This is a genomic window from Thalassospira sp. ABL2_045 (assembly GCF_056161285.1).
On record NZ_JBSWYV010000009.1, the window covers coordinates 57,672 to 115,342 of the forward strand.

Genomic DNA, 57,671 nt, shown 5'->3' on the forward strand with positions numbered 1-57,671 from the left:
ACCCTGCGCCTGATTGCCGGGCTTGAAACCGCCGATCACGGCACCATCACGATTGATGGCAAGGATGTCACCAGCACCCCGCCGTCCAAGCGCGGCCTGTCGATGGTGTTTCAATCCTATGCCCTGTTCCCGCACTTGAGTGTGGCTGAAAACATCGTCTTTGGCCTGAAGGTGCGCAAAACCAAAAAGGACGAGATCAAGACCCGTCTTGAAGATGCGCTCCGCGTCACCGGCCTTGAGGGATATGAGGACCGCAAACCCGCCCAGCTTTCCGGTGGCCAACGTCAGCGCGTCGCACTGGCGCGCGCGATTGTTGCCGGTCATCCGCTGTGTCTGATGGATGAGCCGTTATCAAACCTTGATGCCAAACTGCGCCATGCGGTGCGCAAGGATATCCGCGATCTGCAACAGCGCCTTGGCATTACGGTGGTTTATGTCACCCACGATCAGACCGAAGCCATGAGCATGGCCGACATCGTCATTCTGATGAAGGATGGCCGGATCGAGCAGGTCGGCGATCCGGCCGATCTTTACCTCAAACCCGCCACCGCCTTTGCCGCCGGGTTTGTCGGAAGCCCGCCCATGACGCTTTTACCGGCAGCCGCCCTGCCTGCTTCTGTCATTCCTGAGGACTTTGATGCCAGTAACCTCACCTTTGGCATCCGGCCCGAGGACCTGGTCCTGACCACTGATTTGAAAAATGCACCATGGGGCATTCCTGCGACCGTGACCGGCAGTGAATTTCTGGGTGCGGAGACATTCGTATTTGTTGCGATCCCGGGCACAGAGGGGGCCACTGCCCGCCTGCCCGGTCGCGTTGAAATTTCGCCCGGGACAGAAGTCTCGCTCAGCTGGGCTGGCGCTGCGGCCCACTGGTTTGATGGCGAAGGCGGTCATCGTCTGACACCGACGGTACCGGGCACATCAGCGCACGATACCAAGATCACCTCTCAACCTGACACTGCAACTTCGACACTTTAACAGGGAACTTTTGTCCATGCGTAACATCGTAACCAGTGCTGCAATCGCAGCCGGATTGATGGCAACGGCGGCAAGCCCGGCCTTTGCTGCCACCGAGTTGACCATGTATTACCCGATCGCCGTTGGCGGCCCGCTGACCAACGTCATTGACGGCATGATCGAAGGTTTTGAGTCCGAAAACCCGGATGTCAAAGTCAACGCCATCTATGCCGGCAACTATGACGACACCCGTCTGCGTGCGGTTTCCGCCATCAAAAGCGGCGATCCGGCACAGCTTTCGGTCATGTTCTCGATCGACGTTTACGACCTGATCGAACAGGACCTGATTGTCCCGTTTGATGACGTTGTCAAAACCGCAGAAGACAAGGAATGGCTGAACGGCTTCTACCCGGCGCTGATGGCCAATGGTGATGTCGATGGCAAAACCTGGGGCATCCCGTTCCAGCGTTCGACCATTGTCATGTACTACAACAAGGACATGTTCCGCGAAGCCGGTCTTGATCCGGAAATGCCGCCGAAAACCTGGGAAGAACTGGTTTCCACCGGCAAGGCGCTTTCAAAAGACGGTAAATGGGGCCTGATGGTTCCGTCGACCGGGTATCCGTACTGGATGTTCCAGTGCTTTGCCATCCAGAACGGCAAGGAACTGATGAGCGGCGATGGCACGCAAACCTATTTCGATGATCCGGCCGTTGTCGAGGCGCTTCAGTTCTGGCGTGACCTTGCGACCGAAGAAAAAATCATGCCCGAAGGCACCATTGAATGGGGAACCCTGCGTCAGGCCTTCGTGCAGGGGCAGACGGCCATGATGTGGCATTCGACCGGTAACCTGTCGGCGGTCAAACGCGAAGCACAGTTTGATTTCGGTGTTGCCATGCTGCCGAAGCACAAAAAGCCGGGCTCGCCCACGGGTGGCGGCAACTTCTATCTGTTCAAGGACTCAACGGATGAACAGAAAGAAGCATCGCTGGCGCTGATCAAATACATGACCTCGCCTGAACGTGCGGCGGAATGGTCGATTGCCACCGGTTATGTCGGTGTTACCCCGGCGGCCTATGAAACCGATGCGCTGAAATCCTATGTCGCGGACTTCCCACCGGCGCTCGTCGCCCGTGATCAGCTCGAAGTTTCGGTTGCCGAGTTTTCGACCTATGACACCGCGCGTGTTCGCGAAGGCCTGAACAACGCCATCCAGGCGGCCCTGACCGGTGAAAAAACCCCGGAAGAAGCCCTTGGCGATGCCCAGTCCGAAGCAGAACGTCTTCTGCGGGCCTTCCACTAAGAACGCCCGATCTGCACGCCGAAGCGGGATATGCCCCGCTTCGGCACCTTTGTTTGATGATTTTGATTAATTGATTTCTTTGTATTGCAGGACGTGCCGACCATGAACGAAATGGCCCGACTTCAAAAACGCAGGTTTGCGCTTTATGGCTGGATGCTGGCCGCACCGGCATTGGCGCTAATGAGCCTGTTTGCCTTTTACCCGGCCATTGCGACCTTCTGGCACAGCCTGTTTAGCCGGGGCACATCACGCCGCCCGTCTGTCTTTGCCGGGTTTGAGAATTATGGCGATCTGTTTGCTGACCCGACCTTCTGGACGGTTGCGACCAACAACCTGATTTATGCCGGGGTCACCATTCCGGTTTCGATCATCTTTGCGCTCGTCATGGCGCTTTGGGCCAATGCCCATATCCCGGCACGGTCGTTCGTTCGCAGTGCCTATTTCACCCCGACCATTTTGCCGATGATTGCCGCGGCCAATTTGTGGCTGTTTTTCTATACGCCTGATCTTGGGGTGATTGATCAAATTACCGGCTTTTTCGGCGCATCGCCGACCAACTGGCTGGGGCAGCCGGAAACCGCACTGGCATCCGTCATTATCGTGACGATCTGGAAAGAAGCCGGCTTCTTCATGATCTTTTACCTCGCCGCCCTTCAGACCATCCCGCCGGACCTGCGTGAAGCCGCGCGGATCGAGGGGGCAGGTCGCTGGACCTATACTAGGCGAGTTTTGCTGCCACTTTTGATGCCGACCACGATCTTTGTGTTCGTCAATGCGATGATCAATTCGGTCAAGCTGATCGATCATCTGTTCATCCTGACCAAGGGCGGCCCAAACAACGCATCCAAACTGATCCTTTATTGGATCTGGGAAATGGCATTTGCCTATTTCGACAGCCCGCATGCCGCCGCCATGACCATTCTTGTGTTGCTGGCGCTTGGCCTTGTTGCCGTCGCGCAGTTCCGACTGGTTGAAAAACGGACCCACTACCGATGAAAACAGACACCGCGATTGCAAACACCAGACTTACCCTGCCCGATTTTGACAAGCTGCTTGATACGCTTGGCGCATGGGTTCTGGCGATTGTCTGGATTTCACCATTGTTGTTTGCCGCCTGGGCAGCCCTACAGCCATCGGGCACGGCCCTTGGACTGGATTTTTCCAACCCGCTGACATTCGAGAACTTCACCTATGTCTGGGGCGCTGTGCCGTGGGGCGGATATTTTGCCAATACCGTAATCCTGGTGACCCTGATCCTTGCGGGTCAGTTGGTGCTGTGTACCCTTGCCGGATTTGCCTTTGCCCGGTTTGAATTCAAGAGCCGCGATACGATCTTCATCCTTGTTCTGCTGCAGCTTTTCATCCTGCCCGAAGTGCTGATTGTCGAAAACTACGCCATCGTTTCCAAGCTTGGCCTGTTTGACACGGCCCTTGGCATCGGCCTGCCCTATATGGCCAGCGCGTTTGGTATCTTCCTGTTAAGGCAGGCATTCAAATCCGTACCGGTCGAGCTTGAAGAAGCCGCGCGGATTGAAGGTTGCGGTTGGATGGGGGTTCTGTGGAAGGTTTATGTGCCTGCGGCCAAGCCGGTTTATCTCGCCTATGCGCTGGTTTCGATTGCGACCCACTGGAACAACTTCCTGTGGCCATTGATTGTGACCAATTCGCCAGAAACACGGCCGCTGACGGTGGGATTGTCGCTGTTTGGCGCGCCGGAAACCGGGGTGGATATCTCGGTCATCAGTGCCGCAACCATCATGACCATCGCCCCGCTTTTGATCGCATTCCTGATTTTCCAGCGCCAATTCATTCAGGCGTTCCTGCGCGCAGGCATTCGCTAGGGACGCCGCAAACGCGCCCCATCACCAGGTTGTATCAAGCACCTCGAACAGGGCGGCGATTGTTGGCGTTTCGCGCTTTCGCTCGGTCGTGATCAGGCTAAGGCAGGCCGGGATCGACACCGAATTGCACACCGCAAGACCAAAGGTCTGCTTTTCATGCAGAGCGATGGAATCACGGCACAAACTCAAGCCCACACCGGATCGGACCATCTCAAGCATGGATGCTTCCTGATCGACCAGCGCAACGGAGTTTTGCGTGCATTCAAACTCGTCAAATATACGCCTGAGCAAGCGCGAATGCACCGAGGCATGTGTGGTGCCGATCCAGGGCAGCTTTAACAAGGATGCCCAGTCGGCATTCTCGACCCGGCTTTCCCACCCCACTGGGGCGATGACCCGGTAATTGAAATCGGCCAGTTTTATCGCGTGGATGGCTTCTGACGTCTCGGCGGCGATATCACCCGCCACGTCCGGCCCGCTCAGATAAAACCCGGCATCAATCTGATTGCGCAGTACACCGGCCAGCATATCGCCACTGACCCCATGCGCCAGTTCGGTCTCGATATCGGGGAAGTCTGTGCGCAGCTGGCTTAACATCCGGCCAAGACGAATGAATTCCGGATCCACAATGGTGCCAAGCCGCAGCTTCCCGCTGATACGACCAGCGCGCTGACGTGCACTTCGGCGAAACTCGTCCATGGCGTCAATGACCTGTTCGGCCTTTGTCAGCATGGCTTGACCATCCGCCGTGATCTGCAATCCGGTCGAGGTGCGCTTGAACAGGGTAATCCCGGTTTCCTCGCCAAGACGTTTGATCTGATGACTGATGGCGGGCTGCGTCAGATTAAGCACCGATGCCGCGCGCGAAACGCTGCCCTCGCGTGCGACGGTGACAAAAGCCAGCAACATGTTCATGTTCGAAAAGCGGGTCATATAAAAAACAGTAATATTGCTATTCGTATTTTGTCATTAGATTTGTGCGTCCCTTCGCGCCTTAATTAAATTTCGGGTTCTGGTTGATTTCTAAAACGACCGGGAACCGATTGACACCAAACAGGTCAGGCGACGATCAAGACAGCCTTTTCGGACTTTGCGTTTGACGCGCGTTTGACGGCTTCTTCGTGCGGACAGCCCGGCCCAAAAAACGCCGACCGGGAGGCACATTGTTATGACCGCAACCATTCCAACGTTCGATTACATCGTTATCGGAGCGGGAACAGCCGGCAGTTTGCTGGCAAACCGGCTGAGTGCAGATCCCAAAAACAATGTCCTGCTGCTCGAAGCTGGCAAAGCCGACAACTACCCATGGATCCATATTCCGGTGGGCTATCTCTATTGCATTGGCAATCCGCGCACCGACTGGATGTATGAAACCGAACCCGACAAGGGGCTTAACGGGCGTGTTTTGCGTTATCCGCGTGGCAAGGCGCTGGGCGGCTGTTCATCGATCAATGGCATGATCTATATGCGCGGTCAGGCGCGTGATTACGATAATTGGGCCAAGCTGACCGGCGATGATGCGTGGAACTGGCAGAACGTCCTGACCGATTTCAAACGCCACGAAAACCACTACAAACTTGATGGCGGCGCCACCCCGAAGGCCAGCAATGGCAAGCCGTTTTCAGACATTCACGGAAATGGCGGCGAATGGCGCGTTGAAAAGCAACGCCTGCGCTGGGATGTACTGGACAGCTTTATCGAGGCCGCGGGTCAAAACGGCATCGAGCCGACCGATGATTTCAATGACGGCGACAATACCGGCATTGGCTATTTTGAAGTCAATCAGCGTTCTGGCTGGCGCTGGAACACGTCGAAGGCCTTCATTCGTCCGATCAAGTCACGCAGCAACCTGACGGTCTGGACGGAATCCCAGGTCGAAAAACTGACCTTTGGCAAGGATGCCAATGGCCAGAAAATCTGTACCGGGGCGGTCATCAACCGGGCTGGCACCGCGCAAACCGTGACGGCGGCCAAGGAAACGCTTCTGTGCGCCGGTGCGGTCAACTCGCCGCAGATCTTGCAGATTTCGGGCGTCGGCCCGGCCGACCTTTTAAAACAGCATGGCATTGATGTGGTCGCCGATGTTCCAGGCGTCGGGCAAAACTTGCAGGATCACTTGCAAATCCGTGCGGTGTACAAGATACAGGGCGCCAAAACGCTCAACACGCTCGCCAACAGTTTGGTCGGCAAGGCAAAGATCGGGCTGGAGTATCTTCTGAACCGTTCCGGCCCGATGAGCATGGCACCCAGCCAGCTTGGTGCCTTCACCCGCTCGGATCCCGACCGGCAATATTCAAATCTTGAATATCACGTTCAACCGCTCAGCCTTGAGGCCTTTGGCGGTGATCTTCATGATTTTCCCGCGGTCACGGTTTCGGTCTGCAACCTGAACCCGACCAGCCGCGGCACCATCCAGATCAAGTCCGGCGATTACCGCACCCCACCGCAAATCGCGCCCAATTACCTTGATACCGACGAAGACCGCAAAGTCGCTGCCGACAGCCTGCGACAGGTCCGCGACATCATGTCGAAACCGGCCATGGCGAAGTATCAACCCGATGAATTCAAACCGGGTGTGCAATATCAAAGCGACGAAGAACTGGCCAAGCTGGCCGGTGACATCGCCACAACGATCTTCCACCCGGTCGGGACGGTAAAGATGGGGCATGCGGATGATCCGTCCGCCGTGCTTGATCCGCACCTTCGCCTGAAAGGGATTGGCGGCCTGCGGGTTGTCGATGCATCCGTGATGCCCGAAATCACCAGCGGCAACACCAATTCACCGACCCTGATGATTGCCGAAAAGGCCGCTGGCTGGATTTTGTCCGGTCAGTAACCGTTATCTGCAGCTCCCCCTGCCCCAACATACGCAGACTTCGGAGGATAAATGTATACCCGGTTTTCCCAGCTCCCTCTGACAGGGGTCAAGGTTATCGATTTTGGCCAGTATATCGCAGGCCCGGCCGTGGCGATGTTGCTTGGTGATCTTGGTGCAACGGTCGTTCATATCGACCCGCCGGGTGGCCCGATGTGGGACAGTCCGGCAAATGCGACGCTTAATCGCAACAAGGTGATCCTCAATCTGGACCTGAAGTCCGACGAGGGCCGTGAGCAGGCACACGCCCTTTGCGCCGAGGCCGACATCATCATCGAAAATTTCCGCCCCGGAAAATTCGCCAAGCTCGGGTTTGATTTTGCCAAGATGCGCGAGGAACGCCCGGAGCTGATTACCCTTTCGGTGCCGGGATTTGCGTCCAACGACGAAGAACGTCGCGAACAGCGTGCATTTGAAAGCATCGTTGCTGCGAGCTCCGGCGTTTTCACCGATATGGGGCTTAACCGTGTGTTGATGGGCCTTAACCCGTCATTTTCGCCCTTGCCACTGTCATCGGCCTACGCGGCACAAATTGCCGCGTCTTCGGTTGTTCTGGCCCTGCAATCGCGCCAGATTACCGGATTGGGCGATCAGATCGAAGTGCCGCTGGCCGCAGCCATCATGGAAGGGCTTTGCTATAATTCGATCAAGATATCGGACATTCCCAAACGCTATCTGACCCAGCGCGAACTCGAAATCGAACGCAGACGTATCGAAGGTCTGCCGATGAATGTCAGCTACGATGAACTTCAGGAACTTCTTGATCCGTTCTTCAGAAGCTACATGTGCAAGGATGGCCGGATGTTCTATGTGGTCTGCCCAAGCCACAAATATCACGCCAAACGCTGTCTGGAGGTTCTTGGGCTTTATGACGAACTGGTCGCCGATGGCCTGACATCCGAAGAAGACACCTATAAACCACAAAGTGAATGGACCTCCGAAACGTCGCTTGGCGTTTATCCGATGCCAAAGGACTGGGCGGACAAGATTGCCGCGCGCATGAAGGAAGTCTTCATGACCCGGACATCGCATGAATGGAAAAAGATGTTTGGTCGCGGCGGCATTCCGGGCGCCCCGCAACGCTGGCTTCAAGAATGGATCCACGATGAATATGCCGAAGGATCCGGCTTGATGATTGATACGTGGGATCCTGAATACGGCGAAATGACCACGCCCGGTCCCGTCGTCTGGATGGAAGAAAGCGGCGAAGAAGCGCTTAAACCCCAACCACGCCGCTGGGTGGATTTCAACGAAGCGCTCAAGATCCTCAAAAAACATCGCACCGAGATTCCCGACCCGGAGGACGCAATTGAGCAGGAAGGCTGGCTTTCAGGGGTCAAGATCCTTGATCTCTGCAATGTCATTGCCGGGCCACATGCGGCCTGCTACCTGGCGCGCTTCGGGGCCGAGGTCATCAAACTTGATCCGTCGGTGCCGATGTATGACAGCTGGAACACCGTGATCTATGGCCTGTCACAGATGCGTGGCAAAAAATCGATCCTGGCTGACATCAAATCTGAACACGGTCGCAAGGTTTTTGAAGATCTCGTGAAATCGGTTGATGTCATCATCTGGAACGCCCCGGATGGCCAGATCAAGCGTGTGGGACTTGATGCCGAAAACCTGCGCAAGCTCAACCCCAATGCCATCTTCTGCAAGCTCGATTGCTTTAGCGGCGTCAATCGCGGCGTGCGCACCGACTATATCGGCTATGACGATCTGGTGCAGGCCGCAACCGGCATCATGTTGCGGTTTGGCGGTGCGATGGACCGCCCCGAAGAACACGCCCATGTTGGCACGATTGATGTCATGTGCGGCTTTGGCGGGGCACTTGCTGTTGCGGCCGCCCTGTATCAGAAATACCGCTTCGGGCGGATCGGGCGCGGCAGAACGTCGCTTACCGCCAATAGCGGACTTTTGCAGATTCCCTTTTCCTATGATTACCGGGGCCGTGGATTGTTTGACGAACCGTCCGGGCCGGACATGAACGGCAATGATGACCTGAACCGCTTCTATAGCACCGCATCAGGCATCTATTTGTTGCTCAGCGCCTATGAAGACGATATCCCACGGTTTCGCGCGGTCGAAGGGCTTGAAGACCTGCCAGATGTGCCGGTCGAAGAACGCGCGGTCTATCTTGCAACCGCCTTTCAGACCATGCCCGCAGCCGAATGGATTGAACGCCTGCATGCAGCGGATATCGGGGCGGCGATCTGCGACAATATCGATGCCTTGCGTGCTGAAAACACCCGTGAGGCCGATGGCAAACCCGGGACAGAGAATGGCAGTTATTCCTTCTCGGTTTATCCCGACCACCCCAGCGGCCATGAAGTCATTCAGCTTGACCCGTATGCAGTCCGGACAACCCGTTCAAAGGTTGTTGCTCTGGCCCCGTCGGAAAAATTTGGCACCTCAACGCGCGATATCCTCAAGGATCTGGGCTATGCCGATCAGGCGATTGAAGCAATGCTGAAATCCGGGGATCTCAGTGAATCCTGGAGTGCAGAATACATTCCGAGCTGACCCGTATTCCGGCGCGTCTGGCTGTGGCCAATCGCCAACCAACAGGGGTGTGTTCTCGATCTCTTTCCTTCAGGGCATCATTGCACCAGAGTAATCCGTGCAACTGACCCCTGCAGGATGTATCTCCGTGACACCACACGCGGAGGGCCATGCGATCTCCCCCCGTTCGTAGTGTGGCTGCAACATCTTGCGCCTTTCGGCATCATACCCCGAAAGGCATCAACGCCCGGGCCTCCCACCCGGGCGTTTTCTTTGTACAACTCACCCCGATAAATGCCAGTTGCGACTTATCATTATTGAACTTTAAATTAAATAATTTGAATGTTCGAATATTTATTCATTGAGTTGATATACATCAGGGTTGCTCAACTCCATTATTGGTGTAGTACCCGAACCACCAAAATGGGAGAGACCAAATGAAATCCCGTCAATTTCTAACCAAAACCCTTCTGTCGACCGTTGCGGCATGTGCCCTTGGCGGTGCGGCGATCGCGGCAGAACCAGCCGAACTTCGTGAGAGCGCGCTGGACTATTTTGAAGTCATTCCGTCGATGGTTCCCGCCATCGAAGGCAATGCCGTCACCCGTGAAAAGGTTGAGCTGGGCAAGATGCTGTTCTTCGAACCGCGTCTGTCATCCAGTGCGATCATTTCATGCAACACGTGCCATAACCTTGGCATGGGTGGGGATGACAATCTGGAAACCTCCATCGGGCATGGCTGGCAAAAAGGCCCGCGTAATGCACCAACGGTTTTGAACGCCGTCTTCAACGAAGCCCAGTTCTGGGATGGTCGCGCCGACGATCTTAAGGAACAGGCCAAAGGCCCGGTTCAGGCCGGCGTTGAAATGGCCAGCACGCCAGAACGTGTTGTCACGGTGCTAAAATCCATGCCGGAATATGTCGAACGGTTCCAGACCGCCTTCCCCGGCGAAGATGATCCGGTGACATTCGACAATATGGCAAAGGCCATCGAGGCATTCGAGGCAACCCTGATCACACCAGCATCCCGGTTTGACCAGTTCCTTGAAGGCAACGATAGCATCCTGACCGAAACCGAGATGACGGGCCTTGAACTGTTCATCGATACCGGTTGCGCATCCTGTCACAACGGGGTGAATGTCGGTGGCACCGGATATTATCCGTTCGGTGTTGTCGAAAAACCGGGTTCGGAAATCTTGCCGCCGGATGACAAGGGGCGCTTTGCTGTCACCCAGACTGCGGATGATGACTATGTCTTCCGGGCAGGTCCGCTGCGTAACATTGCGCTGACCGCGCCATATTTCCATTCCGGCAATGTCTGGAATCTGGAGCAGGCCGTCGCAATCATGAGCAGCTCTCAGCTTGGCGCTGAACTGTCTGATGAGGAAGTCAAAGCCATTACCGCCTTCCTTTACACCCTGACCGGCGAAGTACCGCAGGTAACCTATCCGATCCTGCCGCTCAGCAGCGAGGACACACCCAAACCGGAAGCCATGATCGCCAATTGATCAACGCTGCCGCGATCTTTCGCCCCCCGCCAATCATTTTTGGCGGGGGTTTCCTGTACCTTCAAAAGAAATCCGGCCCCTGCAAAGCAGGGACCGGCGAGGTCGCACGCAAGCATCGGCTTGCCGGGGTCGGGGGAACTATGTGCGACCAAGTCAAAAATTCCAAATGCGTCTAGTGACCGCCTCCCCCGCCTGCCGTGGCACGGGGCGGTTTGGCAAAGGGCAGCAACAGAAACGCAATCAGGAAGGCTGCCGCCATTGCCAGATAGACGTCGTTGAACGAAATGATCGAGGCTTCCCGATTGACGATACCGACGATGAATTTCATCGCCGCCGCATGCGGGTCAGGCAGGCCCATCTCGCTATATCGCGCCGTGATGGTCGCCAGATAATCCTTGAACGCCTTGCTGGCCGGATTGATGTGATCTGAAAGGATCGAGAAGTGATAATCGATCCGCTTGTCCAGCAGCGTATTGATAGCAGCCATGCCAATCGCCCCGCCAAGATTGCGCATCAGGTTGTAAAGCCCGCTGGCATTCTTTATTTTTTCCGGCGGCAAGGTACCCAGTGCCAGGTTGGTCACAGGTAACATGCAGAACATCAAGGCTGCACCGCGCACGATCTGCGGCAGGATCAGCTCGTTGAATGAAACCTCACTGGTATTGAACCCGTGCATGAAAAGCCCTGTCGCAAACAGCACAAGGCCAGTCCCCAACACAACGCGCGGCGGATATTTCGCCGTCATCTTTCCGGCAATCGGGGCCGACAGGAACTGGGTAATCCCGGTAACGGCCATGATCACGCCAATTTCAAGACTGTCATACCCGCGCACCCGGCCGAGCATCAGCGGCATGACATAGACACTGCCATACAGCCCGACGCCTAGCGTAAAGCTGAACACGCACCCCATGGTGAAGTTGCGATCGGCAAAGGATTTCAGATCCACAATCGGCTTGTCATAGGTAAACATCCGCCAGAAGAAATAGATCCCGGCAAGCACACAGGTAATCGTGCCATAGATGATGGCGGTTTCATCAAACCAGTCATCTTTAGGACCTTCATCCAGGACATATTCCAGACTGCCGAGAAACACCGCCATCGATAAAAGCCCGCGCAGATCAAAACCCTTGAGCAAGCCGATATCACCACGGTCCACACGCAATGTCATGGCAACAACGGCCGCAATCATCAGGCCGGGAATGACATTGATCAGAAACAGCCAGTGCCATGACAGCGACTGGGTCAGGAACCCACCCAAGGTCGGGCCAATGGTCGGGGCCATGGTGGCAATCAACCCGGTCATAACCGAGGCTGCATTGCGTTTTTCCGGCGGAAAGATGATGTAGGTCGTGGCAAAGACGGTCGGGATCATTGCCCCGCCCAAGAAGCCCTGCATCGCGCGGAACCAGATCATGCTTTCGATCGACCAGGCAAAGGCCGATGCCACCGACATCACCGTGAAGCCAAGGGCAGAAATCACAAACAACCAACGCGTTGACATCAGCCGCGACAAAAATCCCGAAAGCGGGATCATCACCACTTCGGCAATCAGATAGCTCGTCTGGACCCAGCCGATCTCATCGGGGCTTGCGGACAGGCCCGCCTGAATGTTTTCAAGCGAACTGGCAACAATCTGAATATCAAGGATCGCCAGAAACATGCCGACGACCATCGCCACCCAGCCAACAAACTGGGCGGTATCCATCGGCTTTGTTTCGTGGGTTGCGGGGGATGCCGGGCTGGCGGTTGCCATCAGTTAAGCTCCGAAAGTTCCGCAGTCGGAATCACACCCTTTGCAAGACCAACACCGGCAACTTCCTGATTGCCGTTGGCATTACGGGTATCAACGCTGACCACCACCGAAAGACCCGGTCGCAATGCCTTGGCCCATTCGCTGTCATTAAGTTCAATGCGAACCGGGACACGCTGGGTGATTTTGGTGAAGTTTCCGGTGGCGTTTTCCGGCGGCAAAAGGCTGAACTGCGCGCCCGTCGCCGGTGCAAAGCTTGCGATATGGCCGACGATTTCGGCATCGGGGAAGGCATCGACCTCAACCGCGACCTTCTGGCCAGGTGCCATGTGGCTGATCTGGGTTTCCTTGAAATTGGCGACGATATAGGTACCCGGCAGCGGTACCAGCACCAGAAGCTGTTCGCCCGGCTGGACCAAGGCTCCGGTCTGGACCGACCGGTTGCCAACGACACCATCAAACGGCGCATAAATGCGGGTATCATCAAGCGCCTGCTGTGCCAGATCGCGTGCGGCTTCGGCCTGTCTTACGGCACGCTCGGCCTCGATTTTCTGGGCCTGCAACACACCAAGGCGGCCTTTCTCAACCGCCAAGGTTGCATTGGCGGCCGCTACCTGTGCCTGCGCGCTCTCGCGGTCCGCCTTGGCGTATTCAAATTTTTGGCGGCTGGCCGCACCTTTTTTGACCAGATCGTCATAGCGTTTGAAGTCATCGCTGGTACGTCCCAGCTCCACCCGGGCGATATCGACATTGGCTGCCGCCTGTTTAATCGCAGCCTCCTGAAGGGCGATTTGTTCTTCCATGGTGCCAACGGCAGAGCGGCTTGCTTCAAGGGCTGCTTCGGCCTCGGCCAGTTCAAGGCGGAAATCCGCATCCTTGATGGTCAAAAGCAAGTCACCCTTGCGCACCGGCTGGTTTTCCGCCACCCGCAAATCCCCGACATAGCCCGACACTTTGGGCGATACGGCGACCTCATCGGCCTGCAGATAGGCGTTATCGGTACTTTCATGGTACTGACCTTCGGTCATCCAGTAGTACCCGTAATATCCACCGCCACCGATAATCGCCGCTGCGATCAGGGGCAGGATGATCTTCTTCACACTCATTGCCTGATTTTTCCTTTTGGTATTGATCAGTACCATTTCGGAATTTATGGTACTAACCAGTACCAAACGTCAAGTCCGGAATCGGAAAACCCCTGTGCCAGACAGCAAAAAGATTGATCCCAGAACCCTGAAACGCCGCGAAGCCATGATCGAAGCAGCGCGCGAATTGTTTTGCGAACATGGGCTTGCGGGCACGACACTGGAAATGATCACGGCCGAGGCCGGCGGATCACGCCGCACGATTTACGAGCTGTTTGGCAACAAGGACGGGGTGTTTGAGGCGGTCATTCGTGATTGCACGGGTCGAGTCACATCCATGCTGGCCGATCTCGATCTGGCGCAAAAGCCGTTGCGCGATGCGCTGATCGAGTTTGGCGAAACCCTGATGACGATGCTGACCACGTCCGAAACCATTCGCTATTTGCGTCTGTATCTTTCGGAAGTGCCGCGTTTCCCGCATCTGGGAAAGGTCTTTTATGAAAGCGGCCTGATGACGGGGCGGCGGATCATTACCGACTATTTCGAAAACCAGATGGCGTTGGGCAATTTCCCCAAGTGCAATGCTGCCCAGGCGGCAGTATTTTTCACAAGCCTGCTGAAGGCCGATTACGATTTTCGCCAGATGACCTATGTCGGCTGGGAACCGCAGGCCAATGACCTGCATGAACATGTTATTGCGGCGGTCGATATGTTTTTACGCGGCTATGGCGTCAGCCAAACGGACGCCAATTGAAAAACAGGTCTATCCTTCACACAAACCTGTCACGCAGCAAGCCGCAACGTCCAATCAACCAATAACCATGCAACCATGAATCTTCTGGCAATCAGCGTTGTGGTTTTTTCGGCATGAAGCCATCTCTGTAGGTCACCATCTCAGGCGCGCGCGGCTTTTCAGGATTAGGCTTGTCTTCCGAACTTTTGTTTTCTTCCGGATTTTTCTTCTCTTCACCCATGTCAGTTCATCCATTCCAACAAAGTTTCCAACCCAAACATCCTGCTAACTGTCTCAGTTGCAGCACAACCAAAAGTCAACAACACAGCAAAAACAAAAAACTTGCTCGCATTATATAAGCATCCAGATTTCTGAACATTATTTCTTGAATTATTTCCGGCAGCAGCCGCATATTTATCAACCAAATCGCGCAACACTTCTTGTCCCGCGATTTCCTCAGACTTTTCCTCATCCGTATCTGAATAGTATTTTACCAAACCTTTATAATGACCATGCAACTCATCAAGATGAGGAACCCGCTTGTAAAAATACCCTAGTCTGTATCTGACAAGGCAGTACACACCGGGTACGATGCATGTAAAAAAAACAACCGCAATCCATGCAAGAAAAAACCAACCTACCCCGGTAAGTGGCAAGGGTATTTTTTCAAGCACGTAAATATTCATCACAAAAACTGCGGACAGCATTGCCATCGGTATTCCGGCCGAATTCTCTAATCTCGCCTGAACATCAAATTCGTGGAGATAGAGGTCTTTATAAATCGACAACATATAATCTTTTACTTCCACTTCTTGACCTCCTCTCATATTCAAACAATAGCATCAAGTAGGCGAATTATGAAATAATATTCCCCGCTTAAGTAGAAATAAATAACTCACTCAAGAACATTCGCAACATGGTCCCCCGACCCCGTTTCCGTGCCTTTGCCACACCCGTTAATTAAACAGGGTCAGCAACCGCCAGGCAATCGGACCAAGCATGGTCAGAATGCCAATCCACATCATCACCACACCCCAGTTGCGGTCACGGTTGGTAAAGCCAAAACCAAGCAGGCAAAAACCAATCACACAAACCACAAGCACAGCGATGTTTTCGGTTATCGTCAGATCCATCACAGTTCCCCTTTGATGAATTACCGGGTAGCGGAGTCTCCCCCATTCACCGGCAACAGGAAGACGATATCGCCTAACTGACCGGCTGGTCATTGATCCGGATCAGAAAAATCAGCCGCACAAAGCCGATAGGCCATTTTTTTGAATATTTCGGCAAATTCGCCTAACCGATCAGGATTATTGCACTTTTTAGCACGCAAAATCGCCAAAAATCGCGTCTGGAAAGCGCGGGTTTCCGGGTTTCGTGGCCCTCATCACATTGTTGTATCCCAGCCCTCTTTGATTTTTGGGTGGCTTACTGTATGTTGCGCACTCCCGACGCGGCCAGGGCGCTCCCTCGCGCGCCGGAAGACAGAGATTTAACCATCTTGAATGGCAGCCGCGCTGCATGTCGGCCGCGGCCAGCAAGGGAGTATTCTATGAGCAAGATTCAAGTTAAGAATCCGATCGTCGAACTTGACGGCGATGAGATGACCCGGATCATCTGGGATTTCATCAAAAACAAACTGATCCTTCCGTATCTCGACATTGACCTGAAATACTATGATCTTTCGGTTCAGAAACGTGACGAGACCGACGACCAAATCACCATTGATGCGGCAAACGCCATCAAGGAACACCGCGTTGGTGTCAAATGCGCAACCATCACCCCCGATGAGCAGCGCGTTGAAGAATTTGATCTGAAAAAGATGTGGAAGTCGCCGAACGGCACCATCCGTAACATCATTGGCGGTACCGTGTTCCGTCAGCCGATCATCTGCTCGAACGTTCCGCGTCTGGTTCCGGGTTGGACCCAGCCGATCGTCATTGGCCGTCATGCTTTCGGTGACCAGTACCGTGCGACCGACTTCAAGGTTCCGGGCGCAGGTAAGCTGACCATCAAGTTCCAGCCGGCAGACGGCGGCGAAGTGATCGAGCACGAAGTCTTCGACTTCCCGTCCTCGGGCGTTGCCATGTCGATGTACAACCTTGATGACTCCATCAAGGGCTTCGCACGTGCTTGCATGAACTACGGTCTTAACCTCGGGTGGCCGGTCTACCTGTCGACCAAGAACACCATCATGAAAGCCTATGACGGCCGCTTCAAGGACCTGTTCGAAGAAGTCTACCAGGAAGAATTCAAGGACAAGTTCGAAGCCGCTGGCATCACCTACGAACACCGCCTGATCGATGACATGGTTGCATGTGCGATGAAATGGAACGGTGGTTTCGTCTGGGCTTGTAAGAACTATGACGGCGACGTTCAGTCCGACACCGTTGCACAGGGCTTCGGCTCGCTCGGTCTGATGACCTCTGTTCTGATGACCCCGGATGGGCAGACAGTCGAAGCAGAAGCTGCACACGGCACCGTGACCCGTCACTATCGTCAGCACCAGCAGGGCAAAGAAACCTCGACCAACCCGATTGCGTCGATCTTTGCCTGGTCGCAGGGTCTTAAGTACCGTGGTGAGTTCGATGGCACCCCGGAAGTCGTCAAGTTTGCTGAAACCCTTGAAAAAGTCTGCGTCGACACCGTCGAAGCCGGCTTCATGACCAAGGATCTGGCACTGCTGATCGGCCCGAACCAGAAATGGCTGACCACCAACCAGTTCCTCGACAAACTGGACGAAGGTCTGAAAGCTGCAATGGGCTGATCGATCTGATCAGACTGGCAGTTTCGCCAATCAGGAAAACCCCTGCCGGGCAACTGGCAGGGGTTTTCTTATTTTACGGGGATGTCGGGCAAATCTTTCAGTATTCAACTTGTGCCAGAATTTCGGCCAGAGCCCCATCTTGTCGCATCAGAGCAAGGCCATTATTGAACTCTGCCAGAATTTCCTCGGCCTGAGGATGGTTTTTGCCAACGATGAAGTGAAGTGGCATATCAGACAGCCCCTCCTCAACATGATCGAAATCCTCGACAGGAAGCTCTGCCGCGGCAATGGAGGCCAATGCTTCAGGAATGGGGGAAACGACACTGTCCACACGCCCGGCCGCCAGCGACTTGAAGCAGGTTTTCATATCCGGTGCCGAAAGGCGGATGGCCTGCCCGGTTGAGAACATGCGTCCGGTATTGCCAAGCTCGGCATACCCCAGGGGCAAACACAAGGTCTTGCCGACAAGATCAAGATTATCCTCGAACCATTCATATTTCTTGGCGTACCAGCCATAGGCCGTCAGGTTCATGATCGGATCGGAAAACAAAACCGATTTCCCGCGCGCGCGGGTAAAGGCATAGGGGAAGGATCCCGCAACCTTCCCCTCAGACGTCATCTCAAACCCCTTGGGCCAGGAACGCCAGATGACCTCGACATTCTCATATCCCGCCATCTCAAAGCTTTGGCGCACGACCTGTGTGATAATGCCACCGCCCTCAAATGCCCGATCAGAGAAGGGCGGGAAAGAGTCCCCTGTCACAAGGCGAATGTCGCGGTCTTCGGTCGCATGAACAGCAAACGACACGACCATCACCAGCAAAACCGGCATCCGGGTTACAAAACGCTGCAAGGCGTCCATCATTCTGGCAGCCACCTCCCTATTCATACACTGGTATAGTGCAGATAGTAGTTTGTCACCGTCATTGCGACATTGTCATTGAGACATGACAACATCCCCCGAACGCAAAAACGCCCCGACCGGCAAAGATCGGGGCGTATTGGACGATTGAGAAATCGTTTTATCGATCAGGATGCGGCCTTGCGGACAAAAGTGCCACGCTGGAAATCGTCAAAGGCCTGCATCAGTTCCTGTTTGCTGCTCATGACGAACGGGCCATAGCGCACAACCTGCTCGTGGATCGGACGTGCCGCAATCACCAGCATCCGGCCACCGTCAGCACCACCTTTAAGGGTTACACCATCACCGTCCTTCAGGATCGCCAGATGGTGGGTCGGAACATCCGTCCCGGCAACAACCGCATCACCGACAAAGACATAAACCACCGCCGTGTGGCCCTCGGGCAGCGGAACCGTTACTTCGGCCCCGACATCAAGTTTGGCATCGACAAAGACCGGGTCGGTGGAAATGCCGTTGATCGGGCCGGTTGCCCCATGCATTGATCCCGCCAGCAGACGCAGCTTGGCACCATCGACAGGGGAAACTTCCGGCAGTTCATCTGGTTCCATATTCTGGTAGCGCGGATCGATCATCTTGTCCTTGGCGGGCAAATTGATCCAAAGCTGGAACCCCTGCAACAGACCGTTTTGCTGTTCCGGGATCTCTGAATGCACAATCCCGCTTCCGGCCGTCATCCATTGACCGCCCCCCGAACGCAAGACACCCTCATTGCCCATGCTGTCCTTGTGGCGCATGGCACCTTCGACCATATAGGTCACGGTTTCAAACCCGCGATGGGGATGTTCGGGAAAGCCTGCGATATATTCATCCGGGTTATCGGTCGAAAGCGAGTCCAGCATCAGGAACGGATCAAGCATATCAAGCTGCGGCGTTCCGATGGACCGGCGCAGCGATACCCCCGCACCATCAGACGTATCCATCGCGCGCAACACCCGCTCAACACCCCGTGCGTTTTTAACGGTCTCAGACATTTCAAAATCTCCTGTGCCTGTCGGCAATTCTGCCGGACAACTTTTCATGGCAGGCATGGTCGCACAAAACTGTCGCCAAACAAGACCCAATCAGGCACCTGATTGTTTATCAAATGGCAACAAAAAAGGCAGCGCAGGAAACCTGCGCTGCCTTGATGTGTCTTGCGGATCGCTTGAACTTAGCTGGCAAGCTTGGCTGCAAGTTCGGCAACATGCTTGCCCTGGAACTTGGCGATGGCCAGTTCGTTCGCAGACGGCTGACGGGAACCGTCGCCACCGGCAAGGGTGGTCGCGCCATAAGGCGTACCGCCGGTGATTTCGTCCATGTTGCTCAGTTCCGGGCAGCTATAGGGCACACCGGCAATCACCATGCCATGATGCATCAGGGTGATGTGGGTCGAGGTGATGGTGGTTTCCTGACCGCCATGCTGGGTCGCGGTGGATGCGAAAACAGAACCGACCTTGCCGATCATCTTGCCTTCGGCCCACAGACCGCCGGTCTGATCGAGGAAGTTACGCATCTGCGACGCCATATTGCCAAAGCGGGTCGGCACACCAAAGATGATCGCGTCGTAATCGGCCAGTTCTGCCGGGGTTGCTTCCGGTGCGGCCTGGTCAAGCTTGGCACCAGCAGATTTTGCAACGTCTTCGGGCATGATTTCCGGAACGCGTTTGACATCAACATGCGTGCCAGCAACGCCGCGTGCGCCTTCTGCCACCGCGTTTGCCATCGTTTCGATATGTCCATACATCGAATAGTAAAGAACCAGTACTTTTGCCACGTTGGCCTCCTTGGTGAATAAATTTCCGCCACATGATGGCGTCAGATTGTCCGCCTGAAAACGGCCAGCTTGGAAACAAACTGTTCGTGATCAGGACGAAACGCGATTATCAAAAAGATCAGGCATCCGGATTGCGCGCGAGATACTGCACAACCTGATCGGGGAAGTCGGTAAAGATGCCATCGATCCCGGCATCATCGAAAATCGCCTTGAGCGCGATCTGCATATCGCCCGCCCATTTCGGCAGCTGATCGGCCCGCAGGGTATAGGGATGCACTTTCAATTGCGCGCGCTGGGCGGCAATCAGGGTTGGCGTCATGATCGCCGTGCCATTCGCGCTCAGCCCTTCGATCACTTGCGGCAACCAAGGGCCGATGCCATCGACGACACGCGCCATTTCGACCACGCCTTCATCGGATTTCAAATAGTCATAATCCGTGCCTTCCGGCGGGCCCCAGCGGTTTTCACCGAGAAGCTGCACCAGCTTGCCCTGATAATTGAGCTCTTCGCGGATACGTTTGGTTTCCGTCCAGTCAAAACACTGCACGAAGGCATTTGAGTCCGGGTTGTTATAGCCCCACTGCTCCATCACCGTAATGACGGTTTTGGCAATATCCTGCCCTTCTTCGTTATGGAAAGCCGGATCCTTGATTTCCGGATAAATCCCGACATCCCGTCCGGTGGAATGGTTCAGGCCCTGAATGAGTTTGATTTCTTCTTCCAGCGTCGGGATTTTGAACATCCCGAAGTCCCCCGGGAAGCGATCGGCATAAACCTGCTTGCCGGTATCGGCCTTGAACCGTTCGGTCACGTTCAGCGTTTTGAGCTCCGCCAGCGTGAAATCAATCGCGTAATAGCGCCCGTCTTCACGTTTGCGCGCCGGGAATTTTTCGGCAACGTCGGTGGTGGTATCAATATGGATGTCATGCAGGATCACCGGCACGCCGTCCTTGGACAAAACCACATCCTGTTCGATGTAATCGGCTCCCATGCCATAGGCCAATGCCTTGGCCGCAAGGGTATGTTCGGGCAAATAGCCGGATGCCCCGCGATGGGCGATCACCACCATTTCCTGATCAAGTGCCTGCGCATTGGCAGAGTGCATCGCACCGGAAATCGGCATCAAACTCACGGCGGCAAAACCGCCAAATGCCAGCAACGTCGACCTGATCAATTTGCTCATCTGCATCCCGGGTTTCCTTATCCAGTGTCCTTTTGTGATCGAGGACTATAGGCGCCGATTGGCAGCACAGAAACGCGTCACCACGTCTTGCACGCAATCTTCATCAAACTGTTACGTAGGAAATGAACGCCCGCCTAACGGTTAAGTTCCCCGGTCATGCGATCCAGTCCGTCAAGGGTCAGCGGGAACATCCGGCCTTCCATCAGCTTGTGCATGATCTGGATCGATTGATGATGCCGCCACCAGTTTTCCGGTTGCGGATTGATCCAGGCGGCATGTTCGAAATGCTCGAGCAAGCGCTGCATCCACACCGCACCTGCTTCGGCATTCCAGTATTCCACAGCACCCCCGGGATAGGTGATTTCATAGGGGCTCATGGTGGCATCGCCGACGATCACCAGTTTGTAATCCGCGCCATAGGTGTTGATCACATCCCATGTCGAAACCTGTTCGTTCCAGCGCCGCGCATTGTCCTTCCACAGTCCTTCATAGGGGCAATTGTGGAAGTAGTAATATTCCAGATGCTTGAATTCGGTTTTGACGGCTGAAAACAGTTCTTCACAGACCTTGATGTGATCATCCATTGATCCACCAATATCAAACAGCATCAAGACCTTGACCGCGTTATGGCGTTCGGGACGCATTTGCACATCAAGCCAGCCCCGACGCGCGGTGGATGTAATGGTACCCGGCAGATCCAGCTCATCCGCCGCCCCGGTCCGCGCCCATTTGCGCAAACGGCGCAGGGCCACCTTGATGTTGCGCGTACCGATTTCGACACTGTCATCAAGGTTCTTGAATTCCCGCTTGTCCCAGACTTTGACCGCCCGACGATGACGGGATTTATCCTGCCCGATGCGCACCCCTTCGGGGTTATAGCCATAGGCGCCGAACGGTGATGTCCCGGCCGTCCCGATCCATTTGTTGCCGCCCTGATGGCGGCCCTTTTGTTCTTCAAGACGCTGTTTAAGCGTCTCCATCAGTTTTTCCCAACCGCCAAGTGCTTCGATCTCGGCCTTTTCTTCGTCACTCAGGAATTTCTCGGCAAGCTTTTTAAGCCATTCCTCGGGGATTTCGGTCTTTTCGACCTCGTCCATGCCCTCAGCCAAGTCAATCACGCCTTTGAAATGCTCGGAAAATACGCGATCAAATTTGTCGAGATGGCGTTCGTCCTTCACCAGGGCCGAACGCGCCAGATAATAGAAATCCTCTACCGAATAGCCAGCCAGCCCCTTTTCAACGGCCTCAAGCAAGGTCAGATATTCGCGCAAGCTGACCGGCACGCGCGCATCTTTAAGCTTATAAAAAAAGCCGATAAACATCGGACCTAGCGCCCTTCGCGCCGGGCCATGAAGGCAAGCCGTTCAAACAGATGCACGTCCTGTTCGTTTTTCAGCAACGCCCCGTGCATCGGTGGCACGGCGGTCTTGGCATCCTTGGCGCGAAGCGCTTCGGGCGGCAGGTCTTCGGCCATCAGAAGCTTCAACCAATCCAGCAGCTCGGAGGTTGATGGCTTTTTCTTCAGCCCCGAGACCTCCCGCATATCATAGAAAAGGTTGAGTGCCTCACCCACCAGACGTTTCTGGATACCGGGGTAATGCACCTCGATGATCTCGGCCATGGTGTCCGCATCCGGGAAGCGGATGTAATGGAAGAAACAGCGACGCAGGAACGCGTCTGGCAGTTCCTTTTCATTATTGGATGTGATGATCACGATCGGGCGGTTGGTCGCCTTCACCGTCTGCTGGGTCTCATAGACAAAGAACTCCATGCGGTCGAGTTCCTGCAGCAGGTCATTGGGGAACTCAATATCGGCCTTGTCGATCTCGTCAATCAGAAGAACAGGTGCTTCGCCCTCTGCCTCAAAGGCTTCCCACAGTTTGCCTTTGACGATGTAATTGCCGATATCATGGACGCGCTCATCGCCCAGCTGACTGTCACGCAGACGCGACACCGCATCATATTCATATAGCCCCTGCTGGGCACGCGTGGTGGATTTGATCGACCAGGTAATCAGTTCCTTGCCAAGCGATTTGGCAATTTCTTCGGCCAGAACGGTCTTGCCGGTGCCTGGCTCCCCCTTGACCAGAAGCGGTCTTTGCAACGTGATCGCGGCGTTGACGGCCACCATCAAGTCTTCGGTTGCGACGTAATTTTCCGTACCCTGAAACTTCATTTTTGCCCTGCAACACAAATTGACGTTTGCGTTAACCTAGATTGTTGCACGGCTCATCGCAAGGCAGATGCCACAAGAAGATTTTCGTTCTACGCCCGGCGCAGGGCAGCAGCGGGACTTTCACCATACCAGTCACGATAGGAGCGCGAAAAGTTGCTGACATGGGCAAAACCGACGGCGGCGGCAACCTGCTTGACGCTCATCCCGCCCTCACGCAGCAAGTCACGTGCGCGTTTCATCCGCTCATGACGCATAAATTCCGAAAAACTTTTACCGGTTTCCTGACGAAACAGACTGTTCAGTCGGTTTGGCGTCATATGGTTGTCTGCGGCCAACTGTTCGATGGATATCGCAGCGCCTGGGTCTTCTGACATCAACGCGATCACGCTATCGACAATCGATTTATCAAGCTCTGTCAGCCCCAAAGGCGCGCTGACGTCCTGCGTCTGTTGCGCATAAATGTCGATGACCTCGCCCAAAAACAGGCTCGCCAGACCATCAAGCTTCAAAAGCCGTCCCGGCCCGGCAACATGGCTGGAAAACATGGCACTGACGATACTGCGAATACGGTTACTGATCGCAATCGGGCGTATATCCACCACATCCTGACGGTCGGATGAAAACGGCGCCAGGCTTTCGGGCATTTCATCCCCGAAACGCTGTTTTAGGGGTGCAAGGGGTATCGCCACACCGGCATGACGTATCAGTTGATCTTCTGGCAGGAAATAACGGGTTCCGAACGGATCGACCCGCTTGATCATGCCGACATCGGGCGTCATCTGATAACGCTTGCCATGCGGGCTTTCGATTTCAAGTTTGCCCATGACTGTGGCCGATCCACCAAGCCAGCCCGGCGGCAAGGAGTTACGCACATCAAACAGGGAGTTTTCCCGCACCCGTAATTCAGCGCGATGCAAAAGCATGCCATTGCCGAAATGAAGCCGTTCAACTCGGCCCTGCACACCGGGAAGCTCGAACAATTCACCATCGGCCAGCCTGAGCTCGCCCATACTGGCGTTGTTGTTTTCATCCGATAGCCTGCCGAACGCATCATCCGCGTTTTGCCCGGTCTGCTGCATACCTATCCCATTCCAACCATTATTCGTACCCAGTCAGGGCTCTCTATCGCTAAGAACGATAGTCTTTTGTCTCTGTTATCATGGAGACAAGGCCGTGCCTGTGACGGTCCTCACGCCAATGAGCATCTGATACACCCCCTGCCCGTTTGGACAGTATTCATTTAGAATCAATTCCCTATTGTATTTTCAAAATATACAAGGGGCAGTTATGAGCAAAGTTTTCCTGAGTGTCAGCGCGCTGTTTCTTCTGATTGGTTGTGTCGCAACATCAGGCAATCAGTTTCAAAGCCAATTCCCAGTTGGGAAAGTGTTCCGTGATAAGGTCGAACTTCCGCAAGGTGACGTCATATTGCCTGAGGGTGAGTGGACAGTGCTCGCAACCGACACAGGACAAAACAATACCTATCACACCTTCGGTTCTCTTGCCCTTGGACGTATAGACAGCGACGGTTTCCTGCGCGGACTGGTGACACTGTCAACACCACTGGATGTCGGTCTGGGCTACGCGTTTTATTCGTCTTCATTTTGCGATCCGCAACCCAACCTGCTTTACCATCACACAAATGCCAATGTTCATCTCGGCCGCCAAAGTTGTTTTGGCGTCAAAAAGAAGACCATCAGCTCTTTTGATAACTTTGCGGACTACGTAAAAGTTGCAATGACGAATGCGCGGTCCATGAATGCGGACCGCCCCTACGACATGCTGAGTGCGGCTTTCCGCATTACCCGCCGGAACAAATACATTTATGTCGAATATGGGTTTGACTACCGGGAAAGAGCAGAGAGGATGTTGCCGGGCTTTGCGTCGGGCGAGGATATTCAGCTGACGCGAAAATTCTTCCCGAAAGACAAGGAAGAAAACGTTGATGCTGTTGTCCGTTGGGCATCAGCGAATGCAGACCGGATCGAGGAATCCTTTCTGGACTGACAAAAAAAGCTACCGCTCAGGTGCCATCGATCGACATCAATCGCGCCACTGGGGCGTTTTGCCGGGCGACTTCGGCTTTCAAGCCATCCACATCCATCTCCTCGTCCTTGACGAATTCGATGAACATCATATTGACGTTGTTAAACAGAAGTTCGCCAACTGCATCACAGTCGACCTCGCGTCGCACGACACCACGTTTCTGAAGCGCGCGAATCAGATCGCAAACCTGTTTGGACAAGCGATGATCAAGGGCGGTGTAGCGTTTTGAAAACGGTGTTTCGGGCTGCGCAATCGACAGCGACATCGCGGTGCGCCACATCTCCTTGGACAGATATGTCAAAGAGTGATCGTAATATTTCCCGATCAGTTCTGATAAGGCCGGTGCGACTTCTTCATGGTCGCGCGCGATGATGGCATCCCCTGCGGCAAGGACTTCCTCGACCTCCATCGAGACCGTAGCCATCAGCATATCGCCCTTGTTTTTGAAGTAGTTATAAAACGTCCCGACCGAGACACCGGCCATTTCGGCAATGTCTTCGATGCGCGCACTGTCATATCCGACCTTGCGAAACAGCGTCGTCGCCGCCTCGAGAATGCGGCGGTTTTTGTCGGCTTTCTTTTGGGCGCGCAGTCCTGACATCGTCACTCCGGAAAAACTGAACGGGTTCAAAATTTACATTGACTCAAAAAATGAACACGTTCAATATTTTTTCAACGGTGCCGAAATGAGCACCGAAGAACCCAATACAAGGGAGGCCTCAATTATGAAATCAGGGAGAGCCTATGTCTCGTCACGTCTCTACGGGGAAGACCCGCAACAAGTTTCTTAGCGGCGCTGCAACCTTTATTCTGGGCGCGGTTGCCATGGCGCAGAGCGCCCATGCCACCGAAGAGCTCAATGCGCTTGTCTGGTGCGACCATTCCGATCCGGCCCTGGTTGAGCCGTTCGAAGAAAAATACGACGTCAAAGTCAATCTCAAGGAATATGAAGGCACCGGTGCGGGCCTTTCGATCATCGAACAATCCCGTCCGGGCGACTGGGATGTATTTGTCGTCGATGGCGTTGATGTGCCGCGCGTGGTTGAAATGGGTGTTCTGGGTGAAATTCCCGCAGATGCCCTGCCGACATCCGACATTTTCCCCGAAGTTCTGATGGCGGACAACAATGTTGTCGATGGCAAGACCTATGCCGTTACCGAGAAGTTCGGCTACAACACCATTTCGTTCGACAAAACCAAGGTTGATCCCAAGGACATGGAAGACATGTCGATCATCTGGTCGGACAAATATGCCGGACGCATCGCCATCTATGACTATTACCTGCCGGTAATCGGCCTTGTCGGTCTTGGCCTTGGCATTGATACGGCGGATCTTGATGCGGGTGATATGGACGCGATCAAGGAAAAGCTGTTCGCGATGAAAAAGGTCTCCAAGCAGGTGGGTGAGGTTGTCTCATCCCAGACCGCACTTGCAACCGGCGAAGTCGATATCCTTGTCGGCGGCGGTGAATGGATCACGGCCGTGCTTTCCGAAGACAAACCGAACCTTGACTGGGTGATCCCCGAGCAGGGCGGTCTTCTTTGGGCGCAGTCGATCGGGGTCATGAAAGACTCTGAAAAGCCTGATCTGGCCCTGAAATTCGTTCAGTATATCCTCAGCCCCGAAGGCCAGGCTCGCCTTGCGACCTCTTCGTGCTATTGGGGGATGCCGGCCAACGCCAAGGCAGGTGAGAACCTGACCGATGCCCAGAAAGCCGCACTGCGCTGGGATGATCAGTCGGGTTATCTGAAAAACGCACAGCTTTACCCGGTCCCGGATGCTGATCTCGATGCCGAGATGCAGGATGCGTGGGTCGAAATGCTCCAGCAGTAAGCAATCCCTTGTCTACTGCCACCTACCGATGTCCCGCATTTTTGCGGGGCATCGGTTCCAACTTGAGTTAGAATCAGCCAAACGGCGCCCAATTTCCCAAGCGAGTTACCAGCAACCAACGCCACCGGGTTGGTTTGCGAAAAGGATACCGTTATGGCCACTGCCAGCCTTGAAACACGCGAAAATCGCCGCGCATGGGGCTTTGTGACCCCGGCCCTGCTGTGGACTGTCGCGTTTTTTGTTATTCCCTTTATCGTCATGGCCGCGATCAGCCTTGCGACCCGCAAGGGGCGCGAAATCGTCATGGCGTGGAATTTCGACAATTACATCGAATTCTTTGAAAAGGCCCATCTGCTTAAGGGGCTTTTTGTTTCGCTTGAGATCACTTTTACCGTCACCCTGATTTCGGTGATCCTGGCCTATCCGCTGGCCTGGATCATTGCCGAACGCGTACCCCAGAAATGGCAGCGTATGGCGCTGATCATGGCGATCCTGCCCTTCTGGACAAGCTATGTGGTGCGCTCCTACTCCTGGCTTCTGGTACTGGCGCAGAACGGGGTGATCAACAATACCCTGATGTATCTTGGCCTGATTTCCGAGCCGCTTGAACTGGCCAGCACGCGCAGTGCGACCGTCATCGGCTTCGTGCATTTCTTTGTCATGCTTTTGACCCTGACGATCTATGCCAATCTGGTGCAAATGCCGCCCAACTATCGCCGCGCCGCCGCCGACCTTGGGGCCAACGGCTTTCAGGTGTTCTGGCATGTTGTGTTACCGCTAACATTGCCCGGGATAATGGTCGGTGCGTTCCTGACCTTTGTGCTGTGCATTGGCGATTACATCACCCCGCAGATCCTGGGCGGCAATAATGAGCTCGCCCTGCCACAGGTCATCATGTTGCAACTGGGCCGACGGGCCGATTTCCCGATGGCCGCCACCCTTTCGATCATTCTGATGGTGGTTGTCACGATGGCCTATATTGCCTGTGCCCGCTGGCTCAAGATGGAGAGGACATAAATCATGATCTCTTCACGCTTTTCCAAACTGCTGTCCTGGTCCTATCTGGCGGCACTTTATGGCTTTATCTTCTTGCCTGTCGCGGTCCTGGTGCTGTTTTCCTTTCAGGATGGCCGCCTGCCGGTGCCACCGTTTAATGGCGCGACCCTTAAATGGTATGGCGAGGTATTTTCTGACAGCCGCCTGATGTCAGCCCTTGGCAATTCGCTGATGGTTGCGCTTGGCTCCGCCACGATTGCCTGCGTGCTTGGTTTCTGTGCTGCCTATGGGTTGGCGCGCTTTGTCCTTCCGGCATCGCGCATCCAACGCGGCCTTCTGATTGCGCCGATGACGGTCAGTTACCTGATCATCGCCTTGGGCCTGCTCACCACCTTTAACTGGGTTGGTGTGTCGCTGTCGCTCTGGACGGTCGGGATTGGGCATGTGGTGATCAATCTGCCGCTTTGTTTTGCGATTATTTATGCCTCGATGGGGGATCATCAGAAAAACATCGAACGCGCGGCCCGCGATCTGGGTGCCGCCGAATGGCAGGTCATGACGCAGGTCTCCGCCCCAATGTTGATGCCATCGATCCTGGCGGCCTTTTTCCTGTCGGTGACGTTTAGCTGGGATGAATTCATCATCGCATTTTTGCTGTCGCGCTTTGACGTCACCCTGCCGGTTGAAATCTGGAGCATGCTGCGTTCGGGCCTGAACCCGAAAACCAACGCGGTCGGAAGCGTCGTCTTCCTTGTATCGGTTGCGCTGCTGCTTATTCTTGAATTGATTGTCTTTAGAAGGACGGCAAAGAAATGACCGCCCCTGTCTCCATTCGCAACGCCACCAAGACCTTTGGCGATTTTACCGCCCTTGATGATGTCAGCCTTGAAATCGCGGCTGGCGAATTCATTGTCCTTCTGGGCCCGTCGGGCTGTGGCAAAACCACCTTGTTATCGCTTCTGGGCGGCTTCCTGTCCCCGACCAGCGGCACGATTGAAATTGATGGCACGGATATGGGTGATGTTGCGCCCGCCAAACGTCCGACCACCACGATGTTTCAGGACTACGCCCTGTTTCCGCATATGAGCCTGCGTGACAATGTCGCCTTCGGGCTTAAGATGCGCAAGGTCGGCAAGGCCGAACGCCATGCCAAGGCCGAAGAATTGCTTGATATGGTCGGGCTCAAGGCATCAGCCAACAAGAAACCCCACGAACTTTCCGGCGGACAGCGCCAGCGTGTTGCCCTTGCCCGAGCACTTGCCGTCGAACCCGATGTTCTGTTGCTCGATGAGCCACTCGGCGCACTTGATCTCAAACTGCGCCGTCAAATGCAGGATGAGCTCAAAGCCATTCAGAAGCGGGTTGGCACCACGTTCGTGCATGTCACCCACGATCAGGAAGAAGCCATGGCGATTGCTGATCGGATTGTGGTGATGAATGCCGGCAGGATCGAAGATGTCGGAAGCCCCGAAACCATTTACATGCAACCCAAAACGCTGTTTTCGGCAAGTTTCATGGGTGAAGTCAATTTCATCCCCGGCACCTTTGAAAGCGCAACCGATAGCACCATTTCCGTCAAGACCCCGCTTGGCACGGTTGAACTGCCCGAGTTTGAGTGCACAGGATTTACCCCCGAGGCACCGGTCACCCTTGCCATTCGCCCGGAACATTTCCGGGCCAGCACCGGGACCGGACCGCGCGTCACACTCGGTAAGGCCAAGGTTGAAGACGGTTCGTTCTTTGGTACCCATCATCGCGCACATTTAACCCCGGTTGATTGCCCCAACATGACGATCACCGCCCACATGCCGCAATCAGCGATCATTGAGCCCGGTGCGTGGGTCGAACTGACCCTTGACCCGACGTCGGTCGTGCTGCTGCCCGGCCATCCGCCCCACCCGATACAAGAAAGTGCCGCGTCATGAGCCAGACGAATATGGACCGCGCCAACCCCGAAGACTGGTACAGCCTGAAAACCGTTGGCGATGACGTAACCTATATCGGGGAACCGTTTATCGAGGAATTTTACCGCTGCAACATCTGGCATGTGCGCGGACGCGATGGCGACATGCTGGTTGATAGCGGCATGGGGGTTGTATCGCTGACCGAATGGGTGCCGCTTGTCACCGAACGCTCTGTTCAGGCAGTTGCCAGCCACACCCATTTTGATCATATCGGCTGCCACCACGAATTTGAAAACCGGGTGTGTCATCGCTGCGAGGCCGACCTTTTGGCCGCACCGACGCGCAAAAACACGCTGGCCGATCCCTATGTCACCGACGAGATTTTCACCAAACTCCCGCCGCTGCCCTATTCTTCGACCACCTATGCCGTGAAGGCGGCACCGGCCACCCGCATTGTTGAAGACGGCGACGTCATTGATCTTGGCGACCGCCATTTCGAGGTCATTCACACACCGGGCCATTCGCCGGGTGGCATTGCGCTTTGGGAAAAGGCAACCGGCATCCTGTTTTCAGGGGACATTGTTTATGATGGACCTTTGATCGAAGACACTTATCATGCAAATGCAGCTGACTATGTGCGATCAATGGAACGGCTTTATGATTTGCCGGTCCGGGTGGTGCATGGTGGGCATTTTGCCAGCTACGGCGGCGAACGCCATCGCGACATCATAAAAAGCTGGCTGAGGAAACGAACCTGAAAACCGCGCCCCGAACGTCAACCATGCCGGGCATCAATACCAGGCACTGACACAACAAAACGATCAGGAAGGCTTCCAATGGATAACGCAGGCAAATTTCACATCAACGGCAAGTGGGTTGATCCGATTTCATCGGAAAAGATGGACGTGATCAATCCAGCCACCGAAGAAGTCATCACCAAAATCACGCTCGCCAGCGAAGAAGATGTCGACCTTGCGGTCGCCGCGGCCAAGCGCGCCTTTGAAAGCTATAGCCAGACCACGGTCGAACAACGCCTTGGCTGGCTTGAAAACCTGCTTGCGATCTATAAGCGCCGCTACGGCGAAGTCGCCGATACCATCACCAGGGAACTTGGCGCGCCGACCAGCATGTCGCACGAACAGCAGGCAGCAGCAGGCACAACCCATCTCGAAGATTTCATCGTTGCGCTGAAAAAGCTCAAGACCGAGGAAACCCTTTACAACGGGGAGCATCTTTTGCGCGAACCGATCGGGGTTTGTGGCCTGATCACGCCGTGGAACTGGCCGATCAACCAGATCGTGCTCAAGGTCGTCCCGGCCCTTGCCGTTGGCTGCACCTGCGTGCTCAAGCCGTCTGAATTCACGCCGCTTAATGCCATGCTCTATGCCGAAATGATCCATGAGGCCGGCTTCCCGGCCGGTGCATTCAACATGGTTCAGGGGGCTGGCCCGGTTGCCGGTGCGACCCTGTCACGTCATCCCGACATCACCATGATGTCCTTTACCGGATCGACCCGGGCGGGCAAGGCGATTACCAAGGATGCCTCGGAAAACATCAAGCGCGTCACGCTTGAGCTTGGCGGAAAGTCGCCCAACATCGTGTTTGACGATGTCGATGTCGAAGACCGCATCGCCTGGGGTGTGAATGCCGTCTTCAACAACTCCGGCCAGACCTGTGATGCCCCGACCCGCATGCTTGTGCAACGTTCGATCTATGACGAGGCGGTCAAGGTCGCCAAGCGCGTGGGCGAAGAAGCATCGGTCGGCGATCCGACCAAGGAAGGCGATCACATCGGCCCGCTGGTCAGCCACATCCAGTTTGACCGCGTGCAAACCCTGATCCAGGCCGGCATTGATGAAGGTGCGACCCTTCTTGTTGGCGGCGCGGGCAAGCCCGATGACACCAATGAAGGCTACTTCACCAAGCCGACGATCTTCTCGGATGTGAACAACACGATGCGCATCGCACGCGAGGAAATCTTTGGTCCGGTCGTCTCGATGATCCCGTTCGACACCGAAGAGGAAGCCATCGAGATCGCCAATGACACGCCCTATGGTCTTGCCGCCTATGTCCAGACCCCGGACGCCGAAAAGGCCGACCGGGTCGCGCGCAAACTGCGTGCCGGCATGGTGTTGCTCAATGGCTCCTCCCCGATGGCAGGCAGCCCGTTCGGCGGCTACAAACAATCGGGCAATGGACGCGAAGGCGGCCTGTTCGGCCTTGAAGACTTCATGGAAATCAAGATGATCCATAAGCTTTAAGGCATTGGCATCATAATCACGCAAAGGCCCCGGCATATGTTCCGGGGCCTTTTGTTTTTAACCCTCATAACCGTGATCGGATCAGCGTCATGAATTCGTTATGACATAGGGCTGGTAATGATCGGTTTGGGGACTATAATCCCATCGTTAATCGATAAGTTCAGCAACCCGGACAACGGGTTGTGATTGGATTGGGAGACCACCTATGAATGCAATGTCCTTTTCTGATATGGGGCTTGCGGCCTTGAAACGGCAACAGTTTGACGCTGCAATTAATATGCTGCGTCAGGCCCTTGGCGAAGACATGGACAATCTTGCGGCCCGCTTTGGCCTGGCGCGTGCCCTTCATGAAAAAGGTTCGATCATCGAAGCAATCGGCGAGTACCGCACGGTGCTGCAATCTGATGGGGGTCATGAAGACTGCCTGCATCACATTGCACGCGCTCTGCTGCAAAATGGCGATGCACGTGGCGCCTTGAACCATGTCGATATCGTTTTGCGCGGCAAACCGACCGACCCGGAATTGCTGACCTTGCGCGGGCAGGCATTGATCGCGCTTGAACGCTATGACGCGGCCCTATCAGCGCTGCAGTCCGCCGGCCATCACAGCCCCGGCTCGGAAACCATTCATCGCCTGATCGCCAAATGCCATCGCGCCAACGAGGATTTCGAAAGCGAACGCCGCGCGGTCGAGCAGCTGCTGCGCATCAATCCAGCGTCGCTCAGCGCATCGAATGACCTTGGCGTCATCAATCTGCGCGAAGGTCATCTGATCGCAGCCTTTGAAGCGTTTGAACAAATCCTGTCGCAAGATGCCGATCATCCGCAGGCAACATTGAACCGCGCCATTGCCCTGACTGTCATGGGCGGCATGGATCATGATGCGATCTGGAACCGGGTGATGGAGGTCTGCGACGGGATCGATGATCTTGATGAAATCCGCAAGGCTGCCGATCAACTGGCAAAGCTGCCCGACAATGCCCGCAAGGGCACGCCCGAGGCCAACACGCTTATCAGCATGGCCGCCGTTGAAGACATCGATATTTGATCTGAAAGGCGTGCCTTTCAGCGCGCTTTTCCAACCACCTTCGATCAGTATTCCCGCCGGGAAAAAGCGCGTGCGGGAACTGCATGCCATAACCGGCGTTTAATCATATGATGTCGTTTGCGTTTTCCCTGATCCGGATCACGTGACACTGTCTGATCTGCCTTTGGTTCAAAAAGGGATCCTTGCATCATGGTTCAACGCCTGATCCGCGTCTGGGAATTTCTGGCCTATAGTTTGTGGGTGTCGCCGTTGCTGTTTGCGATTGGCGGGGCGGCGATGGCGGTTGGCGTCATGGCGCTGCCACAGGACTGGTTGCGCGACATATTGCCTGAGCTGTTACCGGGCTTTGGCGAAATCGACACGGTGCGCAGCCTGCTTGAAACCTTGTTGGCCACCATCGTCACCATGACGACCTTTGCCCTGTCGATCACGATGGTGGTGCTGACCCTTGCCGCCGGGTCGCTGGGCCCGCGTATGATCCGTAACTTTATGGGCGATAGCAAAACCCAGAATGCGCTTGGCATTTTTGTTGGCAGCATCCTGTTTCTCATTACCTCCCTCGTGCTGACGGGAAGCAATCCTGATGGTGCCCCGGTGCCGCATTTTGCCGCGACGGTCGGGATCGCACTGTTTGTCATCAGTGTTTTTGTCCTGATCCTGTTTGTCCATCATCTCGGCCGATCCATCGTTGCCGATGAAGTCATTCAGCGTGTCGGCAAGAACCTTGAAGAAACCATTCAATCGGCCTGCTCCACCCTTTCAGAGCCAATCAAGGCGGCTGAAAAGGCCGACGCCTCCCTGCCCGATCCGCAGGATATCGCACGCGATCAAGCCATCTGCATCGCATCCTCGGGCTATGTGCAGGGCATTGATTATGAAAAAATCTGCGAGATCGCCAAGGAAACCGACACGCGCATCTCGCTGGTCATCCGGGCCGGGCAACATGTGCTGGCAGGCGATATCGTCGGGCAGATTGATCCGGCACAAGACGCCCCATCAGACAAGAATATCGACCGATGCCACGCCGACATATTGGACGCCATCATGATTGGCACGCACCGGACCGCGATGCTTGATGTCGAATTTGCCCTGCGCCAATTGGTCGAGGTCGCCCTGCGTGCCCTGTCGCCGGGCATCAATGATCCGTTTACCGCCATTGCAGCGGTTTATCGCCTTGGCCGCGCCCTGCCCCATGCCATGCAGTTCCGCTATCCGGTCGGCCTCTGGATTGATGATCGCGACGAGGTCCGTCTCAAAGCCCTGCTGTCCGATTTCGACGGCATGCTCGGCGCTGCTTATGATCAGATCCGGCAGTCAGCAAACAGAAAACCCGATGTCCTGCTGCCGATGGCCGAAGTTCTCGAAAGCCTGATGCGGCTCGCCCACAGCGATCAGCAGCGCGACACCCTGCGCACCCATGCCCGCATGATCGCCAGTGCGGCCGAGCGCAACATGCCCGAAGAAAACGACCGCAAGGCTGTGCTGCGGGCCGCAACGCGGGTCTTGCATCATCAGGAACCGGCGAAAGACCGGGGTGGCGAAAAAGACGCCTGAAACGCAAGAATGGTCAGGCATTCCTTTTCAATTCGGGGCAGACTGATGCCATCAAGTGAGTAACAACGCCGTTGAAAAGCGATCCCGATGTCTGAGCGCCCGCAAGTTCAATTACAAAACCGGTTTGCCCGCGTCATCGTCCACATCGATGACAATGCGGATCGCTATTTGGATTTGGCGGAACTGGCCGGGGTTGCGGCCTACTCCCCATTTCACTTCCATCGCCAGTTCGCCGCCCTGTTCGACATTACGGCCACAAAATATGTCCGGCTGGTCCGCATGCGTCGTGCTGCGCACAGCCTGTTGTTTCGTAAAAGTACTTCGATCACGGATATCGCCTTTGACGCCGGTTTCGAAAACGCAGAATCCTTTTCACGCGCCTTTCGCAAGCTCCATGATCAAAGCCCGTCAGACTTTCGCAGCAATCCCGATTGGGACACCTGGCAAGTCCCCTATGGAAAACTCCAACAGGTTCGGAGGGTCACCATGACCACCACGGCATCAGAAACCGTCACCATCATCGATTTCCCGGAAACCCGAACCGCCTGCTTGGATCATATCGGGTCGCCCGCCCGGATCGGCGAAACCATTCAGCGCTTCATTGCCTGGCGCAAGATCCACCATCTGCATCCGTCAAAACACGCGACCTTCAATATCGTCTGGTGCAATCCTGAAGACACCCCAGCCGAGGCATTCCGAATGGGCCTTGCCGTCGCCACTGATCAGGAATTGTCACAGGAAGACACACAAAAAGGGCTCTATTCCCAAACCCTGCCATCTGGTCGCTATGCCAAACTACGCCATATCGGCAGCGACCAGACATTGGGTGACAGCGCGCTTGCGCTTTATCGCGACTGGCTGCCGCAAAGCGGGGAAACGCCGGGCGACTTCCCGCTGCTCTTCCAGCGGATCGCGTTTTATCCCGATGTCGCGGAGCATGAGGCGATTACGGATATCCTGCTACCACTAGCGTGATCAGTAATCCTCAGACAAAACAAAAGGGCCCCGATCGGGGCCCTTTCTATTCATCATACTTTTGTGTCGATATCGCTTAGCCTGCGATATGTGCCTCGATCGCGGCCAGTGCGGCGTCGGCTTGGGACGGGTCGGAACCACCACCCTGCGCCATGTCCGGACGGCCACCGCCACCCTTGCCGCCGAGTTTTTCAACACCGATGCGGACAAGATCGACGGCGCTGTATTTGTCTTTGAGGTCTTCGGTCAGACCCACAACGATGGAGGCCTTGCCACCGTCGCCCGAGACGAGCGCGACAATGCCAGAGCCCATCTGTTCGCGGAGCTCGTCGACCATGCCTTTGAGTTCCTTGGCCGGAATGCCTTCAAGCGAACGCAGCGCCATTTTCACACCGTTGACTTCCTTGAACGCATCGCCGCCCGATGCTGCACCGGAGCCAGCCGTCGCCAGCTTCTTGCGCAGGTCGGAAACTTCGCGCTCCAGACGACGACGTTCTTCCTGCAGTGCCTTGACACGGGCCGGGACGTCTTCGGGAACGGATTTCAGGTCTGCGGCAACAGAGGTCAGAACGTTTTCACGGGCCGACACATAGTTGGCAGCATCGGCACCGGTCAGTGCCTCGATACGACGCACACCGCTTGAAACAGCACCTTCGGAAACGATCTTGAACATGCCGATATCACCGGTGCGTTTGACATGCGTACCGCCGCAAAGTTCAAGCGAATAGGCATGTTCGTTGGCGACCGGCTGGCCCATCGAAACGACGCGGACTTCATCGCCGTATTTCTCGCCAAACAGCGCCATTGCGCCAAGCTCAATCGCCTCGTCCGGGGTCATCAGACGGGTGGTGACTTCGCTGTTTTCGCGGATCAGGCTGTTTACATCCGCTTCGATCACTGCGGCTTCCTCTGCCGTGACGGCTTTGGGGTGCGAAATGTCAAAACGCAGACGATCAGCTGCGACCAGCGAGCCCTTCTGGGTCACGTGGTCGCCAAGATGCTTGCGCAGAACCGCGTGCAACAGGTGGGTAGCCGAATGGTTGGCACGCAAGGATGAACGGCGGCTATGATCGACGCGGAATTCCGCAGCATCGCCAACCTTGACTTCACCTTCGGTCACCTTGCCGAGATGGACATGCAGCGCGCCCAGCTTTTTCTGGGTGTCGGTGATTTCAATGATCGCACCGTTTTCGGTTTTGATCACACCGGCATCGCCCTGCTGACCACCGGACTCGCCAAAGAAGGTCGTCTGGTTGGCAATCAGGGCAACCTCGTCACCCTTGGATGCAGTTTTGACTTCGGCGCCGTCCTTGATGAGGGCGGTTACCACACCCTCAGCCGTTTCGGTTTCGTAGCCAAGGAATTCGGTCGCGCCATCACGGTCATTGATGTCAAACCAGACTTCCTCGGTGGCCGCTTCGCCCGAACCGGACCAGGCGGCACGTGCCTTGGCTTTCTGTTCTTCCATGGCAGAGGTGAAACCGTCTTCATCGATGCCGATTTTACGTTCTTTGAGCGCATCAGCAGTCAGATCAAGCGGGAAGCCATAGGTGTCATAAAGTTTGAACGCGACGTCGCCGGAAAGGATCGCGCCTTCGTCCATGCCATCGGTCGCGTCATCAAGCATCTTGAGACCGCGATCAAGCATGGTTTTAAAGCCCTGCTCTTCGAGCTTCAGCGTTTCTTCGATCAAGGCCTGTGCACGGACCAGTTCCGGGAAGGCATTGCCCATCTTGCGCACAAGCGACGGGACCAGTTCATACATCACCGGATCCTGGGTTCCAATCATGTGCAAATGGCGCATTGCACGGCGCATGATACGGCGCAGAACGTTACCGCGACCGGCATTGGACGGCAGAACACCATCGGCAATCAGGAAGCTGGTCGAACGCAGATGGTCGGCGACCACACGGTGCGACACATTATGCGGACCATCCGGATCGGTATTGGTGGCGTCGGCCGATGCTTCGATCAGCGCGCGCATCAAATCGATGTCATAGTTGTCGTGCTTGCCCTGCAGGACAGCGGCAATACGTTCCAGACCCATGCCGGTATCGATGGATGGTTTTGGCAGATCAACACGTTCGCCATTTGCCATCTGCTCGTACTGCATGAAGACGAGGTTCCAGATTTCAATGAAACGGTCGCCGTCTTCATCCGGGCTGCCCGGAGGACCACCCCAGATGTGATCGCCATGGTCAAAGAAGATTTCCGAACACGGACCACACGGGCCGGTATCGCCCATCGACCAGAAGTTATCCGAGGTCGGGATCCGGATGATGCGATCATCGGTCAGGCCGGCGATTTTCTTCCACAGGCCATGTGCCTCGTCATCGGTGTGATAGACCGTGACCAGAAGCTTGTCGGCCGGAAGACCGTATTCCTTGGTGATCAGGTTCCAGGCGAATTCAATCGCGTTTTCCTTGAAGTAGTCGCCAAACGAGAAGTTGCCGAGCATTTCAAAGAAGGTGTGATGGCGCGCGGTATGACCTACATTTTCAAGGTCGTTATGCTTGCCCCCGGCGCGCACGCATTTCTGCGAGGTCGCGGCACGCGAATAATCGCGGTGTTCCTGCCCGGTGAAAACGTTCTTGAACTGAACCATCCCGGCATTGGTGAACATCAGGGTAGGGTCATTGCGCGGCACCAGCGGGCTGGAGGAAACGACTTCGTGGCCGTTCTTGCGGAAGAACTCCAGAAACGTGGTGCGGATATCGTTAACGGTCTGCATATCTCTCCAACCCGGAAAACGCGGAAAAACTGCGCCCGCCATGCTGGCGAACGGACTGCCCTATTTAGCGGCTCGGCCCTGCCCTGTCCAGTCAGGCGAAAGGAGTCCGGGGCATTTGCCGCAAGTTTTCCAAAAATTGGCGATCAGATGGCTTTCAAACGGCTTTTGCACACCCGAAACTCAGTCGGATCGAAGCGAAAATGTGAATCGGTCGCGGTTCATCGCATCGACAAAGCCAGCGCGTTTGAAGCCAAGCCCCAGCAACAGTTTGCGTGATGCGACGTTTTCAGGATGGGCAAAGGCCGTCAGGCTCTTGACCGACGTGTTGTCACGGCCATACTCAAGCGCCCCATTGGCGAGCTCCCGGCCAAAGCCCTGCCCCCAGGCCGTTGGCGCGAGGTAATAACCAAGCTCTGGCCCCCAGCCGGGGTCGAACGGATCATTATAAAGCCCGCCCCAGCCGATAATGTCATTGGTTTCGCGCAGTCGTATAACCCAGGGGGCAAATCCGTCGCGGCGCCGGAACCATTCATGGACTAGAACGCGTTTGCGGCACGCAGCAAAGCTTTCATCGCAATGGGTGAAGCGCATCGCATCACGATCACCAAGGAAGGCATAAAGATCCGGGATGTCGGCCTGTCTGGCAAAAGACAGTGCAAGGCGGTCTGTTTGAAGGTGAAAAGTGCCCGGACTAGTCGTTTGCACTGTCCTGAATCGTCTTGCCAAGATTTTCCATATCACGTCCGAAGCCTTCGGCAGTTTCGCAGGCACCAAGGGCGAGACCAAAACCAAGAACCATCAGAACGGCGAGAAGACGCTTTGTGATCGTTTCCATCTTTGCGAGATGCTCCATTCAAGTCCAAATAACGGGCGTCGCGCCCATCTTGTTGTTTATCGCAATATTCTGGCCTGCCCACGACACGCGTGCAACTGTTATCGCGACGCGTTATTTGGGCCCGAACGCAAAAAAGGACGCCGAAATGGCGTCCCTCTTTTACATGTTTGCTCGTATCGCCATTTTTAGAATGGCTTGATCAGATGGCTTAATCAGACGGGCGGACGACGGCCGCGGAATGCGTTGACCACAAGGGAAATCACAAACAGCGCGATAAAGACAAAGAACAAGATCTTTGCAAAGCCAACGAACGCCCCGGCAAGTCCGCCAAAGCCGAGAACGGCAGCGATCAGTGCCAGGATCAAACAAAATACAGCCCAACCTAACATGTTATTATCTCCTTTTTTCGGTGTGCGCTGACACACCATCGGCGCGAGTTATTCAGGCGCAGCCAAATGGTCTGTCAGCGCCATAAGTAAGGACAAACTTATCAATCAGCTTCGTCCTGAATGGCTTCACCGGCATCTTCGACGTCTTCGCCAAAGCCTTCGGCGGTCTCACAGGCAGCAAGGCCAAGACCCATGCCCGAAATCATCAGGATCGCGAAAAGTTTCTTCATCGTGTTCGACATGATGTTTCTCCTGTTTGCTCTTGTCGATGCTCACAGGGTTTTAAACGACGACAACCGGGAATTGTTCCGCCACATTCCTTTCAATGTGCGATTTTTATCAAGACAACCCTTTGGAAAGGCGCAGTTTTCCGGGGCCTTTTCCCAATCATGATCATTTTGGGGCACGTGCAGATGCGGGGGGGATCCTTCCCGATCCCCAGCATCTTTATCAGGGCTATGGGGTCCCTTCACCACGCTTTTGGGTCGAGCGCGAGATAGCGACTGATTTCCTCAATGATCTGTTGATGGATAACGACACGGTCGGTGCCTTCGGGGTCCGAACAGATCGGATCATCATCCATTTCTGCCAAAAGCTCGGCCGCCCCCGGATTACATTCGCCAAGGAAGGTGAGATGATTGGCCGGGGCAAAGACCGCATAGGATGGGTCATCCAATTTACCCAAAAGGTTGCTTCCGGTTTCCGTGACGTCGGCCGCCTTCCAGCCATGTTTACGCCCCAGGCGGATAAACAACAAATCGGGATCGGTATCAGCAAGGCTGGCGTCATTCACCGCAAAGGTCATGCCGGGCTCAATCGCGATGAACTTTAAAATGCGGGTATCCTTCGACCCGGCTTCAAAATCGGCGGGCAGGTGATCAAGATGCACGCCGCCCTTTTGCAAAAAGGCACAATCCTGAACCGTCGTGCCAAACTGCTGGCAATAATCGCGATAGGCATCACGATCAAACCGCAAACCCGCAAGGTTAAGCACCGTCGCCCCGCCCAGTGAAAAACCCGCCGCAGAGATACGGTCGGTATCGATATAGGGTTCGAATTCCGGGTGTGAGAGAAGCTGATCAAGGGCGGCATGCAGGTCCTTGGCGCGCTGACCAAGCTCTGCCAGGCGGCGCGGTGATGAATCGCCTGATGTGCTGCCGGGATGGTTGACCGCAAGAACCATCGCCCCACGCAGGGCCAGTTCGGAGGAAAGCCAACCAATCGCATCCATATTCCCGCCCGATCCATGTGACAACAAAATCAACGGATGCTTGCCCGGTTCCACCGCCGCCCCGATATAGGCATTCGTGCTTTTCCAAAGCGCGCTTTGATTGACCGGGGCGCGATAGATAACCGTATCGGCGGGATACCAGATTGATGCGGCAATCGGGCGCGAACGATGGGCCGCATCAACATCAAATCGATCATATCCGGCAAGGTCCTTGCCCGCATGAACCGGGTTGGATGACAGACCAAGGACAAGGCCAAAGGCAATCGCAAGTGCAGAAGTTACGTGTTTCATGATTTCAATCCGTGTTCTAAGTTTCACGGGTATCAAATTGCATCTGCCTTGCGGGTTCTGGCGTCCTCAAACCGGTTTAAGGACGTGCAAAACCGGTTTTGGGACATTTCTGTCTGGATAACGCTGCCACCATGATCGCCCTGCCCGTTCCGTTGATTGTTGCCCTGCTGCTGGCTTTCTTGTTTGTCCGGGCCGTGCTGTTTGAAAAGACATCGCCGCTATTGGGCGCGCTTTTACTCGGCTGTGCGGTTCAAAGCATCACAGTGTCGCTGGTGCATTACTACGGCTTTCTGGAGCTCCGTCTCGTGCAGCCGATCACCGCATCCGTAATCCCGGCCCTGGCCTGGATCGCCTTTCTCGAAGGTGGTGTGCGGCCGCGTCTTCACGCCAGCGACATCTGGCATATTGCCGCCCCGGCGCTCATGACCGGTATTGTACTTTTTGCACCGATGCTGATTGACGCACTGCTTGGCGGATTGTTCGTGGGTTACGGACTTGCCATTCTTCTGGCGCTGCACCGTCAAGGCAATGATCTGGCCCATACGCGTCTGGCATCCGGTCCGGTGCCGGCCTTGATCTGGCGGGTGATTGCGATTGCCCTGATCATCTCGGCCATCAGTGACGCCCTGATTTCCGTTGCCTTGCAAATGGGGGCCGACAACGCGCCGGGTATTATCCTGAGTGTGTTTTCATCTGTCGCCCTGCTTGCCATCGGGTTGCTGGCCCTGTCGCCCGCCATTGCCGTTGCGCGCGAAGAAGATGATGCAACACAGGACGCAGGCACAAGGGCCAACCTCGCCCCCGAAGACACAAGGCCCGCCCCCGACATTCCGGTCGCGGAAATCATGGCGCAACTCGAAATGCTGATAAATCGCGAAAAGCTCTATCTTGATCCTGATTTGACGCTGGCGCGTATCGCGCGGCGGCTGGGTTATCCGCTCAAACAGGTTTCAACTGCGATCAACGCGGCGACAGGTGAAAACGTATCACGCTATATCAACAAATACCGGATTGATCATGCCTGCCGCGCACTTGATGCCGGCGAGAATGTCACCAACACCATGCTGAACAGTGGCTTTAACACCAAATCGAATTTTAATCGGGAATTCCTGCGCATTACCGGCAAAACCCCCAGCCAGTGGCAGCAGCAAAAAGGCACCGGGCATTGATGTCAGGAACCCCGCAAAGACCGATCAGTCCAGAACCGGGCGCATGAAGCTGCGTTCATAAGAGATGATGCTGCGATTACGCGCTTCCATCTCGAAGACGTCCTGGCATTCGGTGTCACCTGCCATGCGGTTGCGGTAATCCTCGTAGTCGGCAAGGCTCGGGAAGCTGAACAACGCGTATGCGACGTTGCTCGCCCCTTCATGCGGCAAAAAGTAACCATGATGGGTTCCGCCCATACGGTTAACGATCGGAATCCAGCGTTTGGCATAGGCTTCAAATTCAGGAACCTTGTGACTGTCGATGATGTATTTCAGATAGCACGTGACCACGATAAGAGCTCCGTCATAAGGATCGCGAACAAAAAAGGCGGGATGTTTCAGCATCCCGCCTTTTGAGATTATTTTGCAAGATCATTCAGATCAATCGTCATTGACCGGATTGTCTTCGCTCATATTGGTCATGGCTTCGGCGATCAGACCGGCACTCTCGCGAATGCTGTTTTCGATCTCCTGGGTCATTTCCGGGTTCTCGCGCAGGAAGTTCTTGGCGTTCTCACGACCCTGACCGATACGGGTCGAGTTATAGGAGAACCAGGAACCGGATTTCTCGACGATGCCGGCCTTGACGCCAAGATCAAGGATTTCACCCATCTTGGAGACACCTTCGCCATACATGATGTCAAATTCGACCTGCTTAAAGGGCGGCGCCATCTTGTTTTTGACGACCTTGACGCGCGTCTGGTTGCCCACGACCTCGTCACGATCCTTGATCTGGCCGATACGGCGGATATCAAGACGGACAGAGGCATAGAATTTCAGCGCGTTACCACCGGTGGTGGTTTCCGGGCTGCCAAACATCACACCGATCTTCATACGGATCTGGTTGATGAAGATGACCATGCAGTTCGACCGCGCAACGGAGCTTGTCAGTTTACGCAGCGCCTGGCTCATCAGGCGGGCCTGAAGACCAACATGGGTATCGCCCATCTCACCTTCGAGTTCCGCACGCGGCACAAGGGCCGCAACCGAATCGACGACCAGAACATCAATCGCACCGGAACGCACCAGCGTGTCGGCGATTTCAAGCGCCTGCTCCCCAGCGTCAGGCTGGGAAATCAGCAGCTCGTCGGTGTTTACCCCCAGTTTGCGGGCGTAGCTCGGATCAAGCGCGTGCTCGGCATCGACAAAGGCGCAGGTACCACCGGCTTTCTGCGCTTCGGCAACGGTATGGAGCGCAAGTGTGGTTTTACCCGAACTTTCCGGACCATAGATTTCGATGATACGGCCACGCGGAAGACCGCCAATGCCAAGGCCGATATCAAGGCCCAGCGAACCGGTCGAAATTGCTGAAATATCAACGGCATTTTCGCGCTGGCCCAGCTTCATGATCGAGCCCTTGCCAAATGCCCGTTCGATTTGCCCAAGGGCGGCTTCGAGTGCCTTCTGCTTATCCATAGTATCCTTATCCACCAAATGCAGCGCGGTCTGAATCATTGCTCGAACTCTCTTATTCCACAGGGCCGGGTTTGATGCAACGCAGGCGGTTCCCCGGACCTAAATGCGGAACGCCACCGCTAGATTGTTTTGCCTGTGTCACAGCCTGCCACTGTGTTCCTGCCGACAAAACACTTGAGAACATAATGCGAACATTCTCACAAAATTTCCGATGTTGCAAGTTTGTTCTCATTTTTATGCCCGCCAAAGAAAGGCGCTCCAAACCGCCGCCCCAAGATGATGGCTGATTATGGAAGGCTAAAGTCCGGGCGAGCAGCCATTGCGCAACCGGCCTGCCCGATCATGGGGATAGCAATCCGCGTGATAACAGCCCCCCCAAACTGCTAACCGAAAAATGTGCGTCAGAGGTATCTGGACGCACTGCACATTAATTTGGACTCTCGGCACATTGTATTTCAGCAAGCAGGCGATATGATCTCGTCATCGCGTCCCAACGCGTATCCCTCAGGGGATGGGAGGGACAGCTGTCAAATGCCTTGCGATTTTAAGAGCCATCGCAGGGTATCTCGGGGCGGCTCCCTCCCGACATTTTATCCCCAACCAGATCGTCCAGCCGTTGCCTTGCCGCCAGCCCCAGTCAACAGGGCCGTCAGGTGGTGATTTTCAGGTGTTCGTGCTTGTGCGCATGCCCGTGATGTTCATCGCCGTGATGGTGGGTTTCGACATGCAACTCACCGGGGACGGAATAAAGCTGCCCGTGGCGCACGCCGGGCTGGGCCAGAACCTTGTCCGCGAACGCCCGAATTTCCGACAGCCTCCCACGCAAGGTCACGCTCTCGAGGCAGGTGTCATGATCAATGTGGAAATGCACCGTTGAAACCGTCAGGTTATGGTGCTCGTGCTGGGTGCTCATCAGGCGTGATGCCAGCATGCGTTCCTCGTGATCATAAACATAGTTCAAAACCGCGATCCCGACGCCGTCGGCATTTTCTTCAAGCTTGGTGTTTTGAAGCTTCTCACGGATCAGATCGCGAAACCCCTCGGACCGGTTGGTGTAACCACGCCGATCGAGAAAGGCGTCAAAGGCCTCCATCAGATCGTCTTCGATGGAAACTGTTACACGGGTCATGGCGTTATCCTGATCTTCTGGTGTGCTATTGCCCGAAGTCTAACCGATTGAGGAAAAAGTCAAAAGGGCAGAGCGCATGAGAGCTAGTTCAAAAACAGCAAGGCTACCCCGCCAAAGGCCAAACAGGTCCCCGCCACCGCCTGCAAGCCGACCGGTCTGCGCATGATCAAACCTTCATAGACAATCAGCAAAACCGGCGGCAATGCCATCAGGGTCGAGGCAATGCCGACATTGGCATTCTGAACGGCCAGCATTGAAAGCCACACGCCCACCGCAGGCCCGATAAACGCACCAAGCAGGAGCCACTTGCCAACATCTGGCGCAATGCAGGCCATGACCGTTCGGCGCACACGTCCCATGATGACGGCAAGCCCCCACATCGCGATAACCGCAACCAGCGTTCTGATCCAGCTGGCCGACAGCGCCGAATATCCGTCAATCAGGGCATATTTGGCGGTAATCAGATTGGCCACCTGTCCAATCGCCCCACCAAATCCAAACAGAATGCCCATCAGGTAATCGCGCCCCACCAGCCCGACCGGGCGTCCCTTTTTGCCGAGAATGACGATCAGAATCCCGCCAACACCACAGGCAATACCGGCGATTTCAACCGGACGAAGGGTTTCGTCAAACAACAGCCACGCCAACACCGTACCCATGATCGGCACGGTCGACATCAGAAGCATCGACAGACGTGCTCCAATGATCACAAAGGCCTGAAACAACAAGGCATCGCCAATCACCAGCCCCAAGACCGATGACAGCGACAACCAGCCAAGCTGCTCCCATGTCACGGAATTGGGCCAAGGCTGTCCTTCAAGCACCCAATGCAGGAGTGTCAAACAAAAGATAGAGCAGGCCAGACGCCCGCGATTGACAGTCTGCGCGCCAGCCTTTCCACCGACATTGGAGAAAATCATGCTGGAGCTCGCCCAGCAGAGCGCAGCAGTAAAGGCGGCGGCCTCGCCAAACAGGGGGATCATGGGGCGCGTTTCCAAAATTGTTTATCTGTCCGGCTTCAGAGCCGGTTGGGTTTCAGGGTCGTGGTGGTGGTGGCGCGACCCATTCACTCATACAGCGCAAATTCGGGATGGTTTGCAATTGCTTTTATTGCATGCGCGCACACGCGCGGTGCCCGGCATTACGGATGATTGGAAACGCAATGTGCACAGCTGTGCTGCTTGATGTCGCGCAGTGCCCCGACGTCAGGACTTGTTTTGCGGCCTTTGGTCATCAAGGGATGCGCGAAAGATATCCGTGCCACGATTGAATTTCGGAAGCAGCGCCTCGTATTCCTTGCGCAGCCAGCTATAGGCTGTGTGGGTTGCAAGCTCGATGGTGCGATAGCCTTCCGGGATGCCTTCGGTCTGATTGAGCGAGAAATCATCAATCAGAAGCCCGTCCAGCCGACCATGGCGCAGCATGCGCAACATCATCCCCGCCCCACCCGGCACCGTTACGACATCTGCAAAGCCAACAAGGTCCTGTTCGCCGCGCTCATCACCAAGCCAAACACCGATTTCCTTGTCCTTAAGATCACTGAGCGCCTGGACGGTTTCATCAGCCGTAATCAGAAGGCTTTTGGGGCGCCCGACAACGACACCACCAGCCACAAGCGGCACACCGGCCGACTGTTGAATGGTATCGACGCTGGCAAACACCCCATCAATTTCACCGCGTTTCAATGAAACGGCCGTGCGTTTGTTCGGCAACCAGACCGGTTGCACGCACAATCCGGCCTCGGCCATGGCCGCGCGATAGCGTTCGGCAGATCGATCATGATCGGCCATTTCCGGAAGCGCGATCTTGAGACAGACTTGCTCGTCTGCCTTTGCCGATGGCAGTAGTTCGAATGAAAGGATCACCGCTGCCAACAAAATGACAGCATACATACACGACCGAACGATCGCAGTTGGCTTGCGAAGCGCCATAGTATCACCCCCAAGGCAACATTGGCCCGTCATTGCGAGACATGTTGCTTAACCTTCCTGTGTGCCTGCCGTCATTATTTGCGGTCAGGTCATCTTCATTGTTTTTTGGTTTCGGCTTTTGCCGTTATCAAAACTATAAGCGTAATCGAAAAGGCGCTGCAAGCCCCGGTTCCCGCTTTACAGAAGGCAAACGTATAGGTCGCGATACAACATTTTGGTGTGCCAAAAATCAGCACGACTTCATAAGCTGGTGCCTGAAATTTCCTTACGTCTCAGAACGCGAAAAGGTGCGACACAGCACCAACCCGACCTGAGTGTATTGACGCCCTTACGAGGCCTGATTGTGCCAGGCGAGAATTTTTTCGCGATAATGGGCCGTGCCGATATCAAACTTTGCCAAAAGACCCGCATGCTCTGCGCGAAGCCAGCTATAGACCGCAAGCTTTGTCACCGGGATCGACACAAACCCATCTGGCACGCCCCCCTGAACGCCAAGTGAAAAGGCATTCAGTAACATGCCATCAAGACGCCCTTTCGACAGCATTGCGTACATCATCCTGGGACCGCCCGGCACCCGAACAGCATGTTCATAATCTGCCAGAAGGTTCTCTGACCAGGCAGCCCCCAGCCAGACGCCAATCTCCTCGGTACTCAGTTCAGAAACACTGCGGGGGCCATCACGCTTGATGACCAGAACCCCGTCCGGGGCGCCGACAAGAACCGATCCCTTCACCACGGGCGTGCCGACGTTTTGCTCGAACTCTTCGAGCATCGCGAACACACCATCAATCTTGTTATAGCGCATCGCCATAAAGGCCCGTGCATGGGGCATCGGCATTGGCTCGACGCACAATCCGGCGTCACGCATCATCGCGCGATACACATCCGGACCAACCGGGCCACTGGCGGATTCCGGCAAGGCGATCCGAAGACACGCCTGCCCTGCCTTCGCAGCTGGCAACAGACTGAAAGAAAGGAAAAGCGCAACGACACATATCGTTGCAAAAACGCAGGTCCTGGCGAACCCGCGCGAAAGAAAGAACACCATTTCAGGCCCCCACGGCATCAACGTTTTGTTGAATGACCGCATCCCGGGAAAGTCGGCTTGCGATTGATCTGCAAGTGATTTGTTCGGATCTTGATGACCCGTTACTTTAGACGTTATCGCCAAGCGCACCAATTCGCTAGGGCCAATTGACAGCTTCGCGTGAGTCCAGAGGGTTTCTGCGCCGAAAAATGGAACAGGTCAACGATTAACCACAGCCATATAGGCACTGGTTCCCTTATCAAACTGTGGACGTAGATCGGCAAACTCTACCTTGAGCCAGCTATGCACATCGAAATGATCAACTTGAATAGCCTTATAGCCTTCAGGCACACCACCGGTAACGTCCAATGAATAGGCATCTGCCAATATGGCGTCAATCCGCCCTTCGGCGAGCATTTGCTGTAACATCCCCGTACCACGCGGCACTTTGACGACATTGGCATAACCTTCGACAATATCGGCAAACCATGTCGCCCCAAGGGGCATGCCAAGAACCTCGTTACTGAGATCAGAAAAACTTTCGATCGGGCCCTCGCTCACGACCAGATAGCCGGCAAGCGAACCAAGCAGAACTTCACCGGAAACCATGGCGACCTTTGCCATGTCCGGTAGGTCATTCTTGGCGGCAAAGACACCATCAACTTGGCCCGAACCCAACGCGGCAATCGCACGAATTTGCGGCAACACCATTGGACGGACGCATAGTCCCGCATCCTTCATTACCTGTTGATACAGGTCGAGTTTTTGCTGATCACTGTAAATTTCGGGTATGGCAATGCGAAGGCATTGTTCATCTGCACTGGCGGAAGGCAACAACCGGAAAGACTGCAAAATGGCAACAAAAAAAATCGTAGTAAACACACAGGTTTTGGCAAACCCGCGCGACAGAAATAACACCATTTCTGGCCCCCTCGGCATCAACGTTTTGTTGAATGACCGCATCCCGAGAAAGTCGGCTTGCGATTGATCTGCAAGTCCTGTTTTGTGGGACCTGTCTGATCCGTTACGGGAAACGATAAGCTCACACCAATCAAAGGTCTAGGGCCAGTGATGGGGTTCGTGTAGGTCCAACGGATAGGCATGGGTTAATCCCACACTGTACCGTTTAATGACCAATTGCTTTAATATAGGCGCTGGTGCCGCGGTCAAATTGCGGTTTGAGGTCCGCGTGCTCTGCCTTTAGCCAACTGTGCACGTCGAAATGATCCACCGATACAGCCTTGTACCCGTCCGGCACGCCCCCGGACAGCGCAAGCGAATAGGCATCAAGCAGCATGGCATCAATGCGCCCTTCGGCCAGCATTTCCGGGAGCATCAAGGCCCCACGCGGCACTTCCACGACATTGGGATAGAGTTTCACCAGCTTGTGGCACCATGACGCGCCAAGCGGCACACCAAGGAGTTCGCCATTGAGATCCCCAATACTTTCAACCGGCCCTTCGCGTATAATCAGATAGCCATCAAGTGATCCCAAAAGAACATCTCCGCGCACCAGAGATACCTGTGAGAGGGTCGGCAGGTCATTGCGTCCGGCAAAAACACCGTCAATCCGGTCAGACCGCAACGCCGAAATCGCTCTGACTTTCGGCATTTCCAAAGGCTGAACACAAAGCCCGGCCTCGTCCATCACCTTTCGATAGAGCGCGCGCTTTTGTTCATCGGCATGGATTTCGGGCATGGCGATCCGCAGGCAGCGCTCATGCGCATTGGCAGCCGGCAACAGGCGGAAAGATATCATCACAGCGACAAGGCATATCACTGCAAAAACACAGGTTTTGACAAACCCGTGTCTGGAATAGCGCACCATAAACACCCCCACGGCACCCATATTATTCTTGTTTTGCCGCATCCCGAAGCGGGTCGTTTTGACCCTTGTCGGAAGGCTTTTTTTTATTTGGATCTTATGATCCTTGGGCGGGACGATACTTTGGTTCGCGCTGATTGACCAGCAGGAAATTCGCAGATCCCTGCGGGTTGGAGGTCGCGTTCTAATAACCTGCCTGTTTTAGATAGGCCTTGGTACCTTGATCAAATTGCGGGATCAGACTGGCATGCTCGGCCCTTAGCCAACTGCGGACAGATATGCTGTCGACCGGGATTGCCTTGTAGCCTGCGGGCACCCCACCTGCGAGGTTTTGCAAAGAGTATGCATCAAGCAACATCGCATTAATCCGTCCTTCAAGCAGCATTTCATGCATCTTGTCGACAGTCTGCGGCACGGTCGCAAGATCGGGATAGGTTGCAAGAAGCTTTTTTGACCAGACAGCGCCGCGGGGCACGCCAAGGACCTCGTCGTCGAGCCCAGCCATCCCCGCAATCGGTCCTTCCGGAACTACCAGCATGGCGGGCAGCCGCATCAGAAAACACCACCCGGCACAACCGGCGTACCCACAATCGATGGAAAATCATCCCTTGCGGCAAGAATGCCATCGGCCTCACCTTTTCTGATCGCGTCAAAGGCACGAATTTGCGGAACCAAAATAGTATGCACACACAATCCGGCATCCTTCATGAGGGCACGGTACGTTGCTGCGCGTTCCTCGGTTGTGTGGAGTTCTGGCAAAGCAATACGCAGGCAGGTTTCCTCGGCGGCACGGCCGGACGTCCCCACCGCGAATGACAGCAACAAAAACAGCAGACTAGTCGCCCCGGGGAGCCGACTTCTGCGGGATTTGCAGCACAATGATGAAGCCACATACACCTCCGTGGCGCTTGCTTTAAGAATGCTATTGCAATCAGACAGACCACCAAGTGAGGATCAAGGTAAACGATGGTGCGTCTTTAAGGCCATTCAAGAAAGATAGCCATTATTATACATGCCTCAAACTGTTCTTTGGACTAATCTAATGCACATTTCGGACATAGTCCGGGATGCCCAAAGCCCAGCACGGCAGATGGAAAACACGGCTCCGGGAACAAGCCAGCCTGTCAGAAGTTACACAATGTAGTCTTCTCTGATCACGGAAAGCAGTGCATGCCCTTTGACCTTGGCCAGCAGTCGCTTGGCCTTATCGTAATGACCTTTGCGGTCTGTACATTGATCATCGGTTTTGCCGGAACCCGACTTGCCGGGGTGGCCGTCAAACTGGCCGAGCGTACAGGTATGGGGCAGATCATCGCTGGTGCATTGTTTGTTGGCATGTCGACCAGCCTGCCGGGCAGTGTTCTGTCGGTGACCACGGCGTGGCAAGGCCACACCGACCTTGCCATCGGTAACGCCCTTGGCGGGATTGCCGCCCAGACAACGTTTCTCGCAATTGCCGATCTGTTTTATCGCAAGGGCAATCTCGAACATGCCGCAGCCAGTGCAACCGGCCTTGCGCAAACCACGTTGCTGGTCAGCATGCTTTCGGTGCCGATCCTGGCATATGCCGGGCCGGAATGGACGGTCTTCCAGATTCACCCGGCATCGATCCTGCTGTTTGTCATTTATGCATTCGGGCTGAAGCTTCTGTCGGAAATCCGACAAGAACCGATGTGGCATCCCGAAAAAACCGATCTGACCGAAGAAGATGCCAAACATGAAGAAGCTGATAAAAACCCCGAAAGCAATGCCCGCCTGTGGACCGAATTTCTTGCCTTTGCCCTGCTGACCGCGATTGCCGGGCACATTATCGGGCAGGCTGGCCTTGCGATTGTCGAAATCACCGGCATCAGTGAAACTGCCGTGGGTACCTTCCTGACCGCGATATCCACATCCTTCCCGGAATTTGTATCGGCCATTGCAGCTGTGCGCATGGGGGCGGTCAATCTTGCGGTTGGTGACATTATTGGCGGCAATGCCTTTGACGTGCTGTTTCTCGCCGCATCGGATTTCGCCTATCGCGAAGGATCCATTTATGCCGCCTTTAGCGACCAGCACCTGTTCACCATCGCACTCGTCATCCTGATGAGCGGCGTTTTGTTGCTTGGCATGCTAAACCGCGAACGCCGCGGCATTGGCAATATCGGTTGGGAAAGTGTGGCGATGCTGGCCCTTTATGGGGCGTCTGTCTTCTATCTTGCGGGCTAGGCCAAGCGCTTGGAAAGCCAGGGTCAGGACCTAGAGCACTTCCTTGACCTTGGTTGCAAGGTCCTTGAGCGAGAACGGCTTGGGCAGGAAGTGCACGCCGTTTTCTTCATCGAGCTCATCGCGATAGGTATCTTCGGCATAGCCCGAGATAAAGATGACTTTAAGCTCCGGCTTTTGCTCACGCAGCATGCGAACAAGGGTCGGGCCATCAATGCCCGGCATGACGACGTCCGAGATCACCAGATCAATCGTCTTTTCGGTGTTATTGAGCACCTCAAGCGCGTTATCGCCATTGTTGGCTTCAAGCACGTCATAGCCCTTGCTGCGCAGGGCACGGGCACCGAATGTCCGCACCGCGTCCTCATCCTCGACCAGAAGGATCGCACCGGTGCCGGTCAGATCGCGCGACGGGGTTTCCTCGATCACGGCCTGGGTTTCGGCAATTTCTTCTTCGGATGCGTCATAGCGCGGCAGATAGATGGTAAAGGTCGTGCCCTTGCCTTCCTCGCTATTGACCGCGATGAAGCCACCGGTCTGCTTGACGATGCCATACACCGTCGAAAGACCAAGGCCCGTGCCTTCGCCGCGCTGCTTGGTCGAGAAGAAGGGCTCGAAGATGCGGGTCAGGTTTTCCTTGGGAATGCCAATGCCGGTATCGGTGACCTTGATACCGATATAGTCGCCCGGCGGGATCACCTCGGTGCCGGTTGCGGTCGGCTCGTCAATGATCTCCGTGCTGGTCTGAACCGTAAGCGTTCCGCCCTCGCCGGCCATGGCATCACGCGCATTGACAACAAGATTGATAATCACTTGGTCAAGCTGGCCCGGGTCAACCTTGACCAGACCGATATCACGACCATGACTGACCTTAAGGTCGATCTTTTCGCCAATCAGGCGGCGCAGAAGATTAGACATCTCCGCCAATGCATCGGTGATATTGATGATTTTCGGCTGCAATGTCTGACGGCGTGAGAACGCCAAAAGCTGGCGGACAAGATTGGCCGCGCGGTTGGCATTCTGTTTGATCTGCATGATGTCGGCGAAGCTCGGATCACCCGGCCCGTGGCGCGACAACAGAAGATCGCAGAACCCGATCATTGCGGTCAGAAGATTATTGAAGTCATGCGCCACCCCACCAGCAAGCTGACCGACAGCCTGCATTTTCTGGGACTGGGCAAATTGTTCCTCAAGGTTCTTCTGCTCGGTCGTATCCAGGAAGTTCAGAAGCAACGCGCCGGCTTCGCCCGAACGGCCCGCCACACGTTGCAGATAAATCTGGGCCGCAACACCGCGCGCACCGGCAAGCCGGGCTTCGATCTGCCCCCCCTTGCCCATGCCCATTACGGCCTTGGACAGGTAGCGCGCCACTTCGTCGCGATCTTCGGGCAGGATCAGCTCAAGGATCGAACGCCCGACAACCTTGTCATGGGTTTGACCGGCCGTGACGATAAAGGCGCGGTTGGCATCGGTGACTGTACCCGACATATCGGCCAGAACGATGGAAAGCGGGCTTTCATCAAAGAACCAGCGCACCCGGCGCTCGGTTTCGGCCAGCGCATGTTCCCATTCGTGGGCCGGCATCGGATCGGGGAAGATCACGGCCTGACTGCGCACAGGGCCCGTACCCGGTGCATTAATCGAATGGGTCACAAAGCACCGAATGGGCTCACCACCGGCCACCTTGAATTTGACCTCGCCATTGATGCCATCGCCAACGATAAGATCCGCCAGTTCGACCGTTCCGTTATTGAAATCTTCCGGCTCCCCACCCAGCCAGCTTGCCAGACGCCGGTTGAGATAAAGAATGCGCCCTTCCTCGTCGAGGCCACAGACCCCGACCGGCAGGCGTTCGATCATCTGATCGGCATGTTCAAAGCCACCTTGGGCCGCGGCAACCGGAAGGTTGGCGGCCATTTCGGATGCCTCGGGCGCGGACAAGGCAAAGTTTTGTTGCAGTTCCTCGGACGGGAGCAGCATGGATGCGCCACTATCGGCCATAAGCGACGCATCAACACCATCAACAGTCCAGAGCATCTGGCCCGCTCGCGCATTTGCCGCGGTTACAGAAATGCGCAGGCAGGCTCCGTTGCCCGATGTCTTTGCCACAGAAGTGCTTTCATTCGCGTCGCTGTCATCGGTTTTCTCAGAACCTTCGTCGTCGGTGGTACTGTCATCTGCGGCAAGTTTTTCTGAGCGCGACAGATCGACAAACATCTGCCCGCCCTCGCCGCGCATGGCCCGTGTGCGCAGCTCTGCCAGTTCATCACTGCCAATGCCGAGGAAGGACAGACGCGCTTCAAGCGCGGAGAGCATGTCCGAACCGGCATCAATGCCGAGTTTGGACGAAAAGGCCGGGTTGGCGTAGATCGTCTTGCCATAGGCATCAATCAGCGCAACACCGATATCGGATTTGGCGAAGCCCGAAATCAGGGGGCCAAGCCCATCATGACCGCCATTGCGAAGTTTTGCCGACAGCGAAAGCGAGGCAACGGCAACCACCGCCACACCGGTGACCATCGCACCGATAATCCACATCAGACGCGCGTCAAGGCCTGCCTTTGCCAGCACGTCCATCAGGACGAAGACAAACGCAACAAATGCGACACTTACAGCAAGGATAAGCCCCCGAAACAGCACGCGACCGCCTTTAACGACAATAACTTAACAAAATAGCCTACACTTTTAGCTGCTTATGACCCGACTGGCTACCGACAAGTTTTCAATCAGATAAAGTTACCAACACCCTGTGCTAACCCAGCTTCTTGCCGCGCTGGCGGAACACAAACGAGATAATCTCGGCAACCGCCTTGTAATGCTCAGGCGGGATTTCCTGATCAATTTCAACCGTCGCAAACAGTGCACGGGCAACCGGCGGGTTTTCCATGATTGTGATGTCGTGTTCTTCGGCGACTTCACGAATCTTAAGCGCGACGTTGTCCTGCCCCTTGGCAATGCACATCGGTGCGCCCATCGTGTCGATGTCATATTGCAGGGCGACAGCAAAGTGGGTCGGGTTGGTGATGACCACGTCGGCTTTCGGCACGTTTGACATCATGCGTTGCTGGGCACGCTCCATCCTGATCTGACGGACCTTTGCCTTGATCTCGGGGCTACCTTCGGTCTGCTTGAATTCGTCCTTGATCTCCTGCTTGGACATTTTCATTCTCTCGTTGAACTCGTACTTCTGATAAGCGAAGTCGAGCCCTGCGATCACGGCAGTCAGCGAGATGGTCGCAATCAGCAAGATGATGATCATGTCGTAAAGACGCTCAAGAGTCCGACCAAGCGATTGCTGCGGATAAAGCTCGACATCCACCAGCTCTGGCACAATCACAAGCGCCAGAACGACAGCAACAAGGACGATCTTGCTGATATTCTTGGCGAACTCGACCAGACTTTTCATCGAAAACAGGTTCTTGAGGCCCTCAAGCGGGTTGAGTTTTTCCGGCTTGGGCTCAAGCCGTTCAGGAGCAACGACGATCCCGTTCTGGATTATGTGGCCAGCAGCAGCAAAAAACACCAAAAGCACAAACGGAATGCCCAACACCCACAACATGCCCAGCAGGACGTCCTGAAAGAGATCAGGGAACCCTGCCTGCGAGACGTCAAATGTGTGAGGGTGGGCAAGAAAATCGACGGCCAAATCACGGACGCCAGCGGCCATTGTCGGGCCGAGCATGATCATGACAAGACCACCGCCGAACAGGAGGAAGAAGTTTCCAACTTCCTTGGAAACCGCCACCTGACCTTTTTTTCGCGCATCCTCAAGCTTTTTACTTGTGGGGTCTTCTGTTTTTTGGCTGTCGTCTTCTTCTGCCATTGGCACACCCATGCTTGGCAAAACGGGGCAAAACACCGCCCGTCACGGCCTTACGGACTAAGAAACGCCTCAAGCCCGTTTTCGAAATATGCAAGATAAACCATCATCATGGATGGCAAGGCCAACGTCAATAAAAGCAACGCAATCGCGATTTGGACCGGCATCGCGACAAAGAACACCGGCAATTGCGGCATCAGCTTATTGAGCAAGCCAAGTGCGACCTGCAAGCAAATCGCCACCACCAAAAAAGGTGCAGCCAACTGAGCGGCGATGATGAAACTGTTATTGAGCGCATTGGCAAAAAACTCGCTCATATCCCCGACAGGCAAAACACCGCCGGGCGGAAACAAAGTATAGCTTTCAAAAATCGCCTGAATCATCAAATGATCCATCCCGGTCGCGAACAACAGCACCAGCCCAACCTGCATCAGAAAGTTACCTGTCACCGCACTTTGCGCCCCTGACAAGGGGTCGGCGGTAAAGGCGTTCGCCATCGAGGACAGATAGGCAATAATTGACCCGGCCGTTTGCAAGCCGGCCATCATCACCTGCGCAAACAGGGCAAAGAACAGACCGACAGTTACTTCGTAGCCAATCCCGACCAGAAGTGACGGCGCATCGGCCGGCTGTGGCGGGAAAAGCGGCCCGGCCAAAGGTGAAATCACAACCGCCACCCAAAAGGCAAACAAAAGCCGTGCACGTGCTGGCACCGCGCGCGACCCGATGCCGGGCATAAAGGCAAAGGCTGCCCCCACCCTGGCAAAAGTCATCAGGACGACGTAAACATTCAGCGTAAGAAGTTCTTGAAGATCCATGTCGTCTTCGACTGCCTTACAAAATCACGCTGGCAAAGTCACGCTGGCGTATCCCCGCTGGCGTGCGCCGGAGTTAACGCTAATTGGGCAACCCGATAAAGTGGTCAACCATTCGGCCCATGAACTCAATCAGCTCAGTCATCATCCATGGCAACAGAACCAGAAGGGCCATGAAGATTACCAGAATCTTGGGCACGAAGGTCAGTGTCATTTCCTGAATCTGTGTCAGGGCCTGAATCAGGGCGATGATCAGACCGACCCCAAGCGCAATCAGCATCAGCGGCGTGGTGACTTTGAGCAGTGTCCACACCGCGTCATAGGCCACGTCCATGATTTCAGCTTGATCCATCGGGTCTTCCTGTTTCGCCGTCTTGTCTTGTGGGCCGCTTGGCGCCCTTATCCTTCATACAGGATTTATCATGGGGTTTGCCATGATTTCCTGACTTATCAAATGCTTCGTTTCAAACGCTTCGTTACGCATTCCCCGGACACACAAAAACCGCACGAAGGATCGCGCGGTTTTAAAAGGATGTCTCTGAATGTGGATTAGACCGGCATATTCAGGATGCTCTGATAAGCCTCAACCGCCTTGTCACGCACTGAAACCACGGTACGCAAGGTAACCTCGGCAGCAGAAACGGCCGTGACGACTTCATGGAGTTCCGCATCACCAGTAACAGCCTTCTGGGTCATTTCCTCGCTAACAGTCATGGTGTCGCGGGCATCATGTGCCGCGCCCTTGACCATGTCGGCAAAACTTTCCCCCGGGTTTACGGACTGGCCCGTACCGGTCACGGTTTCCGTAACGGTGTTGGTCTTGCCTGCGGCCGCATTGCGGTA

At 55.2% G+C, this 57,671-nt stretch carries 56 protein-coding genes (2 of these 56 cut by a window edge); 21 read left to right on the forward strand and 35 right to left on the reverse strand.

Annotated elements, in window-relative coordinates:
• From ACXAIA_RS13545 to ACXAIA_RS13560, 4 genes are all read left to right on the forward strand, one after another.
• Positions 1–981: the 3' portion of an ABC transporter ATP-binding protein gene (locus ACXAIA_RS13545; protein ID WP_475349790.1), read on the forward strand. The gene continues 144 nt to the left of window position 1, outside the view; the window shows 981 of its 1,125 coding nt (coding positions 145–1,125); the start codon falls outside the window, past its left edge; its stop codon occupies positions 979–981.
• Between the two features lie 16 nt (positions 982–997).
• Entirely contained in the window at positions 998–2,263 is a 1,266-nt protein-coding gene (locus tag ACXAIA_RS13550) for an ABC transporter substrate-binding protein (RefSeq protein WP_475349791.1), read from the forward strand.
• A gap of 102 nt (positions 2,264–2,365) precedes the next feature.
• On the forward strand, positions 2,366–3,259 hold the full coding sequence (locus tag ACXAIA_RS13555; RefSeq protein WP_475349792.1) for a carbohydrate ABC transporter permease: 894 nt from the start codon (positions 2,366–2,368) through the stop codon (positions 3,257–3,259).
• Positions 3,256–4,104, forward strand: a complete 849-nt coding sequence (locus ACXAIA_RS13560; RefSeq protein WP_475349793.1) for a carbohydrate ABC transporter permease — start codon at positions 3,256–3,258, stop codon at positions 4,102–4,104. The genes ACXAIA_RS13555 and ACXAIA_RS13560 overlap by 4 nt, the downstream gene beginning before the upstream one ends.
• A 21-nt stretch (positions 4,105–4,125) precedes the next feature.
• Here ACXAIA_RS13560 and ACXAIA_RS13565 read toward each other — a convergent pair whose 3' ends face one another.
• The gene (locus ACXAIA_RS13565) at positions 4,126–5,037 is read right to left on the reverse strand and encodes a LysR family transcriptional regulator (RefSeq protein ID WP_475349794.1); all 912 of its coding nucleotides are present in this window, start codon (positions 5,035–5,037) and stop codon (positions 4,126–4,128) included.
• Positions 5,038–5,272: 235 nt separating this feature from the next.
• Between ACXAIA_RS13565 and ACXAIA_RS13570 the strand changes: the two genes are divergently transcribed.
• The 3 genes from ACXAIA_RS13570 (at position 5,273) to ACXAIA_RS13580 (ending at position 10,989) form a co-directional block, all read left to right on the forward strand.
• Positions 5,273–6,940, forward strand: coding sequence for a GMC family oxidoreductase (locus ACXAIA_RS13570; protein ID WP_475349795.1), 1,668 nt, complete (start codon positions 5,273–5,275; stop codon positions 6,938–6,940).
• A 51-nt stretch (positions 6,941–6,991) separates the two neighbouring features.
• Complete coding sequence (locus ACXAIA_RS13575) at positions 6,992–9,502, forward strand: CoA transferase (RefSeq protein ID WP_475349796.1); 2,511 nt, start codon at positions 6,992–6,994, stop codon at positions 9,500–9,502.
• Positions 9,503–9,918: 416 nt separating this feature from the next.
• A complete protein-coding gene (locus ACXAIA_RS13580) occupies positions 9,919–10,989 on the forward strand; it encodes a cytochrome-c peroxidase (protein ID WP_475349797.1) in 1,071 nt (356 codons plus the stop codon).
• Between the two features lie 172 nt (positions 10,990–11,161).
• Here the strand turns inward: ACXAIA_RS13580 and ACXAIA_RS13585 are convergent, their stop codons facing one another.
• Both ACXAIA_RS13585 and ACXAIA_RS13590 read right to left on the reverse strand, forming a co-directional pair.
• The gene (locus tag ACXAIA_RS13585) at positions 11,162–12,742 is read right to left on the reverse strand and encodes a DHA2 family efflux MFS transporter permease subunit (protein ID WP_475349798.1); all 1,581 of its coding nucleotides are present in this window, start codon (positions 12,740–12,742) and stop codon (positions 11,162–11,164) included.
• Positions 12,742–13,845 (reverse strand): HlyD family secretion protein, encoded by a 1,104-nt coding sequence (locus tag ACXAIA_RS13590; RefSeq protein ID WP_475349799.1) that lies wholly within the window; start codon positions 13,843–13,845, stop codon positions 12,742–12,744. The genes ACXAIA_RS13585 and ACXAIA_RS13590 overlap by 1 nt, the downstream gene beginning before the upstream one ends.
• A 94-nt stretch (positions 13,846–13,939) precedes the next feature.
• Here ACXAIA_RS13590 and ACXAIA_RS13595 point away from each other — a divergent pair, with 94 nt between their 5' ends.
• Entirely contained in the window at positions 13,940–14,578 is a 639-nt protein-coding gene (locus tag ACXAIA_RS13595) for a TetR/AcrR family transcriptional regulator (RefSeq protein ID WP_475349800.1), read from the forward strand.
• Between the two features lie 91 nt (positions 14,579–14,669).
• Here the strand turns inward: ACXAIA_RS13595 and ACXAIA_RS13600 are convergent, their stop codons facing one another.
• The 3 genes from ACXAIA_RS13600 to ACXAIA_RS13610 all read right to left on the reverse strand — a co-directional run bounded on the left by ACXAIA_RS13600 (position 14,670) and on the right by ACXAIA_RS13610 (position 15,690).
• On the reverse strand, positions 14,670–14,798 hold the full coding sequence (locus tag ACXAIA_RS13600; protein ID WP_475349801.1) for a hypothetical protein: 129 nt from the start codon (positions 14,796–14,798) through the stop codon (positions 14,670–14,672).
• Position 14,799: 1 nt separating this feature from the next.
• Positions 14,800–15,366, reverse strand: coding sequence for a hypothetical protein (locus ACXAIA_RS13605; RefSeq protein WP_475349802.1), 567 nt, complete (start codon positions 15,364–15,366; stop codon positions 14,800–14,802).
• A gap of 147 nt (positions 15,367–15,513) precedes the next feature.
• A complete protein-coding gene (locus ACXAIA_RS13610; protein WP_475349803.1) occupies positions 15,514–15,690 on the reverse strand; it encodes a hypothetical protein in 177 nt (58 codons plus the stop codon).
• A gap of 419 nt (positions 15,691–16,109) precedes the next feature.
• On the opposite strand from ACXAIA_RS13610, the gene ACXAIA_RS13615 reads away from it, so the two are divergent.
• Positions 16,110–17,324 carry an NADP-dependent isocitrate dehydrogenase gene (locus ACXAIA_RS13615; RefSeq protein WP_475349804.1) on the forward strand — a complete coding sequence of 405 codons (1,215 nt, stop codon included), beginning with the start codon at positions 16,110–16,112 and terminating at the stop codon, positions 17,322–17,324.
• Between the two features lie 97 nt (positions 17,325–17,421).
• Here the strand turns inward: ACXAIA_RS13615 and ACXAIA_RS13620 are convergent, their stop codons facing one another.
• The 7 genes from ACXAIA_RS13620 to ACXAIA_RS13650 form a co-directional block, all read right to left on the reverse strand.
• A complete protein-coding gene (locus ACXAIA_RS13620; protein WP_475349805.1) occupies positions 17,422–18,189 on the reverse strand; it encodes a substrate-binding periplasmic protein in 768 nt (255 codons plus the stop codon).
• Between the two features lie 164 nt (positions 18,190–18,353).
• A complete protein-coding gene (locus ACXAIA_RS13625) occupies positions 18,354–19,217 on the reverse strand; it encodes a pirin family protein (RefSeq protein WP_475349806.1) in 864 nt (287 codons plus the stop codon).
• A gap of 179 nt (positions 19,218–19,396) precedes the next feature.
• On the reverse strand, positions 19,397–19,999 hold the full coding sequence (gene wrbA / locus ACXAIA_RS13630) for an NAD(P)H:quinone oxidoreductase (RefSeq protein ID WP_475349807.1): 603 nt from the start codon (positions 19,997–19,999) through the stop codon (positions 19,397–19,399).
• A gap of 118 nt (positions 20,000–20,117) precedes the next feature.
• Positions 20,118–21,182, reverse strand: coding sequence for a glycerophosphodiester phosphodiesterase (gene glpQ, locus ACXAIA_RS13635; protein WP_475349808.1), 1,065 nt, complete (start codon positions 21,180–21,182; stop codon positions 20,118–20,120).
• Between the two features lie 134 nt (positions 21,183–21,316).
• Complete coding sequence (locus ACXAIA_RS13640; protein ID WP_475349809.1) at positions 21,317–22,504, reverse strand: vWA domain-containing protein; 1,188 nt, start codon at positions 22,502–22,504, stop codon at positions 21,317–21,319.
• A 5-nt stretch (positions 22,505–22,509) separates the two neighbouring features.
• Positions 22,510–23,358 (reverse strand): AAA family ATPase, encoded by an 849-nt coding sequence (locus ACXAIA_RS13645; protein WP_475349810.1) that lies wholly within the window; start codon positions 23,356–23,358, stop codon positions 22,510–22,512.
• 89 nt (positions 23,359–23,447) lie between these two features.
• Positions 23,448–24,437, reverse strand: a complete 990-nt coding sequence (locus ACXAIA_RS13650; protein WP_475349811.1) for a helix-turn-helix transcriptional regulator — start codon at positions 24,435–24,437, stop codon at positions 23,448–23,450.
• A gap of 208 nt (positions 24,438–24,645) precedes the next feature.
• Between ACXAIA_RS13650 and ACXAIA_RS13655 the strand changes: the two genes are divergently transcribed.
• Positions 24,646–25,365, forward strand: coding sequence for a hypothetical protein (locus ACXAIA_RS13655; RefSeq protein WP_475349812.1), 720 nt, complete (start codon positions 24,646–24,648; stop codon positions 25,363–25,365).
• A 16-nt stretch (positions 25,366–25,381) separates the two neighbouring features.
• On the opposite strand, the gene ACXAIA_RS13660 is transcribed toward ACXAIA_RS13655, so the two are convergent.
• Complete coding sequence (locus ACXAIA_RS13660) at positions 25,382–26,005, reverse strand: TetR/AcrR family transcriptional regulator (RefSeq protein WP_475349813.1); 624 nt, start codon at positions 26,003–26,005, stop codon at positions 25,382–25,384.
• Between the two features lie 143 nt (positions 26,006–26,148).
• Here ACXAIA_RS13660 and ACXAIA_RS13665 point away from each other — a divergent pair, with 143 nt between their 5' ends.
• The 9 genes from ACXAIA_RS13665 to ACXAIA_RS13705 all read left to right on the forward strand — a co-directional run bounded on the left by ACXAIA_RS13665 (position 26,149) and on the right by ACXAIA_RS13705 (position 35,975).
• Positions 26,149–27,237 carry an ABC transporter substrate-binding protein gene (locus tag ACXAIA_RS13665; protein ID WP_475349814.1) on the forward strand — a complete coding sequence of 363 codons (1,089 nt, stop codon included), beginning with the start codon at positions 26,149–26,151 and terminating at the stop codon, positions 27,235–27,237.
• Positions 27,238–27,390: 153 nt separating this feature from the next.
• The gene (locus ACXAIA_RS13670; protein WP_475349815.1) at positions 27,391–28,254 is read left to right on the forward strand and encodes an ABC transporter permease; all 864 of its coding nucleotides are present in this window, start codon (positions 27,391–27,393) and stop codon (positions 28,252–28,254) included.
• Positions 28,255–28,257: 3 nt separating this feature from the next.
• A complete protein-coding gene (locus ACXAIA_RS13675) occupies positions 28,258–29,049 on the forward strand; it encodes an ABC transporter permease (RefSeq protein ID WP_475349816.1) in 792 nt (263 codons plus the stop codon).
• The gene (locus ACXAIA_RS13680) at positions 29,046–30,158 is read left to right on the forward strand and encodes an ABC transporter ATP-binding protein (RefSeq protein ID WP_475349817.1); all 1,113 of its coding nucleotides are present in this window, start codon (positions 29,046–29,048) and stop codon (positions 30,156–30,158) included. Before ACXAIA_RS13675 ends, ACXAIA_RS13680 begins: the two co-directional genes overlap by 4 nt.
• Entirely contained in the window at positions 30,155–30,895 is a 741-nt protein-coding gene (locus tag ACXAIA_RS13685) for an MBL fold metallo-hydrolase (RefSeq protein WP_475349818.1), read from the forward strand. The genes ACXAIA_RS13680 and ACXAIA_RS13685 overlap by 4 nt, the downstream gene beginning before the upstream one ends.
• Positions 30,896–30,973: 78 nt before the next feature.
• On the forward strand, positions 30,974–32,398 hold the full coding sequence (locus tag ACXAIA_RS13690; protein ID WP_475349819.1) for an aldehyde dehydrogenase family protein: 1,425 nt from the start codon (positions 30,974–30,976) through the stop codon (positions 32,396–32,398).
• 205 nt (positions 32,399–32,603) lie between these two features.
• Positions 32,604–33,446 (forward strand): tetratricopeptide repeat protein, encoded by an 843-nt coding sequence (locus ACXAIA_RS13695; RefSeq protein ID WP_475349820.1) that lies wholly within the window; start codon positions 32,604–32,606, stop codon positions 33,444–33,446.
• 189 nt (positions 33,447–33,635) lie between these two features.
• Positions 33,636–35,000, forward strand: a complete 1,365-nt coding sequence (locus tag ACXAIA_RS13700; protein WP_475349821.1) for a DUF2254 domain-containing protein — start codon at positions 33,636–33,638, stop codon at positions 34,998–35,000.
• Positions 35,001–35,087: 87 nt separating this feature from the next.
• Complete coding sequence (locus tag ACXAIA_RS13705; protein WP_475349822.1) at positions 35,088–35,975, forward strand: AraC family transcriptional regulator; 888 nt, start codon at positions 35,088–35,090, stop codon at positions 35,973–35,975.
• 76 nt (positions 35,976–36,051) lie between these two features.
• Here the strand turns inward: ACXAIA_RS13705 and alaS are convergent, their stop codons facing one another.
• The 6 genes from alaS to ACXAIA_RS13735 all read right to left on the reverse strand — a co-directional run bounded on the left by alaS (position 36,052) and on the right by ACXAIA_RS13735 (position 41,452).
• Positions 36,052–38,706, reverse strand: coding sequence for an alanine--tRNA ligase (gene alaS, locus ACXAIA_RS13710; protein ID WP_475349823.1), 2,655 nt, complete (start codon positions 38,704–38,706; stop codon positions 36,052–36,054).
• Between the two features lie 180 nt (positions 38,707–38,886).
• Entirely contained in the window at positions 38,887–39,411 is a 525-nt protein-coding gene (locus ACXAIA_RS13715) for a GNAT family N-acetyltransferase (RefSeq protein WP_475349824.1), read from the reverse strand.
• Entirely contained in the window at positions 39,398–39,541 is a 144-nt protein-coding gene (locus tag ACXAIA_RS13720) for an entericidin A/B family lipoprotein (RefSeq protein WP_297024223.1), read from the reverse strand. The genes ACXAIA_RS13715 and ACXAIA_RS13720 overlap by 14 nt, the downstream gene beginning before the upstream one ends.
• Positions 39,542–39,753: 212 nt before the next feature.
• Positions 39,754–39,930: a DUF1328 domain-containing protein gene (locus ACXAIA_RS13725; RefSeq protein ID WP_167723410.1), complete on the reverse strand. Its 177-nt coding sequence runs from the start codon at positions 39,928–39,930 to the stop codon at positions 39,754–39,756.
• 101 nt (positions 39,931–40,031) lie between these two features.
• Entirely contained in the window at positions 40,032–40,172 is a 141-nt protein-coding gene (locus tag ACXAIA_RS13730; protein WP_167723408.1) for an entericidin A/B family lipoprotein, read from the reverse strand.
• A 227-nt stretch (positions 40,173–40,399) separates the two neighbouring features.
• The gene (locus ACXAIA_RS13735; protein WP_475349825.1) at positions 40,400–41,452 is read right to left on the reverse strand and encodes an alpha/beta hydrolase family protein; all 1,053 of its coding nucleotides are present in this window, start codon (positions 41,450–41,452) and stop codon (positions 40,400–40,402) included.
• A 131-nt stretch (positions 41,453–41,583) separates the two neighbouring features.
• On the opposite strand from ACXAIA_RS13735, the gene ACXAIA_RS13740 reads away from it, so the two are divergent.
• Positions 41,584–42,621: a helix-turn-helix domain-containing protein gene (locus ACXAIA_RS13740; RefSeq protein ID WP_475349826.1), complete on the forward strand. Its 1,038-nt coding sequence runs from the start codon at positions 41,584–41,586 to the stop codon at positions 42,619–42,621.
• A gap of 24 nt (positions 42,622–42,645) precedes the next feature.
• Here the strand turns inward: ACXAIA_RS13740 and ACXAIA_RS13745 are convergent, their stop codons facing one another.
• From ACXAIA_RS13745 to ACXAIA_RS13790, 10 genes are all read right to left on the reverse strand, one after another.
• Positions 42,646–42,951: an NIPSNAP family protein gene (locus ACXAIA_RS13745; RefSeq protein ID WP_475349827.1), complete on the reverse strand. Its 306-nt coding sequence runs from the start codon at positions 42,949–42,951 to the stop codon at positions 42,646–42,648.
• A gap of 90 nt (positions 42,952–43,041) precedes the next feature.
• Positions 43,042–44,115 carry a recombinase RecA gene (gene recA, locus ACXAIA_RS13750; RefSeq protein ID WP_475345127.1) on the reverse strand — a complete coding sequence of 358 codons (1,074 nt, stop codon included), beginning with the start codon at positions 44,113–44,115 and terminating at the stop codon, positions 43,042–43,044.
• Positions 44,116–44,725: 610 nt separating this feature from the next.
• Positions 44,726–45,205 carry a nickel-responsive transcriptional regulator NikR gene (nikR, locus tag ACXAIA_RS13755; RefSeq protein ID WP_475349828.1) on the reverse strand — a complete coding sequence of 160 codons (480 nt, stop codon included), beginning with the start codon at positions 45,203–45,205 and terminating at the stop codon, positions 44,726–44,728.
• 83 nt (positions 45,206–45,288) lie between these two features.
• Positions 45,289–46,188, reverse strand: a complete 900-nt coding sequence (locus ACXAIA_RS13760) for a DMT family transporter (RefSeq protein WP_475349829.1) — start codon at positions 46,186–46,188, stop codon at positions 45,289–45,291.
• A 222-nt stretch (positions 46,189–46,410) separates the two neighbouring features.
• Positions 46,411–47,136, reverse strand: coding sequence for a hypothetical protein (locus tag ACXAIA_RS13765; protein ID WP_475349830.1), 726 nt, complete (start codon positions 47,134–47,136; stop codon positions 46,411–46,413).
• Positions 47,137–47,464: 328 nt separating this feature from the next.
• Positions 47,465–48,055 carry a hypothetical protein gene (locus tag ACXAIA_RS13770; RefSeq protein WP_475349831.1) on the reverse strand — a complete coding sequence of 197 codons (591 nt, stop codon included), beginning with the start codon at positions 48,053–48,055 and terminating at the stop codon, positions 47,465–47,467.
• A gap of 327 nt (positions 48,056–48,382) precedes the next feature.
• Positions 48,383–48,874: a hypothetical protein gene (locus ACXAIA_RS13775; RefSeq protein ID WP_475349832.1), complete on the reverse strand. Its 492-nt coding sequence runs from the start codon at positions 48,872–48,874 to the stop codon at positions 48,383–48,385.
• A gap of 415 nt (positions 48,875–49,289) precedes the next feature.
• Entirely contained in the window at positions 49,290–49,925 is a 636-nt protein-coding gene (locus ACXAIA_RS13780; RefSeq protein WP_475349833.1) for a substrate-binding periplasmic protein, read from the reverse strand.
• 247 nt (positions 49,926–50,172) lie between these two features.
• A complete protein-coding gene (locus tag ACXAIA_RS13785) occupies positions 50,173–50,493 on the reverse strand; it encodes a hypothetical protein (RefSeq protein WP_475349834.1) in 321 nt (106 codons plus the stop codon).
• A gap of 47 nt (positions 50,494–50,540) precedes the next feature.
• On the reverse strand, positions 50,541–50,879 hold the full coding sequence (locus ACXAIA_RS13790; RefSeq protein WP_475349835.1) for a hypothetical protein: 339 nt from the start codon (positions 50,877–50,879) through the stop codon (positions 50,541–50,543).
• Between the two features lie 279 nt (positions 50,880–51,158).
• Between ACXAIA_RS13790 and ACXAIA_RS13795 the strand changes: the two genes are divergently transcribed.
• Entirely contained in the window at positions 51,159–52,196 is a 1,038-nt protein-coding gene (locus tag ACXAIA_RS13795; protein WP_475349836.1) for a sodium:calcium antiporter, read from the forward strand.
• A 30-nt stretch (positions 52,197–52,226) separates the two neighbouring features.
• Here ACXAIA_RS13795 and ACXAIA_RS13800 read toward each other — a convergent pair whose 3' ends face one another.
• From ACXAIA_RS13800 to fliE, 5 genes are all read right to left on the reverse strand, one after another.
• Positions 52,227–54,833, reverse strand: a complete 2,607-nt coding sequence (locus tag ACXAIA_RS13800; protein ID WP_475349837.1) for a hybrid sensor histidine kinase/response regulator — start codon at positions 54,831–54,833, stop codon at positions 52,227–52,229.
• A gap of 112 nt (positions 54,834–54,945) precedes the next feature.
• Entirely contained in the window at positions 54,946–56,016 is a 1,071-nt protein-coding gene (flhB, locus tag ACXAIA_RS13805; protein ID WP_475349838.1) for a flagellar biosynthesis protein FlhB, read from the reverse strand.
• Between the two features lie 50 nt (positions 56,017–56,066).
• Positions 56,067–56,831 carry a flagellar biosynthetic protein FliR gene (gene fliR, locus ACXAIA_RS13810; protein ID WP_475349839.1) on the reverse strand — a complete coding sequence of 255 codons (765 nt, stop codon included), beginning with the start codon at positions 56,829–56,831 and terminating at the stop codon, positions 56,067–56,069.
• 79 nt (positions 56,832–56,910) lie between these two features.
• Positions 56,911–57,180 carry a flagellar biosynthesis protein FliQ gene (gene fliQ, locus ACXAIA_RS13815; protein WP_475349840.1) on the reverse strand — a complete coding sequence of 90 codons (270 nt, stop codon included), beginning with the start codon at positions 57,178–57,180 and terminating at the stop codon, positions 56,911–56,913.
• Between the two features lie 197 nt (positions 57,181–57,377).
• Positions 57,378–57,671: the 3' portion of a flagellar hook-basal body complex protein FliE gene (fliE, locus tag ACXAIA_RS13820; protein WP_475349841.1), read on the reverse strand. Its footprint extends 33 nt past the window's final position; the window shows 294 of its 327 coding nt (coding positions 34–327); its start codon lies off the right edge, out of view; it ends in the stop codon at positions 57,378–57,380.

Coding starts and splice junctions, on each gene's coding strand:
- ACXAIA_RS13665 (WP_475349814.1), top strand. CDS start 26,149: ATGTCTCGTCACGTCTCTACGGGGAAGACCCGCAACAAGTTTCTTAGC.
- ACXAIA_RS13700 (WP_475349821.1), top strand. CDS start 33,636: ATGGTTCAACGCCTGATCCGCGTCTGGGAATTTCTGGCCTATAGTTTG.
- ACXAIA_RS13785 (WP_475349834.1), bottom strand. CDS start 50,493: ATGGCTGGGCTCGACGACGAGGTCCTTGGCGTGCCCCGCGGCGCTGTC.
- ACXAIA_RS13670 (WP_475349815.1), top strand. CDS start 27,391: ATGGCCACTGCCAGCCTTGAAACACGCGAAAATCGCCGCGCATGGGGC.
- ACXAIA_RS13565 (WP_475349794.1), bottom strand. CDS start 5,037: ATGACCCGCTTTTCGAACATGAACATGTTGCTGGCTTTTGTCACCGTC.
- ACXAIA_RS13570 (WP_475349795.1), top strand. CDS start 5,273: ATGACCGCAACCATTCCAACGTTCGATTACATCGTTATCGGAGCGGGA.
- ACXAIA_RS13655 (WP_475349812.1), top strand. CDS start 24,646: ATGAGCAAAGTTTTCCTGAGTGTCAGCGCGCTGTTTCTTCTGATTGGT.
- ACXAIA_RS13610 (WP_475349803.1), bottom strand. CDS start 15,690: ATGGATCTGACGATAACCGAAAACATCGCTGTGCTTGTGGTTTGTGTG.
- ACXAIA_RS13675 (WP_475349816.1), top strand. CDS start 28,258: ATGATCTCTTCACGCTTTTCCAAACTGCTGTCCTGGTCCTATCTGGCG.
- ACXAIA_RS13695 (WP_475349820.1), top strand. CDS start 32,604: ATGAATGCAATGTCCTTTTCTGATATGGGGCTTGCGGCCTTGAAACGG.
- fliR (WP_475349839.1), bottom strand. CDS start 56,831: ATGGATCTTCAAGAACTTCTTACGCTGAATGTTTACGTCGTCCTGATG.
- ACXAIA_RS13645 (WP_475349810.1), bottom strand. CDS start 23,358: ATGAAGTTTCAGGGTACGGAAAATTACGTCGCAACCGAAGACTTGATG.
- ACXAIA_RS13730 (WP_167723408.1), bottom strand. CDS start 40,172: ATGTCGAACACGATGAAGAAACTTTTCGCGATCCTGATGATTTCGGGC.
- ACXAIA_RS13680 (WP_475349817.1), top strand. CDS start 29,046: ATGACCGCCCCTGTCTCCATTCGCAACGCCACCAAGACCTTTGGCGAT.
- alaS (WP_475349823.1), bottom strand. CDS start 38,706: ATGCAGACCGTTAACGATATCCGCACCACGTTTCTGGAGTTCTTCCGC.
- ACXAIA_RS13660 (WP_475349813.1), bottom strand. CDS start 26,005: ATGTCAGGACTGCGCGCCCAAAAGAAAGCCGACAAAAACCGCCGCATT.
- ACXAIA_RS13685 (WP_475349818.1), top strand. CDS start 30,155: ATGAGCCAGACGAATATGGACCGCGCCAACCCCGAAGACTGGTACAGC.
- glpQ (WP_475349808.1), bottom strand. CDS start 21,182: ATGAGCAAATTGATCAGGTCGACGTTGCTGGCATTTGGCGGTTTTGCC.
- ACXAIA_RS13775 (WP_475349832.1), bottom strand. CDS start 48,874: ATGGTGTTGCCGCAAATTCGTGCGATTGCCGCGTTGGGTTCGGGCCAA.
- ACXAIA_RS13735 (WP_475349825.1), bottom strand. CDS start 41,452: ATGAAACACGTAACTTCTGCACTTGCGATTGCCTTTGGCCTTGTCCTT.
- ACXAIA_RS13555 (WP_475349792.1), top strand. CDS start 2,366: ATGAACGAAATGGCCCGACTTCAAAAACGCAGGTTTGCGCTTTATGGC.
- ACXAIA_RS13615 (WP_475349804.1), top strand. CDS start 16,110: ATGAGCAAGATTCAAGTTAAGAATCCGATCGTCGAACTTGACGGCGAT.
- ACXAIA_RS13550 (WP_475349791.1), top strand. CDS start 998: ATGCGTAACATCGTAACCAGTGCTGCAATCGCAGCCGGATTGATGGCA.
- flhB (WP_475349838.1), bottom strand. CDS start 56,016: ATGGCAGAAGAAGACGACAGCCAAAAAACAGAAGACCCCACAAGTAAA.
- ACXAIA_RS13600 (WP_475349801.1), bottom strand. CDS start 14,798: ATGGGTGAAGAGAAGAAAAATCCGGAAGAAAACAAAAGTTCGGAAGAC.
- ACXAIA_RS13590 (WP_475349799.1), bottom strand. CDS start 13,845: ATGAGTGTGAAGAAGATCATCCTGCCCCTGATCGCAGCGGCGATTATC.
- ACXAIA_RS13740 (WP_475349826.1), top strand. CDS start 41,584: ATGATCGCCCTGCCCGTTCCGTTGATTGTTGCCCTGCTGCTGGCTTTC.
- ACXAIA_RS13725 (WP_167723410.1), bottom strand. CDS start 39,930: ATGTTAGGTTGGGCTGTATTTTGTTTGATCCTGGCACTGATCGCTGCC.
- fliQ (WP_475349840.1), bottom strand. CDS start 57,180: ATGGATCAAGCTGAAATCATGGACGTGGCCTATGACGCGGTGTGGACA.
- nikR (WP_475349828.1), bottom strand. CDS start 45,205: ATGACCCGTGTAACAGTTTCCATCGAAGACGATCTGATGGAGGCCTTT.
- recA (WP_475345127.1), bottom strand. CDS start 44,115: ATGATTCAGACCGCGCTGCATTTGGTGGATAAGGATACTATGGATAAG.
- ACXAIA_RS13690 (WP_475349819.1), top strand. CDS start 30,974: ATGGATAACGCAGGCAAATTTCACATCAACGGCAAGTGGGTTGATCCG.
- ACXAIA_RS13650 (WP_475349811.1), bottom strand. CDS start 24,437: ATGCAGCAGACCGGGCAAAACGCGGATGATGCGTTCGGCAGGCTATCG.
- ACXAIA_RS13720 (WP_297024223.1), bottom strand. CDS start 39,541: ATGGAAACGATCACAAAGCGTCTTCTCGCCGTTCTGATGGTTCTTGGT.
- ACXAIA_RS13705 (WP_475349822.1), top strand. CDS start 35,088: ATGTCTGAGCGCCCGCAAGTTCAATTACAAAACCGGTTTGCCCGCGTC.
- ACXAIA_RS13765 (WP_475349830.1), bottom strand. CDS start 47,136: ATGGCGCTTCGCAAGCCAACTGCGATCGTTCGGTCGTGTATGTATGCT.
- ACXAIA_RS13620 (WP_475349805.1), bottom strand. CDS start 18,189: ATGATGGACGCCTTGCAGCGTTTTGTAACCCGGATGCCGGTTTTGCTG.
- ACXAIA_RS13580 (WP_475349797.1), top strand. CDS start 9,919: ATGAAATCCCGTCAATTTCTAACCAAAACCCTTCTGTCGACCGTTGCG.
- ACXAIA_RS13760 (WP_475349829.1), bottom strand. CDS start 46,188: ATGATCCCCCTGTTTGGCGAGGCCGCCGCCTTTACTGCTGCGCTCTGC.
- ACXAIA_RS13625 (WP_475349806.1), bottom strand. CDS start 19,217: ATGTCTGAGACCGTTAAAAACGCACGGGGTGTTGAGCGGGTGTTGCGC.
- ACXAIA_RS13560 (WP_475349793.1), top strand. CDS start 3,256: ATGAAAACAGACACCGCGATTGCAAACACCAGACTTACCCTGCCCGAT.
- ACXAIA_RS13575 (WP_475349796.1), top strand. CDS start 6,992: ATGTATACCCGGTTTTCCCAGCTCCCTCTGACAGGGGTCAAGGTTATC.
- ACXAIA_RS13795 (WP_475349836.1), top strand. CDS start 51,159: ATGCCCTTTGACCTTGGCCAGCAGTCGCTTGGCCTTATCGTAATGACC.
- ACXAIA_RS13640 (WP_475349809.1), bottom strand. CDS start 22,504: ATGTTTATCGGCTTTTTTTATAAGCTTAAAGATGCGCGCGTGCCGGTC.
- ACXAIA_RS13585 (WP_475349798.1), bottom strand. CDS start 12,742: ATGGCAACCGCCAGCCCGGCATCCCCCGCAACCCACGAAACAAAGCCG.